The following is a 56,479-nucleotide window of genomic DNA, read 5'->3' as shown; positions in this document are numbered from 1 at the left end:
CCTTGCGGTTGACCAGGAACTGGGCGCTCTGCTGGGCGGTGCCGTAGACACCGGCGCGCTGCTTGTCGGGTGCGTTGATGACGCCGGACAGTGCGTCCGCGGAGAGCTGCAGACCTGGGGTGGAGCGCAGGATGCGCTCGGGCTCGTCGTTGCGCTGGTCGGCCAGCCAGCTGTAGACCTGCGTGATCGGGCGCTTGGCGACGGCCGCCGCGAGCAGCAGACCGGCCAGCAGGTCCGTACCGGCGGAGTCGAAGAAGGCGTCCGTCTGGGCGCCTTCCTTGCGCTGCGAGGCGACGAAGTGCTCCGCCAGCTCCCGCGCCTTCGTCTCGTCGGTGATGTAGCTGAGCGGGTTCCACCACCAGCTGTTCGGCTCGCTGCAGACCTCCTGCGGGTCGAACACCCAGACCGGGCCCTTCTTCGACCGGGGGTCACGGGTGGCGTCGACGATGTCGCGCTTGTTCGAGGTGGCCACCACTGCGCCCGGAGCGTCCAGGATCGCCGGTACGGCGCGAGACGTCGTCTTACCGGTACGGGGACCCCAGATGTCGACGTGCATGTCCTCCCAGGACCCGAAGACCTCCAGGTTGTCCCGGACGGTACGGCCGATCATCACGCCCGGCCCCGCGTGCCCGGCGCCCAGCCGGTTGGCGATCTCCTGCGCGCCCTGGCGGGTGAGCTTGTAGATCTCCTTGCGCTTCGACATCAGCTGCGCGGACTTGTCCACCCGGGAGCCGGAGTCGCGCCTCCTGGTGACCAGGTACCAGGCGCCGACGGTCAGCAGGCCGAGCACGACGATCTCGATGATCAGTACGCCGGTGGCCGCGCCGGACCAGCGGACCCGGCCGTTGAGCAGGTCGGAGATGTTGCTCATCGGGTCGCTGACCGGCCGGGTGTGGTTGATCGCGGCGGCGATCTTGGTCGCCACCCAGGTCCCACCGACGACGAGCGCGAACAACCCGATCCCGATGAAGACCAGGACCGACTCCGCGGACAGCCCACCGGGGCCGGTACTCCTCTTGCCTTCAGCCATTACTCATCAACTCCCGTGCGCGCGACTACGCGGGTGGTCGGGTCCGGGGGCGGCAGTGCCGTCATCGCCGGGTCGTCGAAGGTGTACTCCTCGACGACCTCTTCGGTGCCGTCGTCGAGGAGCTCGACCTTCAGTGGCCGGCCGTCGGCGCCGGTCTTCCACAGCTTGTTCGTGTCGTTGATCTCGCGCTCGACCGAGGTCAGCCCGACGTGCACCGGGATGCCCGGACGCCCACCGACCTTGACCAGGAAGTTGCCTCGCCCGGGTGGTGCCGCTTCCTCGCCGGTCGCCGGGTCCCACGCGGGCGGGTCCTGCCAGCCGATGAGCATGTTCTGCTCCTCGCCGGACAGCGGTACGACGGCGGTCAGGTTCTCCATCTCGGCGCGCGGCAGGCCACCGCAGATCACCATTCCGGAGCGCTCGACGAAACCCTTCGCCTTCATCCGGTCCTCGGAGTGCTCCAGCGCGAGCAGGTCGGACATCGTGTGCGAGATCATCGCCATCCCGACACCACGCTGCCGGTTCAGCCGGGTCAGCGCGTCGACCCGGTCGACCAGGCCGCGGCCGGCCCGGAGTACTCGCCAGAGCTCGTCGAGGATGACGAAATAGTGCCGCCGGGGCTCGAGACCGGCGTCCGCGAGGGCCTGCGAGACCGCGACCGCGCCGAACCCGTACGACCAGCAGGCCAGCAGTACGGCGGCCTGCAGGCTGGTCTCGGAGTCGTCGATGTTCGAGACGTCGAAGACCACCGGGCGGTCCATCTTCATCGGCTGGTCGGTCTGCTCGGAGAAGATCTCACCGAGCCGGCCGCCGCCGACCAGACCGATCAGCGACGCCTCGAGGCCTTCGGTGATCTGCCGGTAGCGGTCCATGCTGCCGCGGTCGAGCGCGACGTCGCGGACCCGGTCGGGGGCCTCCTGGACGACCTGCAGCAGGTCACGGAGTACGGGGGTGCCCTCGTGGCGCTCGTCGAGCACCTTGAGCGCCTCGTCGAGGATGGTCTCCTCGCGGTCGGTCGGCGGCGCGGACCGCATGATCGAGATCAGCGCCGAGACCATCGTCGACCGCCGGCCGTGCGCGTCGGCCTGGATCGCCTGCCGCGCGCTGCCGGTGAGTCGCAGCGCGGCCTGCCGGGACTCGCCCGGGTCGAGCACGTTCAGGTGCCCACGGCCACGACCGAGCTCGATCACCTGGCCGCCGAGGGCCACGACGAGGTCCTTGTAGTCGGGCTTCAGGTCACCCAGTACCAACGGCATGACCCCGTATCCGGCCAGGCCGAGCGCCATCCGCCGGGTGATCGTCGACTTCCCCAGACCGGGCTTGCCGAGCACGAACATCGACGGGTTGGAGATCAGCTTGGCGCGCATGAACCAGCTGATCGGGTCGCAGCACATGGTCGCGCCGGACAGGATGTTGCGGCCGATCGGCACGCCGACCATCGGGCTGCCGGTCCCGGCCGAGAACGGCCACATGCCACAGACCTGAACCGTCGTACCGCGCCACTCCTGCGGGGCTTGCAGGTACGTCGAATAGCCGCGCGCCGGCCCGGGCCAGCCGCGAGGCATCGGCCGGCGGCCTCCCCGGCTCGGGTCGACCGGCTTCTTCTCCTTCTTGCTCACACTGACTCCCGCTGGGTCATAGCGATTCCCGGAGGCCGGCCGGAACCGACAGGTGGCTCTGCAGCACGACGCCGAGCGGCAGCGCCGCCACGAAGGCGGAGTCCTGCGACCCGTACGCCGGGCGCAGCAGTACGCGGGCGGTCGCGCCGAGGTTGTCGATCGCGGCGACCATGTCGGGGATCTGCTCAGCCGTCATCACCGTGCCGGTGACGACCAGGCCGAAGTTGACCAGGCCGGCGCCACGGGCCTCTTCCATCGCGGTCCGGTCGGCCGCCCTGGCCTCGGTCATCGAACGGGCCGACGGGCGGGACGACGTGGTCGCCCGGAAGGACGCGTTGCGCTTGTCAGCCTCGACCATCCGGGCCGCGGTGGCTGCGTCGAGCGGACGGTAGAGCAGCGTGACGCGCTTGCGGTCGATGTCCGGGTGCGGGCCGACCAGCTGGGACAGTACGGACGAGAAGACCTCACCGCGCGGCGCCTGGGTCATCTGCCAGGTCACCGACCAAGCGCTGTCGTGCCGGTACTTGTCCCAGAACGACTGGGCGCCGGCCGGGCCGACATCCGTCCACTGCAGCTCGGGCGACATGCCCTGGCTGCGAGCCTCGTCGATCAGTCCGGCGGCAGCAGGGTCGTACGCGATCCGGATCGTCTCGCAGAGCTCCTGCGCGTTGACCGGCCGGGCGGCGCCCGCGCCGGTGGAGTTGAGGCTCTGGGTCAGCGCGGGGAGCCGGGACGCGAGCTCGCGGCCCATGTCCTCTTCCTTGCGCCGCTTGCCGCTGCGGTCAGTGCCCTTGAAGGTCAGCGCGACCCGGGCCGAGACCAGCGCGGAGCCCTCGGGGTAGGTCTGGACGACCTCGGTCAGCATCGCCCGGGCGATCGCCGGGGTGCCTTCCTGCATGTTGTTCATCACCTCGCGGCGCAGCCGGATCCCGGTGTCCGGGGCGCTCTCGACCGTCACCGAGGCGGCGATGATGCCCGGCTCGTGCCCCAGCGACGCGAGCCACTGGCCCCAGTGTGCGACCCAGACGTCGATCTGGTCCTCGTCGACCAGTGACGCGCCGTCGGGCTCGGCGTTGATGATCACCGTGAAGTGCCGCGTACTCGGGTAGAACAGCAGCGCGAACGGCCGGCCGTAGGAGTCCTTGTACTCGCTCAGCTGGGAGGCAGCCGCCAGACCGGGCAGCTGGAACTTGCCCCACGGCGTCCGCCCGAGCGGACCGGAACGGTAGATGTTGTGCTTGGCCATCTTTGCTCGCTGCCATCCAATACGGGTCGAGAGCCGTTGCAGGGCGGACTGGTTGTGTTTGTCCTTCAGCATCAGCAGCAACAGGGAGCTGCCGACGATCAGCATGACGATCAGCGCGGCGCCGAGCCCGCCGGCGGTCAGGGCGATGATGGTCATCACCATGCCGCCCATCATGATTCCGGTGCCTAGCGTCCCCAGACCGCCGATACCGGCCGAGGCCGGCTGGCGCCAGTTGCCGTAGGTCCGCGGGGCGGTCCGGACGTTGTCAGCCGCTGCCACTTGGTCCCTCATCCATCGCGTCGTTGTTGATCGTCTCGTTCGCGCCCGCCTGGGCTGCATCCTTGGTCACGTCGATGCCCTTCTTGACGGCAGCAGCGGTGGCGACCACCGCGATGCCGACCGGGCCTGCCGCGGCACCGGCACCTGCGGCCGCACCACCGGCAGCAGCTCCACCGCCTGCGGCAGCACCACCCGCAGCGGCACCGCCACCACCAGCGGCCGCGCCGCCCGCAGCACCACCGCTCGCGCCACCGGCAGCACCGCCACCTGCACCGCCGCCCGCGCCACCACCTGCACCGCCACCGCCACCGCCACCGCCCCCGCCGCCGGCGGGCGAGGCACCCCCGCCGGAACCACCGGTACCGCTGGGCTGGGGTGAGCCGCTCGGACCTGACGGAGCCTGCTGACTCGGCCTGCCGACGTTACGGGCACCGCTCGGCCCGTCGCCCTGGCTCTGGGCCGACTCGTTCACCTTGTCGCCGATCTTGTCGGCGCCGATCAGCTTGGCCGCGATCATCCCGGCACCGGCCGAACCCGCCGTCGCGGCGACCATCGGCGCGATGAAGCGCATCAGGGCCGGCAGCGCGAACAGGGCCAGCACCAGCATCGTGATGCCGACGATCATGTTCATGATCTGCAGGCCGACGGGGTCCTTCACCTCGCTGAAGTTGAAGCCGTGGCCGTTGTTGGACGCCAGCATGATGGCGGTCGCGTAGACCAGGGCGGCCACCGGTTTGTACAGGACGAAGGCGAGCAGCCAGGACACGATCCGCTTGAACCACGCCTTGCCCATCTCGGTGTTGGTCGCCGCCGCGGCGATCGGCAGCACGCCGAGCAGCAGGATCAGCATCCCGCTGCGAACCACCATCAAGACGACCTGGATCACCGAGGCGAGCAGGGTCAGGATGCCGATCGTGATCAGCAGGCCGATACCGAGCCCGCCGGTCGCCGCCGCCGAGAAGCCCATGATGCCCTTCATGGCGTCGCGGAAACCGTCGCTGGCGTGGAGCACCTGGTCGGGCTTGTCCAGCTCGATGCAGGTCCAGCCCGATGCGTCCTTGGCAGCGTCGCCGGTGGCCGTCACCGAGGTGGTCACGATGCAGTTCGCGAACTGGTCGCCGAACGAGATCAGCGCCTGGACCACCGCGATGCTGAACACCGAGGCGGCACCGAAGGTGACCAGTGAGCGGATCAGGTCGCGGGCCGTCTCGCCGCGCTGGGTGTACGCCATCTGGATGGCCGCCACGAACACCCCGAGGGTGGCGACGGCGATACCGATGTACTGCGTGTGGGTCCAGATCCAGCCGACCGTGCCGCTGGCCGGCTGGCCGGTCGCCTCACTGCCCACCGGCGGGGTGGGGATGTAGACCCAGAAGGTGGCGATGGTGGCGAACATGCTGGCCACCGCCTCGGCCAGTGCGTCGAGAATTGGCTGGAACACGAGTTCGATCAACTTTCCGACGGCAGTTCCGAGTGCGTCCATGACCCAACCCAGCAGGCAGTTGTACCAACTGCCGGCGCAGAGCGCGATCCTGATCATCTCAAGCCGCCTTCGGGGAGACGAAGCGCAACAGAGCGGGGAGCGCGACGATGCCCATCACCATCATCGTCACGCCCGTGATGACCTTGAGTGAGTCGTCGGCCGGTGCGGACATCAGCTTGATCGCGGTGGCATAGATCAGCGCCGCCACCGGTTTGTAGATCACGAACGCGACCAGCCAGGAGATCGACCGCTTGAACCACATCATGCCCATCTCGGTGTTGGTGGCCGAGGCGGTCAGCGGCACCACGCCGACCAGCAGGATCAGCATCCCGTAGCGGATGATCATCAAGACCAGTTGGATCAGTCCGCTGATCACCATCAAGATCCCGACCAGGACCACCAGCGCCAGCCCGATCCGGCCCTTGAGCGGATCGGTGAGCTTGGCGGTCAGGCTGTCCTCGAAGGTCTTGCCCTTGCCCAGTGCCTCCTTGATGATCCAGCCCGAGAAGCTGTCCGACGCCTCGATCAGCAACGCGGCGAAGCCGGTGATCCCGGCCGACACCATCGCCATCGTGATCAGGCTCTTCAGGATGTCGCGGAGCGGCTCACCGCGCTGCGAGATGGCCATCTTGATCGCCCCGGAGATCACCGCGATCGACGCGGCGAAGATCAGGATGTACTTGGTGTGGCCGGAGACGAAGCCGATCGTCTCGTTGCCCTGCAGATTCGGTGACTGGATGTCGACCCAGAGGAAGCCGACCGCCTTGACCACCGCGACGACGGCCTCGATCACCATCGCCTTGATCGCGTCGAAGATCAGCCCGAAGAAGCCGCCGAGGGCGACGTTGATGGCCTTGCCCAGGAACTCGGTGATGCAGTCGTCCCAGTTCGGCGGCCACCAGCAGTTCATCAGCGGGATCATCACGCGCCCCCGAACCGGACGTACCCGGTCATCGACTGCAGCAGGTCGGGCTCGGTCGAGCCGTTGAAGCTGCCGTCGGTCTGCAGCACGCCCTTCCAGTCACCCTTCGACCAGGCCATCGTCACCGGGATCGAGGCGACGTTCTTGTCGTCGATCCGGACCGCGATCGCGATGATCGCCCGGGTCGGCAGGTAGTCGAGCACCTTGAAGGCGGTGAACTGGGCCACCGACTTGGTCTGCCCCGGCGTCGGCGGCGTCGCCCTGCCCTCGGCCAGCGCCAGCTGCAGTCCCTGGTTGGGGACGAACCGCTCGCGCAGTACCGGGATGGTCAGATCCGGGTTGCGGATCTGGCCGAGCGTCACCAGGGCGGCGAGCACCGCGCCGGTGGGCGAGTGGGCGAAGCAGGAGCGGACTCCAGCGCTGTTCGTCAAGGCCGGCCCACCCTCCTGCTGCGTCGGGATCAACATGTCCGCCTCGAACTCCCAGGTCACCGCCGTCGGTGTCGTCCTGGGGATCCGCTGGTCGGGGTTCAGGGTCTTGCAGCCGCCGCGGCCCGGCTTCGGGCGAGACGGCGGCGGAGTCGTCGTACCGGTCGGCTCCGCCGGCGGGGTCGCCGCCTCGGTCGGTTCCTCGGTGGGCTGCTCGGTCGGAGCGGTACGGGTGGTCGGCGCCGACGGCTGGCTCGCCGGGGTGTTGTTGCCCCGGGCCACGAACCAGACCAGGAGGCAGACGAGCACCGCACCGACGACGATCACCGAGGCGACGAACCCGCGCCCCTGCCAAATGGCCTCGTCGCCGGTGCCGCCACCTCCGGCCCCGGAGTCGTCGTCCCTGCTGAACAGTCCCACTCCCGGATCAGCCTCCGGCGGTCGGGCGCGGGCAGTGGGTCAACGTCACGTCAGCTGTCCGACGAGGACCGTCGCGGACGCGATCACGATGCAGGCGGCCAGCACCCAGCCGAGCCGGGCGGCGTGCTCGCCACCCTCACCGCGACGCTGTCCGACGGCCATCATCGCGCCGGCGATCAGGATGCCGAGGATGCAGACGGTGAAGGCGATCCAGCGCACCCAGTCGACGACCTTGAGCAGCTTGTCCGAACCGGGCGGCGGAGTCCCGCCGTTGCCCATGATCAGGTCGGGAATCATGTGTGCCAACATCATCATTGCGGTGTTGCCTTTCAGTAAGGGGCGGGGTATCCCGCTGGATTCGACGCGCGAAGAGCGTAGATGGATTCAAGGACTTCGAAAACCTCGTCCGGGGTGTTGTCAGGGGTGGGATCCTCCCCCCTTCGCCACTCCTCGATCCACGGAATGTCCCAGACCCTCGGAACCCCGCCGCCGACGATGTCGGCGAAATCGTCCAGCACTCTGGGCAACCGGCCGGGTGCGTCGGCGATCAGCACCAGGCCGAGCACAGCCACTCCCTGGACCACTCCGGATGCCCACTCGATCGCAGCGCGCTGGGCCGCTCGCAGACCCGATCCATGGGTCCGGGCGACCAGTACCACCGGAGTCGGCACCGGTGGGGGCGGGATCGGCCAACGGTGGCCGGCCGCCCTGGTGCCGGGCAGCAGTTGCGACATCGTCGTCTCGCCCGCTCCCCCGTGCACACCGACCCACCACAGGGTGTCGGCGGCCGGGATCGCGAACTTGGGCAGCCGCTGGTCCTCCGCCGGCGCCGGTACGCCGTGCTGCGGCGTCGCCGGGCCTCGCGGAGTCAGGTCTGACTGCTGAGGCGGGCCCTGCTGCAGCTGCTGCGGACCAGGATCCGGCTGTTGTTGCCGGGTCCACGGATTCTGCGACGGTTGCGTCATCGGCCCTCCTCTCGCGGTGTGTCACAGGCTGTCGCCCACAGTATTCTCTCGCTATCCGGGTGTGCTGGCGTGACCCATCCACAGGCGAGGATGTTTCTACCCCCTTGTCGGGGTCAGACGAGCCGGGTCCGGCTCGCGTTCTGGCATGCCATCGGGCCGAAGCATGAGTTACGGGCGGACGACATGCTAGAACGGCATCGGCAGAGACGGTTCAACGAGGGAGTTTTGTGGCTGGAATGAGAGGTCACCGTGGCTGAGAAGGGCATTCCGTCCTGGCCGAAGGTGACGATCCGGCTGTACGACGACCACAACGCCGAGGTGAAGATCGCCGGCCGCAGTCACCCGGTCAACCACCACGACCCGCGGCAGGCAGCGATCCAGCTCGTCAGTGAGCGCGCAGCACAACTCGGCCGCCCGGTGAAGGCGACCGCGATCGAGTCGGACGGCGCGTCCTGGCCACTGATCATCCACCCCGACGGCCAGGTCGAGTCGGTCGACGTCGATGTCAAAAGCAGCAAACCGATCTGGCCGATCATCGTCGCGACGGTCGTGGCCGGCTTGCTGATCGCCGGGACGGCCCTGTATCTGGTCGTCCTCCGGCCGCCCGGCGACGACGTGACCAAGCCGACTGTCTCGCCGAAGCTGCCGGAGCTGCCCGCGCCGAGCGTCGGCCCGGACCAGTTCGCCGCCCGGCCGGTGCCGATGGGCTGGACGCCTAACGCCAGCTGGACCGTGGACCTCGATCCCGACACCGCGCCTGCCGTCTCCCCCGACGGCAAGGAGGTCGCGATCATCACGCCGGACGAGAAGATCGCGGTCTTCGACAGCAACGGCAAGGTGCTCTGGCAGGACAAGGTGCCGCGTGGCTCCGAGACCCCGGTCTACACCACCGTCGACGGCAAGCCCGTCGTGGCCGTGGTCGCGCCGGAGTCCCTGTACTACTGGGCCGGCGACGGTGCCGAGGCAGTCGAACTCGAGCTGCCGAACTCGGCGACCGTCCAGTTCTTCGGTACGTCGCCGCTCGTCGTGCTCAGCAGCGATGCCGGCGCGAGCGTGGTCTCCGGCGGCGCGCTGAAGGCGCTGCCGACCGCTCAGCGGCTGACCACGTTGCTGCTGGCCGAGGGCGACAAGGCGCTCTCCGCGCGGTACGCGGGTCCGTTGTACTGGGACCAGCCGGACAAGCAGGTCGTCGCGGTGATGCCCAAGACGCCGAAGGGTGCGACGGTCATCGACCACATCGTTGCCGCCAGCCCCGGTCGCGCGCTGGTGGTCTGGAAGACCCCGGTCGTCGACCGGGTGATCCCGACGGTGAACGACAGCACCACCGGGGCCACGCTGGCGATCTGCCCGACTGTCGCCGCCAACGAGGCGGCCGGCTGGCAGTGGGTGCCCGACGAGGCGCACAAGGTGGCGGCGTGGGGTGAGTGCCTGATCAACTTCAGCAGCAAGAAGACCGTGTTCACGAAGGACTTCGAGCCGCTGTCGATCACGGGGATGACCGTCTACGGCCAGTCCGGCAGCAACCTGCTCGCCGGTACGCCGGGAAGCAAGTTCCGTACTCTGCCCGCCGACACCGCCCGTCCGTGGGGCGTAGCAGGCACCCACGCGATCGTCGTCCACGACGGCACCCTCTATGCCCTGGACAAGGCAAAGTGAACCGCCGCCCCCTGGCCGCTCTCTGCGCCGCCCTGCTCCTCCTGCTACCGGCCCTCCCGGCCACAGCCGCCGGCGACGACCCCAGTCCCCAGTCCTGGCCCACCATCGAAAACCCAGGAACCAGCGGCGGCTCGGCCAACGACCCCAAAACAGTCGACTGGCCAGAAATCGCCAAGCCGGACAACAGCTCGTCCAACGACCCCAAACCAACAGAATGGCCGGCCCCCGAACCCGGCTGACCTAAGCCTGTGGACAAAGGCGAAGGCCCGCTCTCCGATGGAGAGCGGGCCTTCGTTTGGTGCTGGGACCTCAGACCGCCTGGACCTCTAGGCGGACGGTGGCGGCCACGTCGGAGTGCAGCTGCACTGAGACCTGGTGCTTGCCGGTGGTCTTGATCGGCGAGCCGATGGTGATGGCGCGCTTCTCGACCAGCGGGCCACCCGCGGCCTTGATCGCCGCGGCGATGTCCGCCGGGGTGACCGAGCCGAACAGACGACCGGTCTCGCCGGCCTTCACGTTCAGCGTGACGCCGAGCTGCTCGAGCTGGTTCTTGACCTCGCTCGCGTGCTCCTTGCCCTGGATCGCCCGGGCGTCACGCGCCCGCTTGATCGACTGGATCTGCTTCTCCGCACCACGGGTCCAGCCGATGGCCAGACCACGCGGGACGAGGTAGTTGCGGCCGTAGCCGTCCTTGACCTCGACAATTTCGCCGGGGGCTCCGAGGCCCTCGACTTCCTGCGCCAGGATGAGCTTCATGTCTCAGACCTCCCTCAGCGAGCGGTGCTCGTGTAAGGCAGCAGAGCCACCTCGCGAGCGTTCTTGATAGCGGTTGCGACATCGCGCTGGTGCTGGACGCAGTTGCCCGTCACCCGGCGCGCGCGGATCTTGCCGCGGTCGGAGATGAACTTGCGCAGCAAGCCCGTGTCCTTGTAATCGACGTACGTTGCCTTGTCCTTGCAGAAGCCACAAACCTTCTTCTTGGGCTTCCGAATGATCTTGGCCATTGTGGTGCTCTCTTCCTACTAGCTAGAGCCCGGCTGCTGCCGGAATGGTCATTCGGTCAAACAAAGTCCTGCAGCGGATCAGAACGGAGGCTCTTCCATCGAGCCGCCGCCACCCTGACCTGCCCAGGGGTCGTTCTGCGGGGCCGCGGACTGACCGCCGCCACCGCCACCACCGGCCGGAGTGGCCCACGGGTCGTTCGCCGGGGCACTGCCGCCACCCTGGTTGCCGCCGAAGCCGCCACCGGAGTTGCCGCCGCCACCGCCGCCGAAACCGCCGCCACCGGAGTTACCGCCACCACCGAAGCCACCGCCGCCGTCGGTGCGCGACGTCTTGGAGATCTTCAGCGTCGCATACCGCATGCTGGCGCCGATCTCCTCGACATCGCACTCGAAGACGGTCCGCTTGTTCCCGTCGCGGTCGTCGTAGCTACGGGCCTTCAGGCGACCGTGCACGACGACCCGGGAACCGCGGGTCAGAGATTCGGCGACGTTCTCGGCAACCTGGCGCCACACCGAGCACGAGATGAAGAGGGTCTCCCCGTCCTTCCACTCGTTGGATTGCCGGTCCAGCGTCCGCGGGGTGCTCGCGATGGTGAAATTCGCCACCGCGGCGCCCGAGGGCGTGAACCGCAGTTCCGGATCACCCGTCAGATTGCCGATCAGGGTGATAGGTGGTTCGCCTGCCATTGCCGTTCCTCCTGCATTCGGGTGTGGCTGTGTCTACAGCTATCAGTAGCGGATGGCACCGACACCGGAGCTGTTGACGACCCCAGGGATCAGTGCTGGTCCGGACGGATGACCTTGGTGCGCAGGATCGACTCGTTCAGCGTGAGCTGACGGTCGAGCTCCTTCACGACCGCCGGCGTGGCGGTCAGGTCGATGATGGCGTAAATGCCCTCGGACTTCTTCTTGACGTCGTAGGCCAGCTTGCGACGGCCCCAGATGTCGAGCTTCTCGACCGTGCCACCTTCCTTGCGGACGATGTTCAGGTACGTGTCGAGGGACGGTTCGACGGTGCGCTCTTCGAGCTCAGGGTCGAGAATCACCATGACTTCATAACGACGCATGCGCGAACTCCACCTCCTTCGGACTTTGGCGGCCACGGTCTTTCCGTGGCAGGAGGGCGATGCGTGCCCGCCGCCGACAATCGCCGTCGGCGCCGAGCTGGGTCAAGCAGTAAGCCCGGTCGAAGGACCGGGCCCACACCAACAGAATACCAGCGCCTGGACGCCCCCTTGACCACTATCCACAGGCCTGCTTCTCGCGAGTTGTCGGTGGCCGGTCATAGGGTGACCGGCATGAGCTTGAAACTTGGGGCGCACGTCGAGCAGAACGACCCACTGGCCGAGGCTGCCGACCGGGGCGCCGAGGTGGTGCAGTTCTTCCTGGGCGACCCGCAGGACTACAAGGCCCCGAAGGTGGCGTACGCCGACGGCGCGGAGGCGCTGAAGGTGCGGGCCGAGGCCGAGGGGATCGACCTGTTCGTGCACGCGCCGTACCGGCTGAACGTGGCGACGCTGAACAACCGGATCCGGATCCCCAGCCGCAAGCTGCTGCAGCAGACCCTGGACAAGGCGGCCGAGATCGGCGCCAAGGGCGTCATCGTGCACGGCGGGCACGTCGGCGAGGACGACGACCCCGAGGCGGGTTTCGACAACTGGCGCAAGTGCATCGAGCGCGCGGACCTGCCGGTGCCGCTGCTGATCGAGAACACCGCCGGCGGCGAGAACGCGATGGCCCGCAAGCTGGAGCGGATGGCCCGGCTGTGGGACGCGGTGCAGAGCTCGGGCAACGAGCACGTCGACCGGGTCGGCTTCTGCCTGGACACCTGCCACTTCCACGCCGCCGGTGAGGACCTGCCGACCGTGGTCGAGCGGGTCGTCGCGATCACCGGCCGGATCGACCTGGTGCACGCGAACGGGTCGCGGGACGCGTTCGGCTCAGGCGCGGACCGGCACAGCAACTTCGAGGAGGGCGAGATCGACCCGGCCGAGATCGTCGCGGTGGTGAAGGCCGCCGACGCTCCCGTCGTGGTCGAGACCCCGAACGGCGACCACGGCCAGAAGGCCGACATCGACTACCTCCGCGCCCACCTGAAGTAGAGCGCCGGGGACCTGCAGGCCGGCCAGCAGTCAGCTGGCCGGCTCGTCGTCGGCCGGTGGGCGGTTCAGGTTGTGGATCCAGTAGGTGATGCCCCACGGCAGGAGCAGAGCCAGGCTGCCGGTGTCGCGGCCGGGGATGAGGATGTCGGCGCCGACGGCGATGACCAGGCAGATGGCCGAGAGCTGGAACAGGTTCGTCGGGCCGACCTTGGTGCCCAGAGTGACCCGCCCCAGCCCGCAGGCCACGTACAGGGCAGCCAGGGCGAGGATGGCGAGCCCGGCGAGGGCGATGCCCACCCAGGCGGCCGAGCCGTACCTGTCCGAGGACTTGACGATGTCGGCGACCAGAAAGACGCCGATGAACGCGGTGAGCACGGCGCAGCCCCAGAGCACGCGGATCGTGGTGCGCTGGGCGCGCTCGGGATTCGGTTCGGCAGCAGCCATGCGCGGGACGGTACCGCAGACCCGAAGACCCTCGGTGCACCAGCCGCAGACGAGAATGGCCCGATGCAGACCTGGGCCGACCGACTTCCCGACCTGTACGCCCCCGGCCACTGGCCATGGGGTGAGCTCGACGTCCAGTTCACCACCGAGCAGCCGGCCGACGAGCTGATCAGCAACGCGCACGTCGTCGGGCGGACCGAGGGCGGCATCGTGGTGTGCGCCAACGACCTCGGCTGGCGGTTCCTGCCCGGCGGCACGCGCGAGCCGGACGAGACGATCGAGAGCCTGGTCGAGCGTGAGCTCCTCGAAGAGGCCGGCGCCCGCCCCACCGGCCCACTCATCTGGCTCGGCGGCCATCGAGCCGACCACCGGCGACCCGAGCCGTACCGGCCGCATCTGCCACACCCGGTCTCGTACTGGACGAACTACGTGGTCGACGTCGTGGTCGACAGCCAGCCGACCAATCCCGACGATGGCGAGCAGGTCACCGAGGTACTCGTGCTGCCTCCGGACGAGGCGATCGCCTACCTCGACGCGATGGACGACAACCACGGCGTGATGGGCAACCTGGTCAGGCTGGCTCAGGCAATGGGTCTGGTCTGACCGACCACGGCAGTACGAACGCACTGACCAGACACAATCCGCCGGCGACGAACATCGCCGTACGCAGGCTGGTCAGCCCCGCCAGTACGCCGCCCGCAGCCATGAACGCGGGCTGGACCGACCGCGACGTGATCGACCACGAGGTGAGCACCCGAGCCATGAACCCGTCCTGCGTGACCTCCATCCGGTAGGTCGCGAACGACGGGTTGAAGGCACCAGCCGCAATCAGCAGGCCCGTCTCGGCCGCGATCAGCAGCACGAATCCGCCCAGACCGGGCGTCGCCAAGGGCAGCAACAGCAGCCACGGCGTGCGCAGTACGCCGAAGACCAACAGCATCCGGTGCAGCCCGAGCCAACGAGTCAGCCGAGGCGCAAGCCAGGCGCCGACCACTCCGCCAAGGCACGGCACCCCAGCGACCAGCCCGTACTGCCACGGCTGCATGTGCAGGTCACGCAGCATCAGCACGGGCAGCAGCGGCGACACCATCATCACGGGACCGCCGAACAGCTGCGAGTTCCAGAACAGCGACCGGAGCCCCCGATCGCGCCAGATATAGCGCCAACCGGCAACGACGTCGCGCTTGCCCTGCCGGGCGACCGGCGCCGGCTCAGGCTTGCGAATACGCCGGACCCCAACTGCCGAGAGCAAGTACGACACCGCATCGATCACCAGCGTCAGCGGAGCACCGACCAGGCTGACCAGCGCGCCACCGATCGGCGGCCCGACACTCAGAGTCGTCCAGGTGGTCGACTCGAACCGGCTGTTCGCCTCGGCCCGCCCCTCGACTGGCACCAGCGCTTTCAGATGCGCACCACTCGCCGCCGTGAAAGCGATCAACGCCGCCGACTGAACCACCCCGACCATGCACAGCTGTGGATAAGTCAGCGCATCGAAGGCCACCGCGACCGGCACGCTCAGCAGCGCGACGAACCGCACGACATCTGCAGCGATCATCACCGGCCGTTTGCGGCGCTCCTCGATGAAGTCCCCCATCGGCAACGCCAGCGCGGCACCAGCCAGCGCCGACAACGCGGCCAGCAGCGCCACCTGGAAGGTGCTCACGTCGAGCACGAGGACGGCGACCAGCGGCAGCGCGCCGTACCCGATCCCGCTTCCGATCGCGCTGATCGCATAAGCGGTCCACAACCGCCGGAAGTCCTGATTCAGTGACGGCACGCGCCCGAGCGTAGAAGCCGCCACCGACAAGACAAGTCAGCGCAGGTTCAGCCCGCCGTCGAGCATGATCACTTCGCCGGTCAGGTAGCCGTGCCCGGCGATCGTCGCGATCAGGTCCGCGACATCCGCCGGCTGCGCCGCACGACCCATCGGTGCGGTTTTCCACAGGGTCTGGGCTTCGGTCCAGTCGGCTGTCATGGGGGTGTCGACCAGGCCGGGGGCCACTGCGTTGACGCGGACCTCGGGGCCGAGGGCGGCAGCCAGAAGCTTGGTGACGTGGTTGAGGGCGGCTTTGGTCGCCGCGTAGGCGATCGAGCTGCCTTTGGGGCGGACGCCGGCGTGGCTGGTGACGTTGACTATCGCGCCGCGCGATTCGCGGAGGGCGGGCAGAGCCGCGGTGCACAGGAGCCACGGCGCGATGAGGTTCACCTCCAGGAGGCGGCGCCAGTCGGCGGCAGACAACCCATCAAGCTCCGCATGCGGCACCGGCCAGCTGATGCCGGCGTTGTTCACCAGTACGTCGAGCCGCCCGAACTCAGCCAGAACGGCAGGAACCAACGCCGCCGCCTCCTCGTCCCGCGACAAATCAGCCTGCAAGTAGGTCCCACCCAACTCAGAAGCCAGCGCTACCCCCGCATCCCGGCTACTACGCGAGTGGACCACCACTGTCATCCCGTCGGCAGCGAACCGCCGTGCCGTCGCCTCCCCGATCCCAGAGGTCGACCCGGTCACCAGCGCCACTCTCTGCATGGGCACACCCTAGGAGGCGCGGTAGCGCAGGCCATCCATCAGCAAGTCGAGCAAGCGACCGGCCTGCTCCCGGTTGGAGCTTGCGGCGAGCGCCACGCCGCTCAGGCTCATCAGCACGTCCTCGGAGGAGAAGTCCGGCCGGATCTCTCCAGCGGCGGCAGCAGCCTCCAGCAACGGCTGGATCGCGCCGGTCAGCAGCTCGAAGCTGTGCGCGTACGGATCCGCCCCGGAGGCGATCAGCGCCCGCAGCGCATCGGCCATCCCGATCTTGCGAGTCATGAAGTCGACGAAGCGATCCATCCACGCCCGCGTCGCCTCGACCGGCGGCATCGCGGCGAGCAGCTCGGGCGCGGCCGCGCAGACAGCGGCGAGCTCGCTGCGATAGACCGCCTCGACCAGCGCCTCCCGGGTCGGGAAGTGCCGGTACAGCGTGCCGATCCCGACCCCGGCGTTCTTCGCGATGCCCTCGAGCGTCGCGTCCGGGCCGCACTCCGTGAAGGCCTTGCCGGCGGCGTCGAGCAGTAGATCGCGGTTGCGCTGGGCGTCTGCCCGCAACGGCCGCTCACTCATCCGCTCCCCCTCTCGACGCCGGTCAGCACCTGCCTGACCCCCAGAACCTAGCGGACCCAGGCGTGCGCTTGTGAAACGGAGGTTCCTCCGGTTAACTGAAGATCTACCGGAGGCTCCTCCGGTTAAATCATAGCTCAGGACAGGAAGAGTCGGATGAGCAGAATCACCACCCCCTTCACTCGCGAGTCGACCGCCGCGGAGGTTCTCGCCGGCGTCGACCTGACCAGCCGCCGGGCCGTCGTCACCGGTGGCGCGTCGGGCATCGGCGTCGAGACCGCCCGGGCCCTCGCAGCCGCCGGGGCCGAGGTCACCCTGGCCGTCCGCAACCTCGAGGCCGGCGAGAAGGTCGCCGCCGACATCATCGCAACGACCGGCAACAAGGGCCTGTACGTCGCTCCGCTGGAGCTGGCCGATCGCGCCTCGGTGCGAGCCTTCGCCACCAACTGGCAAGGCCCGCTGCACATCCTCGTCAACAACGCCGGCGTGATGGCCGAGCCGCTGAACCGTACGCCGGAAGGCTGGGAGCACCAGTTCGCAACCAACCACCTCGGCCATTTCGGACTGGCCCTCGGACTGCACCCGGCACTGGCGGCCGCCGGGGACGCCCGGATCGTCTCGGTCAGCTCCTCGGCCCACCAGCGGGCCGGCGTCGACTTCGACGACATCCACTTCGACCGCCGTCCGTACGACCCCTGGCTCGCCTACGGCCAGTCCAAGTCGGCGAACGTTCTCTTCGCGGTCGAGGCAGCCAAGCGCTGGGCCCCTGACGGCATCATCACCAACGCGCTGATGCCGGGCGGAATCCGGTCCGCCCTGCAGCGTCACATCGACGAGGAGGACCCGGCCCTCAAGGCGACCTTCGCGAGCTACCCCTGGAAGTCGACCGAGCAGGGCGCCGCCACCTCGGCACTGCTGGCCGGGTCGCCGCTGATCGACGGAGTCACCGGCCGGTACTTCGAGGACGTCAACGAGGCCGAGCGGACCGTAGTACCGGGCCTGTCCGGAGTAGCTGAGCACGCGCTCGACCCGGAGGCGGCGTACCGGCTGTGGGAGCTCTCGCTCGACTTGATCGCGGAGTAGACGTGTTTCTTGCCAGAGTTAAGTAACGGTCGTACGGTCCCTCCTATCTGCTCTCGATGGAGGGACCGCCCCGATGATCTCCACTCGTGTACTGCGAATCGCCCTGGTGCTGCCGCTGCTCGCAGCGGTCGCGCCGGGCTCGACCGCCGAAGCCAGAACCACCACCGAAGCCAAGACCAGCTTCGCCAAGCCCTTCATGGGCTGGAGCAGCTGGAGCAACGAGTCGTCCACCCGGGCGACGTACGGAACAGCCTGGCTGACCGAGGCGCACATCAAGGATGCCGCCGACGCGGTGGCGACCAAGCTCAAGTCGGCCGGCTACAGCTACATCAACATCGACGCGGGCTGGAACGCGACGATGGCGTGGAGTTTCCACAGCGATGCCAACGGGATCCCCGATCCCGATCCGGCCCGGTTTCCGAGCGGGATCAGCGGGATCGCGAGCTACATCCACGGCAAGGGCCTGAAGACCGGCATCTACATGGCGGCCGGGCTCGAGCAGGAGGCCTACAACAAGAGCGCGCCGATCGCCGGCACGAGTTGCACCGTCCGCGACATCGTCGTCCTGCCGCTGACCCCCACCAACAAGTGGGGCGGCAACTGGAAGGTCGACTACAGCAAGCCCTGCGCGCAGCCGTACTTCAACTCGATCATCGACAAGTACGCCTCCTGGGGCGTCGACTTCCTGAAGGTCGACGGGGTGACGGCCGACAACGTGCCCGACATCCAGGCGATCTCGCAAGCGATCGACCAGTCCGGGCGCTCGATCTGGCTGACCGCCAGCGCCTGGCCGGTGGACCTTGCGGCCGGCGACGGACTGCGGCCGTGGGCGAACGGCGTACGGATCGACACCGATGTCGAGTGCTACTGCGGTACGACGTCGACGTGGACCAGCTCGATCGACGATCGCTGGGCGGACCTGCCCAACTGGCTGAGCAAGCTCACCTCGAGCTACCTGCCCGATCTGGACTCGATGCCGATCAACAACAACACCGGCAGCGCACTCCAGGACGGGCTCAACGACGCCGAGCGGCAGTCGGTGATGACGTTCTGGTCGATGGCGTCGGCTCCCCTGTACGTCGGTGGCGACGTCTACTGGATGGACAACTCGGCCATCGCGATCCTGACCAACCCCGAGGTGGTCGCTGTCGACCAGGCGGCGGTGCTGCCGACTCGCATCACGGCGGGCAATTCACAGGTCTGGAAGAAGGTCATCAACGGCGTCACGTACGCGGCCGTCTACAACCTCGGATCGTCGTCGGCGAACATCACCGTGAACTGGAGTTCTCTCGGCCTGAGTGGCAGCAAGACCGTCCGCGACCTGGTGGCGCGGACGGATCTCGGCAGCTTCACCAACAGCTGGACTGCCTCGAACGTGCCCGCCCATGGGTCCCGTTTGATCAAATTCGGCTGAGCGGTAAGCAGTCAGGTTCCCGGCTCGGCTACGGTCTTGCGCCTCGGGCCGGTAACCTGACCGACCGTGAGTGACTTGAGCATCCGGACCATCTCCGCCGAGCAGCACGCCGCCTACCTCGCGGCGCAGCCCTCGGCCAGCTTCCTGCAGACCCCTGGCTGGGCGGCGGTGAAGAGCGAGTGGAAGGCCGAGTCACTGGGCTGGTTCGATCCGGCTGCTCCCAACGATCTGCTGGGCGTCACGCTGGTGCTCTACCGGCAGATGCCGAAGGTCAAGCGCTACCTCGCCTACCTGCCCGAGGGCCCGGTGATCGACTGGGACGCGATCGACCTCGGCCGGTACCTGCGCCCGCTGGCCGAACACTGCCTGGCGCAAGGCGCCTTCGGCCTGCGGATGGGTCCGCCGGTGCCGATGCGGCGCTGGCGCGCTCAGACGATCAAGGACGCCATCGCCGGCGGGCAGCAGCCCAAGCTCGGCGACGTCCGCCCGGATGTGATCGAACCGTCCGGCGCGACCGTGGCGGCACAGTTGCGCGCGCTGGGCTGGAAGGCGCCGCGAGCGGTCGAGGGATTCGCGGCCGGTCAACCGCAGTACGTCTTCCAGGTGCCGCTGGCCGGCAAGACCGAGGACGACCTGCTGACCGGGATGAACCAGCAGTGGCGGCGCAACATCAAGAAGTCGGCCAAGCTGGGCGTCGAGGTCACCCTCGGCACGGCCGAGGACCTGAAGGCCTTCCACGCGCTGTACGTCCTGACGGCCGAGCGGGACCACTTCACCCCGCGGCCGCTGCCGTACTTCCAGAAGATGTACGAGGCGATGTCGACCCAGCCGGCCGACTGCTGCGACTTCCGGCTCTACATGGCCTACCACGAGGGCGATCTGGTCGCTTCGACGATCTGGGTCCGGGTGGGCGGTCATTCCTGGTACTCCTACGGTGCCAGCTCGACCGCGAAGCGAGACGTCCGTGGATCGAACGCGATCCAGTGGCGAATGATGAGGGACGCGCTGAGCTCTGGCGCGTTCGTGTACGACCTACGGGGCATCACCGACACCTTGGACCCGAACGACTCGCATGTCGGGTTGATCCAGTTCAAGACCGGCACCGGCGGCGAAGCCGTCGAGTACGTCGGTGAGTGGGATCTGCCGTTGAACAAGGCGCTCTACACCGCATTCGACCTCTACATGAGACGGCGATGACAACATGCCCCTGATCCTGCACATCGATTCCGATCGATGGCGCGACCACCTTCGTTCCACGTGGAACCCCGACATCGTCCCGGTCGCCAAGGGCAACGGGTACGGCGTCGGCAACACCCGGCTGCTGGCCGAGTCCCGCGCGCTCGGCGCCCGGACCGTCGCGGTCGGGACGTACACCGAGGTCCCGCCGGACTTCAAGGACGACGTCGTGGTGCTCACGCCGTGGCGGCCGTTCCTGGAGATCCCGCAGGGCAAGAACGTCATCCACACGGTCAGCCGGCTGGCCGACCTGGTCTCGATCCCGGCCGGCAGCCGGGTGCTGATCGAGGTCCAGACCTCGATGCGCCGGCACGGCATCGGCGCCCGCGAGCTGCGCCACACGATGCTGCTGAACGCGCTGGACCGGATCAAGTTCGAGGGCTGGTCGCTGCACTTCCCGATGGGCGCGGGCGGTACGTCCGCGAACATCAGGGAGGCTCAGGAGCTCAGTCGCGCCGCCCGCGCGGTCCGCAACGGTCCGGTCTGGGTGTCGCACGTCCCGGCGCAGAAGCTGGCCGACATCGGCGAGAACGTGAAGCTTCGGATGGGCACCGGCCTCTGGCTGGGTGACCGCGGCGCGCTCACCGTGCGGGCGACCGTGCTCGACGTCCATTCGGTACGCCGCGGCGAACGCGTCGGCTACCGGCAGCGCCGGGTGGCCGGCGACGGGCACATCCTGGTCGTCTCCGGCGGTACCGCGCACGGCGTCGGCCTGGAGGCCCCGACCGCGGCGGCCACCGTCCGGCAGCGCGCGATCGCGATGGCCAAGGGCAGCCTGGACGCCGCCGGGATGGCGTTGTCGCCGTTCACGATAGAGGGCAAGCAACGCTGGTTCGCCGAGCCGCCGCACATGCAGGCCAGCATGCTGTTCCTGCCGTCCTCGGTCGCCCCACCGGCCGTCGGCGACGAGGTCGGCGTGGACGTCCGCTTCACCACCACCGTCTTCGACAAGATCTCGATGGACTGAGCCGGGGCTTGACTTCAGGTGCACCTGAAGTTCGAGCCTTGGCGGCATGGGTGACTACGACTTCTTGGAAGGCCTCCGGCTCGGCGCCGGTGACACCTGTGTGGATGTCGGTTGTGGCGACGGGACCGCCGTCGCCGCGCTGACGCACGCGCACGTCAAGGCGATCGGGATCGATCCGGATCCCGAGGTGATCGCCGTCGCGGGCAGGCGGACACCTGGCGCGGTGTTTCACGTGGCACATTCCGGCGATCTGCCGCTCGAGGACGAGTCGGTCGACGGCTACCGCGCCGCGAACGTCTTCCACTTGCTGCCGGACCCGCTGCCGACGTTGGCAGAGGCAAGGCGGGTACTACGCCCTGGCGGGCGGATCGCCCTGATCGGTCAGGACTACGGCTTCCTGCTGCTCGACAGCGACGACCAGGACCTGACCGACGTAATCGGTCTCGGACTGGAGTCCCGGTCGGTGGCGCCGCGGGCAGCCCGGAGCTATCGCGATCTGCTCCTCGACTCCGGGTTCCGCGACGTGGAGGTCGCCGTCCATGCCCGGATCACCACCGACTACCGGCAACTGGCCGACGACCTGGCGGATGCCGCAGCGGCTTCGATCAAGAAGGCGCTGATCACCCGCGAGGACGCCGACGGCTGGCTGGCCGAACAGGCCGACCGAGGCCGGCGCGACCGCTTCCTGGGCATCGCACCGATCCTCGTCGTCACCGGCACCCGCTGATCCGCGTACTAGCCGGTCTTCAGTCCCCCACGCCACGTGACGGTGGGCAGCAAAGCGCCGAGGTTCACCCGGTCCTTGTGCTCGGCAACGATCGGGAACATCGACTCGATCAGTGTGTCCGACAGCAAGTGTGGCTGTAGGCCGAGGCCGACCAGGCCGGTGTGCTTGACGTTGTAGTAGTGCTCGGGCTGCTCGACCCGCGGGTTCTCCAGGTGGTCGACCTGGACCGGACCGGGGAAGGTATCGGCGACCAGCTCGGCGATCTCCGCCACCGAGAAGCTCTCCGTCATCTGGTTGAAGACGCGGAACTCACCGACCTCCGCCGGATTCTCGACCGCGAGCCGGATGCACTCGATGGTGTCCCGGATGTCCAGCAGGCCACGCGTCTGGCCGCCGGTGCCGTAGACGGTCAGCGGCTCGCCGAGCACCGCCTGGATGACGAAGCGGTTAAGCACCGTGCCGAACACGGCGTCGTAGTCGAACCGCGTGGCCAGCCGCGGATCGCGGATCGTCTGCGGTGTCTGCTGGCCGTAGACCACGCCCTGGTTGAGATCGGTCACGCGCAGTCCCCACACCCGGCAGCCGAACTCCAGGTTGTGCGAGTCGTGCACCTTGCTCAGGTGGTAGAACGAGCCCGGCTTCTTCGGGTAGAGCATCCGGTCCTTGCGGCCGTTGTGCTCGACCTCGAGCCAGCCCTCCTCGATGTCGATGTTGGGCGTGCCGTACTCGCCCATCGTGCCCAGCTTGACCAGATGGATGTCCGGGTCGATCTCGGCCACGGCGTACATCAGGTTGAGGGTGCCGATCACGTTGTTCTGCTGCGTGTACACGGCGTGCTGCCGGTCGATCATCGAGTACGGCGCCGCCCGCTGCTCGGCGAAGTGCACGATCGCCTCGGGGCGGAACTCCCGCACCACCCGATAGACGAAGTCGGCGTCGCACAGATCGCCGGAGTACGCCGTGATCTGCTGCCCCGACACCTCGTGCCAGGCTGCCACCCGGGTGTCGAGATCCTCGATCGGGACCAGGCTGTCGACACCGAGTTCGCGGTCGTACCCTCGCCGCGCGAAGTTGTCGAGCACCGCTGTCTGATGTCCGCTGTCGGACAGATGCAGTGCTGTCGGCCACCCCAGGTAACCGTCACCACCCAGGACGAGAACGCGCACGGACCAACCACCTTCCGGACGGAAATGTTGCCTTTGTCCTGTCATGTGTACCCAGCCAGTGGAGGATTCACCTGCGTGGAAGCTGGCAATCTCCTGTGAATCCGGTCGCAGGTGCAACGGCTGGGACGGACGATGCAGAATGGGCGACGTGAAGAGGCCGGCCAACTTGCTGACATGGGCCAAGTACTCAGCGTCATCACTGGTGGCCACCGCAACCAGCGAGGTCTTCTTCCTGCTCTGCTACTGGATCGGTACGACGTCCGCCGTGGCCAGCGTGATCGCCTTCGCGGCCGGTGCCGTGCCCAACTACTTCCTGAACCGCCGCTGGGCATGGAACCAGCAGGGCCGGGTCTCGGCCCGGCGCGAATTATTGCCCTACGCAATCATCGTGCTGGGCAGTGCGGCCGTTGTGATCGCCTGCACCACCGCCGGCGACCATGTCGTCCGCGGCTGGATCGATTCGCACACCTGGCGGACGATCCTGGCCGGTGCGGTCTTCCTGGCCGCGAACGCTTTCACGTTCATCCTGAAGTTCGTACTGTTCGACCGCTACGTCTTCTCGGGACGCGAACGTACTCCCGCCACCAGGTAGTGGTCATCACGCGCGCGTAGTGGGCGCCGTAGACGAGCCCCGGTCCCTTCTTGCTCGTCCCGTCTCCTCTGCGCCGCATGGTCATCGGCAACTCGACCACCCGGGCACCGCTGGCCAGTACGCCGAGCAACAACTCCGACGACTGGTACTGCGGTTCGCGCAACGTCACCTTGCAGGCAAGGGCTGTCCGCATCGCGCGGAATCCGAACGACGTGTCGGTCAACCGCCGCCTGGTCAGAATCGACGCCAGGGCAGCAAAAACGCGAACCCCGAGCCAGCGCAACCTGCTGTCCGCGTCCTCCTCGCCCAGGCGTCGTGAGCCGGTGACGAAGTCGGCCTTGCCGTCGAGGATCGGCTGCAGCAACACGTCGAGCTCATCGTTGTCGTACTGTCCGTCGGCATCCGTAGTGGCGACGTACTCCGCTCCGCCCTGCCCTGCCAGCTGGTAGCCGAGCCTCAACGCGGCACCTTGCCCGCGGTTGCGCGGAGCAACGCAGACGTATGCAGCTTGCGCTACAGCGATCTCGGCCGTGTTGTCCTCGGCTCCGTCGACGACCACCAACACGTCGACCGGCAGCCCGGCGCAGGTCTTCGGCATGTTCGCCAGCACCGGGCCGATGCCGCCCGCTTCGTTGTACGCCGCAATCACCACGACGACCGGCGCGAAAGCCACGACGCCATGTCTGGCCCGAAAGTCGTCCAGCGCTTCGGAATCGGTCTGGTCCGGATAGTTGTCCAGCGGCGGCCGCGCCTGATCCTTGCCGAGGATCGCCCGCAGACCCAGGGCTCCGGCAAGCGGGAAGAACACGAGGCCTGGCAACTGATAGCGCCAGGAGAACTCAAAAGCCGCTGACCCCAGTAAGAGGATCACCCCCGCCGCTGCAGGCAGGAGAGCAGCAGCGCGCAACCCTGACTGCCTAGCCCGACCAACCCCAGCCACTGCGGCCAGTGCGATCAGTACTGCGATCCCTAGCGCCAGACCTGACGTGTAGCCCCCATTGAGTTGGTAGGCGCGCAGTACGGCGGCTGGGCCGTGGTTGACGTGGGGAGCTTGGCCACCCCACTCCTGCGATGCCTCAGCCGTGTGCGGGTCCTCGAGGTTCGGGTAGGTCAGCTGGAACTGCCAGCGCTCCAGCGGTACGTCATCCGGCGAGGTGGTCCTGGTCGGCGCGAATCCCTTGAGGAAGTCCTTGGTCGCGGCCCACGCGACATCGAACGGCTGATGCTTGATCACCAGCGAGCTGAACTCCTGGGCCAGCTCTTGCTTGGTGGTGCCGGGTGGCAGCGGTCCAGGCCAGTTCGGGTCGCCGTAACGGTTGTGCGCGTACTTATCCACACCCAGTCGCTGACCGAGTGGCTCCTCCGGGCAGAACAGCTTGGTGCCCGCATTGAGTGGCAGCTTGGCGCAATTGGCGACCTGAGCGGTCCGGCCGTACAGGACGGTGACGTCCGCGCCGGAGATGGCCCACTTGCCTGTCTCGCTGTGGATGTAGCCGACGTAGGCGCCGAAGACGAGGGTGAAGCCAGCCAGGGCGGCAGCGGTTCGCAGTACGAGCCGGCCGCGGTGGTGACGCCAGTCGGAGCCGACTACGACGAGGTACAGGACCGCGGCGACGATCAGGGTCAGCCCGATCGTGCGTACTGCGAAGGTGGCACCCAGGAGGAGGCCTGCGAGCAGTGCCCGCTTCCAGCCCGGCTTGCCCCAGCCGAGCAGGGTCCAGAGGATCGCTACGAGCAGTACGTCGAAGGTGGTCTCGGCCATGATGTTCTGCTCGATCTGCACCTGGTAGGCGTCGAGCAGGATCGGTGCGGCGGCCACCGCGGCCAGCCAGCGGTAGACGGTGAGCCGCCGGGCCAGCGCATAGATGGCGACGCCTATGGCCAGTCCGGCGAGGTGCTGCACGATCACGACGCCGGTGAGGCCGCCGAGGTCGACCAGCGGCTTCAGGACGAAGTCGTAGCCGATCGGGTTGAGCTGATCGGGCTTCAGGTCCTTCATGTTGGTCAGGTACTGGACCGAGTCGACGTAGATGATCGCCGGTCGATAGGCGACGGTTGCCAGCACCCGCAGTACCAGGCCCGCCACCAGGAAGATGGCGAGCAACCAGTGCGTCCGGAGCGCCCTTCTCACTGGGCTTGGAAGTACTGCCAAGTCCGTGCCAGGCCGTCCTCCAGCGAAACCGTGGGCTGGTAACCGAGCGTCTCCGCGCTGGCGGACACGTCGACGACCACGGCCGGCATCTCGCCGGCCGGTGCCTCCACATGCTCGGCCGGTACTCCGGCACCCGTCACTGCGCGCACCGTGTCGACCAGGTCGAGCACCGAGACCGAGTTGCCCGAGCCGATGATGGCGCGGCCGTCGAACCGGGTGTCGAGCGCCAGGAGCACGGCAGCGACCACGTCATCGACGTACACGAGGTCCCTGCGCTGTTTACCGTCGCCGTAGACCTTCACGCCGGTACCGGCGAGGGCTGCTCGCATCATGCGCGGCACGAAGCTGTCCTTGTGCGACATGCCCGGGCCGTAGACGTTGGTGAAACGCAGAGCGGCCGTCGCCAGCCCGTAGCTTCCGGAGTACGCCGAGAGCAGCATCTCGGCCGCTGCCTTCGTGGCGCCGTACGGCGTGAGCGGGCGCAGCGGCTGCTCGGCAGTGATCGTCTCGGTGCCGACATTGCCGACTACCGCGTTGGTGGAGGCCATCACGAAGCTGTCGACGCCGCTACCGCGGGACAACTCGAGCAGCACCTGGGTGATGGTGACGTTCTCGGCGAAGGTACGCATGGGGGCGTCGACGGAGCGCAGTACCGAGGTCAGGGCCGCCAGGTGGACCACCGCCCGCGGCCGCGTCTCGAAGCCCGCGATGCAGACCTCCTGCTCGGCCAGGTCACCGGTGATCACCGTGATGCCCGCGTCGTCGGCCCACGCCGCATCCGCCGGCTCCCGGTCGACCGCCGTCACCGGCAGGTCCCGCTCGCGCAGTGCAGCCACCACGGCCCGCCCGATGAAGCCCGCGGCACCCGTCACGAGCACCCTGTCGTCGAATCCGTCCATACCAGCAACCTACCGGTGAGGGTCCAACTCGCCGACGGCCGGAAGCGGTCCGCCACGAACCCTTGACCAGGGGTGACGATGATGGGGAAGATCACCCCGGACGCGGGCTGACAACCTTGTCATCGGGGCCGCGTAAACCTCCGGTACGCGGCGACCGCCGTACGCCGGTCTTGTCGTGCAAGGAGCGTTGATGGATCTCCGCCGCCCCCTGGGGCTCGTCACGGCCGTCGGGCTTGTTGTGACAATGTCTGCCATGTCCTCCACGTCAGCGAGCGCCGGTTCCTCCGCGAGCCCGGCCGCCGAAGCACAGCCGGCCGTGTCCGGTTCCAGCTTCTTCACCTCTTTCGAGCCGGGCCAGCCACAGCCCGGGTACACCGACGCGGTCGAGACCGGCCCCGACGGTCAGCCGCGGGCAGGCGGTGTCGAAGGCCCGACGCCGACCGGGATCGGCGGCAGCGAGATGGACAAGGTCGTCAAGGTGACCGCGAACGGCGAGAACACCGGCTCCGGTGAGATCGCGACCAACGCGGCCGACGGTGACAAGTTCACCAAGTGGCTGGTCTTCGAGCCGACCGGCTGGCTCACCTACGAGACGTCGGCCCCGGTGGTGATCCGCAAGTACGCGCTCACCTCGGCCAACGACGCCGACGGCCGCGACCCGCAGAACTGGACCGTCTCCGGCTCGAACGACGGGACGACCTGGACCACCTTGGACACCCGGACCGGCGAGAGCTTCGCCAACCGGTTCCAGACCAAGGAGTACAGCTTCTCCAACGAGACGGCGTACAAGTTCTTCAAGTTCGACGTCACGCTGAACCACGGCGAGGACATCGTCCAGCTCGCCGACTGGTACCTGTCCAACGGCGCCCCGCTGCCGCCTCCTGGTAAGACGGCAGAGTCTCGTCTGGACTCCGGCCCGACGAGCGCGTACAACGCCCGCGCCCGGACCGGCTTCACCGGCGTCAAGTCCTTCCGGTACGCCGGTCACCAGACCGCCGAGGGCCGGGGCTACACCTGGAACAAGATCGCCGACGTCGACCTGACCATCGGCCCGGACACCCAGCTTGGGTACAAGATCTTCCCCGAGCACGTCGAGGGCGACCTGAGCTACCCGAGCACCTTCGCCGCCGTGGATCTGGCGTTCTCCGACGGCACCTACCTGAGCGACCTGAAGGCCAAGGACCACCACGGCTTCGAGCTCAGCCCGCGCGGCCAGGGCGATGCCAAGGGCCTGTCGACGAACCAGTGGAACAACGTCGAGGCCGACCTGGGCAAGGTCGCCGCCGGCAAGACGGTGACCCGGATCCTGGTCGGCTACGACAAGCCTTCCGGCCCGGCGGACTTCCGCGGCTGGATCGACGACGTCCGGATCAGCAAGGCGACCACCTCGGACGCCGCCTCCCAGCTGACCGCCCGGCATCACCCGTCGGACCTGGCGATCACCACCCGCGGCACCAACTCCACCGGCGGCTTCTCCCGGGGCAACAACTTCCCCGCGACCGCCGTCCCGCACGGCTTCAACTTCTGGACGCCGGTCACGAACGCCGGCTCGATCTCCTGGCTGTACGACTACGCCAAGGGCAACAACGACCAGAACAAGCCGGAGATCCAGGCGTTCTCGATCAGCCACGAGCCGAGCCCGTGGATGGGTGACCGGCAGACCTTCCAGGTGATGCCGTCCACCGCCGACACGCCGACGGCGAACCGTGACGCGCGGGCCTGGTCGTTCAGTCATGACAACGAGATCGCCCGGCCGTACTACTACGGCGTCACGTTCGACAACGGCAACGCGGCCGAGCTGACCCCGACCGACCACGCCGCGATGATGCGGTTCTCGTTCCCGGCCGGCAAGGCGTCGCTGATCTTCGACAACACCAGCAACCTCGGCGGCCTGACGCTCGACGCGGCGACCGGCGTGGTCACCGGCTACAGCGACGTGAAGAGCGGGCTGTCGACCGGCGCCGGCCGGTTGTTCGTGTACGGCGTCGTCGACCAGAAGGTCGTTGCCAGCGGCAAACTCGCCAACGGCGGCGGCGCGAACGTGGGCGGCTACTTCACCTTCGGCCCGTCGGTGAAGCAGGTCCAGCTGCGGATCGCCACCTCGCTGATCGGCACCGCGCAGGCGAAGAAGAACCTCGAGCTGGAGCTGGCCGAGGGCAGCCGGTTCGAGAAGGTCCGCAACGCGGCCCAGAACGCCTGGGACGCCAAACTGTCGACGATCGAGGTCGACGGTGCGACCACCGACCAGCTGCACACGATGTACTCCAACCTGTACCGGCTGTTCCTCTACCCGAACAACGGCTCGGAGAACACCGGTACCGCCTCGAACCCGGTGATCAGCTACGCGTCGCCGACCTCGCCGAAGGTCGGGGCGGACACGCCGACCACGACCGGCTCGAAGATCGTCACCGGCCAGACCTACGTCAACAACGGGTTCTGGGACACGTACCGGACGGTCTGGCCGGCGTACAGCCTGTTCTCGCAGGACGACGCGGCCGATCTGGTCAACGGGTTCGTCCAGCAGTACAAGGACGGCGGCTGGATCTCACGCTGGTCCTCGCCGGGGTACGCCAACCTGATGGTCGGCACCAGCTCGGACGTCGCCTTCGCCGACGCCTACCTCAAGGGGATCAAGGGCATCGACGTACAGGCTGCCTACGACGCGGCGCTGAAGAACGCCGCGGCTCGGCCGCCGACAGACAACGTCGGCCGCAAGGGGCTCGACCACTCGGTGTTCAACGGCTACACGGCCAACACCACCGGTGAGGGCTTCAGCTGGTCGATGGACGGCTACATCAACGACTTCGGCATCGCGAACATGTCGAAGGCGCTGTACGACGCGGCCAAGAGCAGCGACCCGCGCAAGCAGGAGTACAAGGACAACTACGACTACTACCTGAACCGCGCGCGCAACTACGTCACGCTGTTCGACCCGGCGCTGAACTTCTTCCAGGGCCGCAACGGCGACGGGACGTGGGGCAACTCGCCGACCACCTTCGACCCGATGGACTGGGGTCACGACTACACCGAGACGAACGCCTGGAACATGGCCTTCTCGACCCCGCAGGACGGCGCCGGCCTGGCTGCCGTGTACGGCGGTCGCGACGGGCTGGCGAAGAAGCTCGACGAGTTCTGGAGCACGCCGGAGGACGCGCTGCACACCGGCGGCTACGGCGGCACGATCCACGAGATGCTCGAGGCGCGGGACGTCCGGATGGGCCAGTACGGTCACTCGAACCAGCCGTCGCACCACATCGCCTACATGTACGACTTCGTCGGGCAGCCGTCGAAGACGCAGGAGAAGGTGCGCGAGGTCCTCGACCGGCTCTACCTCGGGTCCGAGATCGGCCAGGGCTACCCGGGCGACGAGGACAACGGCGAGATGTCGTCCTGGTACCTGTTCAGCATGCTCGGCTTCTACCCGCTGCAGGTCGGCTCGCCGAACTACGCGATCGGAGCGCCGCTGTTCACCAAGGCGACGGTCCGGCTGTCCGGCGGCAAGAAGCTGACCATCAGCGCGCCGAACAACAGCGCGACGAACAAGTACGTGAAGGGCGTCAAGGTCAACGGCAAGGCGTGGACCTCGACCAACCTGCCGCACGACCTGATCGCGTCCGGCGGCAAGATCGAGTTCGACATGACCGACCAGCCGTCGACCTGGGGCTCCGGCCGCAACGACGCTCCGCCGTCGATCACGACTCCGGGCGAGGACCCGAAGACGTGGCGCGACTCGACCGAGGACGCCGGTGCGGTGGTCTCGGCCGGTGGAGTCGACGTGTCGGCACTGACCGACAACGACTCGAAGAAGCAGGTCACGCTGACCGGCGCGACGCCGACCGTCTCGGTCCAGCTGGAGCAGGGCCGGCCGGTCACGATGTACACGCTGACCAGTGGCAACACCGGGGTCGCGCCGTCGGCCTGGACGCTGGAGGGTTCGAACGACGGGACCACGTGGGCCGAGGTGGACAAGCGGGCTGGTGAGTCGTGGGCCTTCCCGGCGTACACGCGGTCGTTCAGCGTGGCCGCGCCGAAGAGTTACACGCAGTACCGGCTGGTGATGACTCCGGCGGCCGGCGCTTCCGGCGTCACGCTGTCCGAGCTGGAGCTGCTCGGCACGCTGAAGGGTGTCGAGGCGGGCGTCCACCCGAGCGACAAGCGGGTCGCCCAGGCCAAGCCGAGCGTCACCCCGTCCCAGCCGATCGACCGCAACTTCGGCTGACACGACAAAGCGCGGCGACCGCCACCGCGGTCGCCGCGCTTCTCGATATCTTCCGGCGGAACCTGCCCCTGAGAGGTTCCGCCGAAGAACTTATGGAGGGGTGGCGACCCCGCCCGGCCTGCCACCCCAACACCAGTACTGACGAGCAAGACTCCGGTTCGGTTGCCTCGACCCCAATCTGTCCACATCCTGGACAGATCAGCTGTCAGCCGGTCCAGCGGCCGGTGAAGAAGGCTGCGGCCCAGATGGCCGCCAGAGGGACTGCCACCGCCAGGTAGAGGCGGCCTAGCCAGGGTTTTCGCTCGGCCAGGACCGCTAGGCCGATCCAGAGCGGCCACCAGAGCAGGGTGGCGCGGGTGAGTGAGTAGATCCAGAAGGACGTCACGAAGGCAGCGATGGTGCTGGCGACCCAGGCGGCCTCGCCCCAGGAGTGGCGCCAGAGGAGCCACGCGAGCAGGATCAGGCCGACGGCCAGCGCGACCAGCTCGGCCCGGAACATCCAGGTCCAGTCGCTGTGGTCGGCCGCGAAGTGGCCCTTGGTCGCGGCTTCGACGGTGTGCTTCAGCGAGATCCACGGCTTGGTGAACTCGCGCGCCCAGCCCTTCTCCTGCGCCTCCTGCCAGGCGAACCAGGAGCCGTGGATCTGCTTCAGGTAGGCCATGAAGCCGAGCACCGGTACCGCCGGCAAGAACAGCCAGGGCAGCGAGTACCAGTCGCGCTTCTTCGAGGTGAGGAACTCGACGCCGAGCGCGAAGATCAAGAAGATGCCCGACACCCGGACCGTCGACGCGAGCGCGACGAACAGTGCCGCCCGCGCCCATCTCCCCTGCCGGGCCGCGAGCCAGGCCGGAAAGGCGAAGGCACAGAACAACGCCTCCGTGTACGGCGCCGCGAGAAAGACCCCGACCGGCGCCGCGAACCAGATCAGCGCCGCCTTCGGCCCGAAGTTCGTCAGCTGAGGGAACTCGTACTGCGCCAGCCTGGCCAGGTAAACCCCCGCCACCGCGCTGGCCACGAGCGAGACAACCACCCCGCCGGCAACCGGACCGATCCCGATCCAGCCGACCACCCGCATCAGGTACGGCAACCCCGGAAAGAACGCCGCCAACGGAGCTCCGGACGGCTCGCCATGGTTGTACCCGTAGTCGGCGATCGCCTTGAAATGCCACACATCCCACTGCAGCCAGGCGTGCCACACATTCGGATAGTCGGTCCCCCGGTTGAACAGCAACGGCGCCGACACCGAGATCACGAAGATCCCGATCCGGCTGACCAGCCACCACCCGAGCGTCTCCCGGAACGTCAGATCAGGCCGCCACCGGATCCCCAGCACCGCCCCATCCTTGGCCCGCCGAGCCCGCCGCGGCTGCTCCTCGGAAGCGGCCCGCTCAACAACCACCAGACGCCCATTTCTGCGCACAGCAACCCTGCTGCGCAACCTTCCGCCTAGGCGCCTTCACACCCCCATCGTGCCCCATCCCCCATTTCCCAGTCGAACAAGCCGCCCTCAGCCCGCTCGGCCTACCGGCCGCCACTCCGTCCCCAGAACACCACCCCACCAGCGGCCACCGTGACCACCCCGATCCCCATCACCACCAACGGCAGAACGGTCACGTCGCGAGACACCAACTCCAGCTCTTCCCCGGTCTCCGGCCACAGGCAGACCGAGCTGATCGGAAACACCCCCGGCGTCGTCGTCGGCTCCCCGCCGTAGTCCCGGCCGACGCCGCCCCGAGCGTTCGCGCAGGCCTCACTCGCAGGCAGGATCGGCTCGTAGACCGAGAGCAGGAAGAACCCGTAGATCAACGCGCCGACCACCACGACCCCACACCCGGCCAACCCAACCGCCAACCCACCCAACCGCCGCACCAGCCCCGGCCCTTTCGCCACCCTTATTCAGCTCCTCACTCCGGACAAGAAAGAACGGCACCTCGGTTCGAGATGCCGTTCTTGGGGCTTACTGACCGCCGCCGCCGGGTGTCTCCGGAGTGTTCGTCGGCTTGGTCGGTTTGGTCGGGATCGACGGCCAGCCAGGCGGTTTCGTGGTCTTGGTCTTGGTCGGGGTCGGCGGCGTCGGCGAGCTCGGCGGAGGAGTGCTCGGCGGCGGGGTACTCGGCGGGGGGGTGCTCGGCGGGGGCGTGCTCGGCGGCGGGGTCGACGACGGCGGCGTGCTCGGCGGCGGCGCGGGGCTGTCCTCGAGCGCGTCCTGGTCCGGCTCGGGGAAGGGCTCGTCCGGCAGGCCCTTGAGGGCCGGCTCCATGTACGCCAGCCACGTCCTCACCGGCCAGTTGCCGCCGAAGAACGCCTCGTCGTCGCTGTACGGGTCGAGGTCGCCCTCACCGCTGGCGCCGGCCCGGTAGAGCACTGCGGTGGAGAGTTGCGGCGTGTAGCCCACCCACCAGGAGGTCAAGGTGTCCTTGCCCTCCAGGCAGTTGTCGCAAGCTGCGTTCTTCTTCCGGTGCTCGAGGGCGACACCACCGGCGGTGCCGGTCTTGCCCGCGACCGGCCGGTCGAGCTCCTGGGCCCGGTCGCCGGTGCCCTTCTTGCCCTCGACCACGTTCTGCAGAACGTAGTTGACCATGTTGGCGACCTCGGGCGGGAACGCCTGCTTGCCCTGCTTCTCGATGATGGCCTTCTGATCGGACCAGGGCTTGATGTTCGGACCGGTGACGGATTTCAGCGTGTGCAGCGGGACGTACCTCCCGCCGGCCGCGAAGGTCGCGTAGGCGTTGGCCATGTCGACGGGCGCCGCGTACGGGTCCGGACCGAGCACCGTCGACGGGTTGTTCCGCCCACGCTCGAGCGCCGAGGTCTTCGGGATTCCGGCGGCCTCGGCGGCGTTGACCAGCTTCGCCGGGCCGTCCTCCATCTGCTTGTCGATCAGGTCGTAGAACGCGGTGTTGATGGACTGCTCGGTGGCCTGGTACAGGTTGACGTCGCCGTAGTCGTCGTCGAACTCGTTGTTCAGTTCCTGACCGTTGACCTCGATCGGGCTGTCGCCCTGGAACGTGTCCCAGATGCTGCGCTGGTCCAGCAGCGCGGCCGCGACGGCGAACGGCTTGAAGGACGAGCCGGGCCGGCCCTTCGCAGTCGCCCAGTTCAGCTGGCTCTTCAGATAGTCGGGGCCGCCGTACATCGCGACCAGCCGGCCGGTCCCCGGCGTGACCGAGGCGAGGCCGACGTGCAGGTTGTTCCGCTTCTCGGGCAGTTCGGTCTGGGCGGCCCGGGTCATCTCACCCTGCCTGGCCCGATCGAAAGTGGTGATGACCTTCAGACCGCCACCGCTGATCTGGTCCTGCGGGACCAGCTTCGCGAGCTCCTTCTTCGCCATGTCGAGCAGGTAGCCGTTCGGGCCCTTGTACTTGCCGCCCGACTTCTTCGGCTTCTTGATCACCGGAAGCTTCGCGCCGTACTGCGCCGCCTGCGCGTCCGTGATCGTGCCGCTCTGCCGCATCCCGTCGAGGACGTACTGGTAGCGCTCGAGGATCCGCTTGTGCGCCGCCGGGTTGTCCGGGTCGAAGCGGGTCGGGTTGTTCAGTACGGTCGCGAGGAAGGCGGCCTGCGGAACGTTCAGCTTGTTCGGGTCGGGAACGCTGAAGTACGCCTCGCCGGCCGCGGCTACGCCGTACGCGCCCTCACCGAAGTAAATGGTGTTCAGGTAGCCCTCGAGGATCTGCTTCTTGTCCTGCGACCGGCTCAGCTTCGTGGCGATGAACAGCTCGGAGAACTTCCGCGAGAAGGTCCGCTCCTGCGTCAGGTACATGATCTTCACGTACTGCTGGGTGATCGTCGAGCCACCCTGCAACTGCTGGCCCCTGGCGATGTTGAACGCGGCCCGCGCCATGCCGGACGGCGAGACGCCTGGGTTGGTCCAGAAGGTCCGGTCCTCGGCGGCGATCATCGCGTCCTGGACGTACTTGGGGATCTGCTCCAGCGGCACCGAGCGCCGGTTCTGGTCGTAGAAGGTGCCCAGCACCGTCTTTCCGTCGGACCAGTAGACCGTGGTCGTGTTCGCCGCGAACTCCTTGTTGGGGTCCGGGATGTCGGTCGTCTGGTAGCCGATGAAGAAGGCCGCGACGACGCCGATCACACCGAGGAAGAACAGTCCGAGCAACCAGCCCGCTACTCTCAGTGCCCAGTGTTTCTTGCGGCGTGCGCGGGTAGGAGCCTTCCTACGACCTTCACTCACAGTGCAATCCTCGACGATCTCGCTGAAGTCATTGCGTCACAGAGTACGGCGGATGTGGTAACGGTCCCTATTCCGCCTTGGATCGTAGCCGCCTGACCCGGTCAGCACCGACTCAGCCGGTCACGTGCGGTGCGAGCAGCGTCACAGCGATCAGCGCGGCCGGGAAGCAGGCGAGGAACATGGTGAACGTGTAGCCCATGATGTCGCGCGCCTTGAGCCCGAGGATGGCCAGCGTCGGCAGCATCCAGAACGGTTGCAGCAGGTTGGCACTGGCCTCTCCGAGGTCGTACACGACCACCATCCAGCCCGCGTCGACATGCAGCTGGTTGGCTGCGTCCAGCACATAGGGGGCCTCGATCACCCACTTGCTGCCACCACTGGGCACGAACACGCCCAGCACGCAGGAGTAGATGGCCACCAGCGGCGGGAAGAAGAACTGGTTGCTTGCCTGCACCAACCACCCGGCCAGCCTCGCCGAGATGCCGGTGTACGCGATCATGCCAAAGATGCCGCCGTACAACGGGAACTGCAGCAGTACTCCGGCCGCTGCCGGCGCACCGTCGCGCACGGCCCGCGCCATCCGCCACGGCCGCCAGTGCAGCAGCATGGCGAGCAGGAACAGGATCAGGTTGACGGTGTTCAGGTCGAGCGCGTTGAAGAAGCTCTTGCCGTCGAAGTACCGCACCAGGTAGATCGCACCGAGCAGCACGACCAGCAGGCTGAACAGCGGCGAGTGCTCCAGCCAGTCCCCCGGTCGGCGCTGCTCGTCGTCCTCACAGTCCACCCGCTTCCCGTTGTACGCCGAACCGCGCCCGATCAGCGGTCGCAGCTCGATGCCGATGTTCTCGGCCGTCTTGGCGTTGCCCTCCCCGGGTGCGACGAACCACGCCATCGTCACGCCCACGGCGTACACGATCAGCGTCGCCACGATCGCTTGCCAGGTGAAGATCGTGTCGCTGAGCGGGATCAGCCCACTGGCGTGCCCGCCGGCCCGGATCACCTCCTGCACCGGCGCGGGGCTACTACTCGCGCTGGCGACCTGCAGCGCGGCCGAGCCGGATAGCCCCTGCGCCCAGACCGTGCCGAGCCCCAGGAACGCCATCGCACCCAGTGCCCGGTAGTCGGCCTTCGGCACGTTGCGGGCGACCTCACGGGCCAGGATGGCGGCGAAGATCAGGCTGAAGGCCCAGTTGAGGTACGACGCCAGCATCGCGACCGCGGCGACGAAGGCCACCGCCGTACGGGGTGACTTGGGGATCCGGGCCAGCCTGGTGATCAACCGGGCGACCGGGCCGCTGGTGGCCACGGCGTACCCGCCGATGATGATCATCGCCATCTGCAGCGTGAAGGTGATCAGGCTCCAGAACCCGAGCCCCCAGGCGTCGACCAGACCGTAGCCCTTGGTCGCGGCCGGGTCGTCCGGGCGCTTCAGCAGCGGCTCGCCGGTGATCAGCCCGAAGACGAGCACCACGAAGGTGCCGACCAGCACGAATCCGAACGCGTCCGGCAACCACTTCTCGGTGAAGGCGGTGAAGCGCAGCGCGGTCCGGGCCAACGGGCCCTCGCCCTCGGTGCCGTGCTTCGCGTGCTTCCCATGGCTGTCCGCCATGACCCTCCGCTCCTGACCCACGACGCTGTGTCAGCTGATTAACGCAGATCAGCGCCTGACGTAACAGGTTTTTCCGCAGTGGGTCGTGGGATAGCTAACAAAGTCCGTCTTTGTCAGGAGTTGTCCACAGCTGACCGCCGTGCTTACAGTGGCGGAGCGATGTATCAACTCGATACATCAGGTCATGACAAACCATGACAAAATGGTCGAGGGAGGTGGGTCATGGGAAACCGCAGCGGGGTCCTGGAACTCGCCGTACTCGGCCTGTTGCACGAAGCGCCGATGCACGGATACGAGCTCCGCAAGCGCGTCAACGCCCAGTTCGGCTGGGGACGCGTGCTGTCGTTCGGATCGCTCTACCCGTGTCTGAAGGCGATGCTCCGCAACGGACTGATCTCCGCCGACGCCGGTACGACCGACGCCGGGCGGAGGCAGAAGATCGTCTACACGATCACGGCCGACGGCAAGGACCACTTCGCGCAAGCGATGCACGACGCCGGACCGTCGGCGTGGGAGGACGACACGTTCGGCGTCCGGTTCTCGTTCTTCGGCCGGACCGATCCGGCCACCCGGTTGCGCATCCTCGAGGGCCGACGGGCCCGGATGGAGGAACGGCTGGCCAACTTCCGGGCCGCGATGAGCCGGACCGCGGAGCGGGTCGACGCGTACACCCTCGAGCTGCAACGGCACGGCCTGGAGTCGGCCGAGCGCGAGGTCCGCTGGCTGAACGAGCTGATCGACGGCGAACGCAGCCGGCAGCGGCCCCCTGAAGAGCACCAACCGCCTGTTCCACCCCCCAACTAAGGAGTTCCAGATGACTTCGATCCGCGTAGCGATCGTCGGTGTCGGCAACTGCGCCAGCTCGCTCGTCCAGGGCGTGCACTACTACCGCGACGCGAAGCCCGACGAGCGCGTCCCCGGTCTGATGCACGTCCAGTTCGGCGACTACCACGTCCGCGACGTCGAGTTCGTCGCCGCGTTCGACGTGGACGGCAAGAAGGTCGGACTCGACCTCGCCGACGCGATCGGCGCCAGCGAGAACAACACGATCAAGATCTGCGACGTGCCGCCGAGCGGTGTCACCGTGCAGCGCGGTCACACCCTGGACGGCCTCGGCAAGTACTACCGCGAGACCATCACCGAGTCCGACGCGGCGCCGGTCGACGTCGTCAAGGCGCTGAAGGACGCGCAGGTCGACGTCCTGGTCTGCTACCTGCCGGTCGGTTCCGAGCAGGCCGCGAAGTTCTACGCCCAGTGCGCGATCGACGCCAAGGTCGCGTTCGTCAACGCGCTGCCGGTGTTCATCGCCGGCACCAAGGAGTGGGCCGACAAGTTCACCGAGGCGGGCGTGCCGATCGTCGGCGACGACATCAAGTCGCAGATCGGCGCCACCATCACCCACCGGGTGCTGGCCAAGCTGTTCGAGGACCGCGGCGTCACGGTCGACCGGACGTACCAGCTGAACGTCGGCGGCAACATGGACTTCAAGAACATGCTGGAGCGCGACCGGCTGGAGTCCAAGAAGATCAGCAAGACCCAGTCCGTCACCTCGCAGCTGGTCGACAAGATCGACCCGCGCAACGTGCACATCGGCCCGTCCGACTACGTGGCCTGGCTGGACGACCGCAAGTGGGCCTTCATCCGGCTCGAGGGCCGCAACTTCGGCGACGTCCCGCTGTCGCTGGAGTACAAGCTCGAGGTCTGGGACTCGCCGAACTCGGCCGGCATCATCATCGACGCGATCCGCGCGGTGAAGATCGCCAAGGACCGCGGCATCGGCGGCCCGATCCTGTCCGCCTCGTCGTACTTCATGAAGTCGCCGCCGGAGCAGTACGCCGACGACGTCTGCCGCGACCTGGTGGAGAAGTTCATCAAGGGCGAGGTCGAGCGCTGAGCTAGTCCCCCTGTACTACGGAAGGCCTCCCTGCTCGTCCTGAGCAGGGAGGCCTTCAGCGCGCTTGGGCAGCGTCGATGTCGAGGAGTAGGTCGGCGCGGGAGGTACGGGAGTACAGGACTCGTTTGCCGTCTCGGCGTGAGGTGCAGAGGCCGGCTGAGACGAGTACTGCGAGGTGCTGGCTGACAGTGCCGGGACTGAGGAGGAGGGACTCGGCCAGGGCCGTCGTTGAGAGTGGGACGCTCAGGTGCGCCAGGATGGCGGCTCTGGAGCGGCCGATGAGGGCGTCGAGGCCGCCGACGATCGACTCGACCGGGCGTTCCCAGAGTTGGCCGGCGCCGCGTGCGGAGTACGCGATCACTGGCGGGGTTGAGTTGTCCGCGAGCATCACACCCGGCCCGCGGAAGACCAGTGGCAGCAGCCAGAGCCCCTGGCCAGTGGAGGGCAGCCGTACCTGTCCCTGGCCGAGCGCGAGGGTTAGGCCGTCTCCTGCCCAGGTGACTGCGTCGTGCAGCTCGTCGAGTGCTCGTTCGAGGCCGTCGGAGGCCAGGGCGACGGATCGGTGGGCGATGTCGGCGCCGGTGATCGCCTCGATGCGTCCCCAGAGGGGCTCGAGTACTGCCGTCCAGTACGCCGCCATGGCTTCGGCTGTGCGTTCGGCGTACTCGCGACTGGGCATCCGCCCGATCCGCGAGCCGAGCTCGCGTAGTACCCGGAGATCCGACTCGAGGACCTGCTCGTCCGTCGTGGCGAGCCGGGCGAACTGGTCGAGCGGGTGGGCCGGGCGGGCCGACGGCATCGGACCCAGGAGATCGGGGATGAAGTGATCGGCCTGCGTGAGCTCCAGCAGCAGCGCGAGGTCGAAGTCCGGGTCGCGCGGCACCCGGGGCTGCAGGTGCCGGTGCAGCTGGAAGTGCTGACGGTGGTTGATCAGGGTCAGGCTCGCCGTCGTCTCCCAGACCGCGTCGCTGGTGAACCGGACCTTGGTGAGGTCCGGCACCGTCAGCTCCAGCTCGATCATGGTGCTCTCCTCTTACCCGGCGGATCCGACGTGCTCTTCGAGCAGCGTGCCCTGGTCGAGAACCATCAGCCACCGGCCGTGCTTGTACGTGTACGTCACCGCCGTGACAGCAGTGAACCAGTAGTCGAGGCGCGGAATGGCGTACTTCGTGGTGTAGACGATGAAGCCGGTCTTGCAGCCGTCGACCTTGCGCGTCTGCTCGGTCCACGACCAGACCGAGTCCTTGCTGATGAAGCGTGGCTTGCTTGCCGCGGCGACCGCATCGAGGCCGACCCGGACACGACCGTCGGCGACGATGCTCACCACGCCTTTGTCGTGACCGGCGAGCCAGGTGTCCCGGTCGAAGTCGCGGAACGACTCCATGTCGGTCCGCTGCGCCTGGTCGAACTTCTGCGCGCAGGACTTGGCCTGTGTCGTCGCTGTCCTGCCGTGGACTGCCGCGTCGTCGTGGGTTGCCGTTTTGTCGTGGGTTGCCGTGCTGTCGTGTGCCGCTGTTGCGGCGTTGGCGGCGCCCGGCATGGCGATGACCGCGGTCGCGGCGGCCACCAGGCTTACTGCGCGGCGGGTGGCGGATCGGTTCATGACGACTCCTTGTTCCTAGGTCCTGTCCGGATGAGGGGCACGAGGGAAGGCTCAGGGTCCAGGCGCCGGCCTTGCCACGATTCGGCGGCAGCCGAAACGTCGGCGTTTGTTGTCGGTGCGGTTCGGTAGCGTCTTGCCTCATGCAGCTGCATGTGGGGTGCGCGATGTGGACGCACACGCCGTGGAACGGGCGGTTCCTGCCGCATCCGCTGCCTGCCTCGGAGCGGCTGGAGGCGTGTGCGACCTGGTGCAACGCGGTCGAGGGCAACACGACCTTCTATGCGACGCCGGCACGGGCGACGGCGGAGATGTGGGCCGCGCAGGTCGCGCCGGACTTCCGCTTCGTGCTCAAGCTGCCGAAGGTGATCACGCACGATCTGCGGCTGCACGATCAGGCCGACGTGGAGTTGCGTGCGTTCCTGGAGGCGATGCGGCCGCTCGGGTCGCGCGCGCATGCGTTGTGGATTCAGTTGCCGGCGTCCTTCGGTCCGTCCGAGGTGGGGGCGTTGGCGGCGTTTCTCCGGCGGGCGCCCTCGAGCTTCCGGTACGCGGTCGAAGTACGGCATCCGGCGTTCTTCGCCGACGATCGGGCGACGCAGCAGTTGGAGCAGGTGCTCGGGCGGGTGGGGGCCGAGTGGGTGCCCTTCGACACGGTGACGCTGTTCGAGACGGCTGCTTCGAGTTATGGCGAGCGGGAGGCCTGGCTGAACAAGCCACGGTTGCCGCGCCGGACGCGGGCGCTCACGCAGTACCCGATCGTGCGGTACATCGGGCGGGACGACGTCGAGGTGACGGCCGCAGGCTGGCAGTACCTCGCGGATCAGACCGCTGTGTGGTTGCAGGAGGGGCGGTCGCCGACTGTCTTCCTGCACACTCCGGACAACGTCGAGGCACTTGCATTGGCTCGGCGGTTCTACGACGACGTCCGCTTGCGGGTGCCTGAGCTGGTACCTGTCCTGCCGCCGCCCGTAGCGGTTCCAGCGGAGCCGCCGACCCTGTTCTGAGGGTTGTCCACAGCTGAGAAATCCGCGGCTGAACGCGGGATGAAAATCCATATGTTCCCCGGTGAGACCAATCTCCCGGGAGGACAGCCATGGAATCCACTGAAGACCGCTACATCCGCACCCAGCTGCTGATCGCCGACCTGCGCCGGCGCGCGGAGACCTGTGAGAACCCACAGGAGCAGGTCAACCTGCGACGATCCGTGGACTCCCTGATCCGCATGGCCCTGGCGCTCGCACCGTGATCGCCTCGCTCGAGGAGCTGCTGGAGCAGCATGCGTGGGCGGCGCTGCGCATCAGCGGCGCCGACCAGACCGCCTGGAACGGTGAGATCGTCGAAGCCGGCGAAGGAATCCTCGGCCTCGCGCACTGGGACGGCACGCTGCATCTCGACCGCGAGTACATCCTCGACCCCTTGCGAGATCTCTACGACCGAGCGGATGAGCCGCGGACCGAGGCCGAGCTGCTCCGCTGTCGCGAGGCGCTGGTGACGCTGCTGCACGAGCAGTCGCATTTCCTCGGTCCTGCGGGTGCCACGCAGGAGGCGGCGCGTGCGGCCTTCAAGCTCCCCGGCGGCCGTGCCTTGGAGGAAGGCGTCGCCGAGGCCTGGGCGCACCACCATCTGAACGACTACATCCGCGAGCTCGGCATCGACAAAGTTGCCCCCGGCATCCTTCACGTCCGCGGCGAACCGTCGTACGCCGCGTTCGTCCCGGCCGTCCGCCTCTTCGCCGCCGACCTCGACCGCCTCTCCGGCGCCCCCGCCGGCGAAACCCTCGACCTGCTCAACCGCCAGACCGCCGAGGGCCAATGGCACCAGGCAGTCACCCGCATCTACCACTCCACCCAGCTGCCCCACCTGGTCCCACCCGACCAGGCCCCAGCCGTCCGCCTCCATCTGGAGCAGGCCTTGCGATCATCCTTCAAAGCCCTGGAACTCTACGAACCCCTCCCTCGAGGCTTCGCCGCCTCCCGCTCCCAGGCCGCCACCACCAGAACCCTCACCCTCCTCCACCAAGAACTAGCCACCGCCGAACGCCACTACACCCCCGCCCCACGCCTTTCCCGAATCCACCTGTCCCCACCGCCCATGCCCACCACCCCACTCCGCCCCATCCCACCGACCGCTCCACAGAGCCGCCCCACCCCGCCGCCGATCTCCATCGCATCGAGCCAGGCCGTGCCGTCGCCTCTGTCTGCCTCGCCCAACCTGACGGCGCCAGCCGCCCCCATGGGCGATCCAGCCACACCTGCCGGGACGTCCGCGTCAACCCACCGGCTCAGCCCGGCCGATTCCTACCAAGCCGCGGCACACGCCTTCGACGGAATCAGCCCGCCAACCGCTTCCACGCCCGCCCCTCCACCCGCCGCGATCAGGGCCACCGCCTCGGCCGGCACAGCTACGAGCGTGAGAGACCTGGAACGCTGACCGTGCCCTGATCCCCCACGACCGTGATCACCTGTCCGTCCTCGACCACGCTCATCACGCCCGAAACCCCAAGCACAGCAGGAATCCGATGCTCCCGCGCAACGATCGCCGCATGCGACAGCCGCCCACCGACCTCGGTCACCACTCCGGCGACCACTCCGAACAGGGGCGTCCACGCAGGATCGGTGAACCGGCACACCAAGATGTCCCCCGCCTCGACCCGCCCGAAATCCTCGACCCCATGGATCAACCGCGCTGGCCCGGACGCCGTTCCCGGGCTGCCGGCGACTCCGCGGAGTACAGGCTCATCGTCCGTCTGCCGCGGCTGATGTCTCGCTTCGCGTCGCGGCTGATCCGTGGCATCGAGAGGAGCTGTGATCGGCCGAGCCTGCAGGAGCCAAACCTGATCGTTCTCCATCGCGAACTCAATGTCCTGCGGCCCACCCATCAGCTCGGCAACCTGCTGTCCCAGCTGCACGATCCGCCTGACCTGCTCGTCTCCTAAACACAACTCCTCCCGCTGCTCGACCGGCACTTCACTGGAGACAACGCCGTGACCATCACCACCAGCCCCCCGATCCCGCCTGACGCCCTTGCTGCCACACCGCCGATCAATCTCCCCATCGGCCTGCACCACAAAGCTGTCGGGCGTTACCAATCCCTGCACCACGCTCTCCCCCAACCCCCACGACGCCTCGACCACAGCCGCGCCACCTGGCGTCCGAGGATCAGCAGTGAACAGAACCCCGGCCACCTCCGCATCGATATGCCGCTGCACGATCACCGCGATCTCTGGTGCTTGTCCGGGGTGACGCAGCCGATAGGCGACCGCACGCCGACTCCACAACGAGCCCCACACCAACTGAACCTTCGCGACGACCGCAGCCAAACCCTCGACCGCCAGATAGCTGTCGTACTGCCCCGCAGCCGAGCCCTCCTCACCGTCCTCACCACCACCCGACGACCGCACCGCAACCGGCGCTTCCCCCAGCACCTCCAACACCCCACCCAACTCCTCCACCAACCACCCCCGCACAACCGCATCCCGACACCCATGGCCGACACCAGCGCCGTGTGCCGTGCCGGAGCCGGAGCCAGTGCCGGAGCCAGTGCCAGTGCCGGAGCCAGTGCCAGTGCCGGAGCCAGTGCCAGTGCCGGAGCCAGTGCCAGTGCCGGAGCCAGTGCCAGTGCCGGAGCCAGTGCCAGTGCCGGTGCCGGAGCCGGTGCCAGTGCCGGTGCCAGTGCCGGAGCCGGTGCCGGAGCCGGTGCCAGTGCCGGTGTCGTGGCCGGTGCCGGTGCCGGTGTCGTGGCCGGTGTCGGTGTCGTGGCCGGTGCCGGTGTCGTGGGCGGTGCCGGTGTCGTGGGCGGTGCCGGAGACGGACTGGTTGGGATGAGTGGTGGCGGAGCGGTGGGCGGCGTTGGGGATTACGAAGCCTGGGGGGACTGGGAAGCCCGCGCGGATCAGGCGGCCCAGCGCAGCTGCTTTGGCGCCGGCGTTCTCCGGCGTGGCTTCGGTGAGCGGGATGATCAACGCGTGCTTCCCTCCGGGACAGTCGGCCAGCGATCGGATCTCGGTGCTCCCTCGCGATGACCCGTCCTCACGAGCGGAGCTTCTGCGGCTTAACTTCAACAGAATGTTGACAACCTTTTGTTGATGATGGACCGTTTCGGGGTGCAGCGCAATGAGGGTGTGGACGAGTCGGCGAGTGATCAGCGGCAGGCCGCGCGGGAGCGGGATGCCCGGGAGCAGTTGTTGGCGGTCGGGGCTGATCAGCTGGGGCGGCGGCCGTGGCAGGTTGGGGCGATGCCGCCATCTGCGGTCGATCTGATCCAGTTCTTCCTGTGGCGGTCGAGTTCCGCGCCATGGGGCGAGCCAGCCGGTGCTGCTCAGATCGGTGCTGGTCAGGCCGGTGCTGATCAGGTCGGTGCTGATCAGGCGGGTGCTGATCAGGGCAGTTCTGGTCAGAGCAGTGCTGGTCACGAGATGACGCGGGCGGTGGTGGCTGCGCTGCAGTTGTTGCCGGCGGCTCGGGCGGAGATCGATCAGCTTGAGACCGGGTTGTTGTTCGCGGCGCGGGGGCTCGGGCTGACCTGGGCTCAGATGGCCCAGGCACTCGGACTGAATTCACCGCAGGCCTGCCAGCAACGCCTAGACCGCCTCACCTCCCGGAGCGGCCGATCGACCGAGGGACTCGCACCATGACCACCCCGGGGCCCCCGCCAGCCGGCGCCAGCGGCGCATCGGCCGGAGCTGGTGGTACTTCGGCCGGAGCCAGTGGTACTTCGGCCGGAGCTGGCGGCACTTCGGGCGGAGCCAGTGGTACTTCAGCCGGAGCTGGCGGCACTTCGACCGGGGCCAGTGCTACTTCGGGCGGAGTTGGCGGCACCTCGGGCGGAGTTGGTGGTGCTTCGGGCGGAGTTGGTGGGCGTTCCTCGGCGGGGTTGTTGGTGTTGCATGCGGTTCGGTTGAAGGGGTTCGGGGACGAGGTTGCGGTTGCCGGGCGGTTCGGGCTCGAGGTGGATGTGGCGGCGGAGTTCTTGCTTGATTCGCAGGCGTTCGGGTGGGTTGCGTGGAGTGAGTTCGCCGGATCTCGTGGTTGGTCGCTGACGGAGGCTGGGCGGGCGGAGAATGCGCGACAGCTCGCCGCCGAACTCGACCAGGTGGGTGGGCGAGCCGCGATTCAGCAGGCGTACTCGGACTTTCTGCCGCTCAACGGGCGGCTACAACAGGCTTGTACCGATTGGCAGTTGCGGCCGACAGCGAGCGACGCGCTGGCGTTCAACGATCACACCGACCTGGACTGGGATCGGCGGGTCGTCGACGAGTTGGGCGCGCTGGGCGACTCACTGCGGAAGATCTCGGAGCAGATCGGTGCGGTCCTGGAGCGGCTCGACGGGTATGACGACAGATTCGCGGCAGCGCTGAGCCGGGTGCGCGCGGGGGACGGTAGCTGGGTCGATCGGACGGGGGCTGACTCCTGTCACACCGTGTGGTTCGAGTTGCACGAGGACCTGATCGCCACACTCGGTCTGACTCGGGGCACGCACTGATGGCACCGATCCGGCACGTGCTCTTCGATGCCGACGGGGTTCTGCAGGACATGCCCGGTGGCTGGTACGCCGCGATGGAGCCGTATCTCGGCGACAAGGCGCGCGAGTTCCTGCATCGAACCTGGAAGGAAGAGCTGCCGATGCTCGCCGGAGAGGGCGACTACCTGCCGTTGCTGGCGGCAACGCTCGCGGAGTACGGGGTGGAGACTCCGGTCGAGGTCGTCTACCGGGACGTGTGGCATCGGATCGTTCCGAGCGACGAGTCGTTCGCGATCGTGGAAGCCCTTCGGCAGGAGGGTTATGGCGTCCACCTGGGCACGAACCAGGAGAAGTACCGAGGTGGGCACATGCGCACGACTCTCGGCTACGACGAACTCTTCGACGTCAGTTGCTACTCCTATGACCTCGGTGTCGCCAAGCCCGACCCGGCCTTCTTCGTCGAGGCCGCCCGCCGGATCGCCGCCGACCCATCGACCATCCTGTTCATCGACGACACCGCCGCCAACGTCGAGGGCGCAAGCCGGGCCGGCCTCGCCGCCGGACGATGGGACCTGAGCCAAGGCCACGACCCACTTCTCGCGCTGCTCCGTGAACACGGCATCGAACTGCCCCCACCAGCCTGAGTAACCGGGCCGAGGAACTACGACGAGCCCTGGGTCAGGAGATACTCGAGGTCCCGGGACACGAATCGTAGGCGGAGGCTGGGATGGACGACGCTGCACTGATGAGCGAGCACGACACGCTCAGGCGCGAGTTCCTGGCTGGGTCGTTGGAGCCTGCCGAACTGGTTGCCATGAGCGTGTTGCTGCGGGCTCAGTCGAGCGATCTGCCCGAGGACGACCGACGCCGGTTCGAGGGAAAACTGGATGCGCTCGAGCGGCTGGCGGGGTACGGGAAGTCGCCGGCCGGTGTTGCCCCGGACCCCGACTCGGCGGTCAGCCGGGCTACGAAGGCCCTGCGGGAGGCGAGGCAGAGCGGCGGGACGCCCGAAGAGCGGATCGTGCGAGCTGAGCACGGGATCGCTCAGATCCGTGCGATCGCGGCGGACGCGACCAGTCCCAGTCAGCGGATGGCGATCCTGCGGACGACCGACCTGCTGGCCCGCCTCGCGTCGTCGCTGCGTCAGGACAGCTCAGCCGACGCGGGACCGAGCGACCGGGATGAACCGCCTCGATGAGCGAATCGGAGCCGGAGTACCCGAAGACCTTCGACGAGCTCACGGCGCGGCACGCCGAGATCGCGAAGGAGCTGAGTGGAGCCGGTCAGACCGCCTGGAACGGCACCCTGATCGAGACCGACAACGGTGACCTCGGGGTCGCCAACTGGGACGGCAGTCTCGAACTCGACCGTGAGGCCGTCACCCAGCCGCTGCGCGACATGTACTCGTCGCCTGGCGAGCAACGCGACGACGCGACCCTGACGGAGTACCGGGACGCGTTCGTGACCCTGCTGCACGAGCAGTCCCATTTCCTCGGGCCCGAGGGCGCCACGCAGGACGGGGCCAGGATCGCCTTCCAGGAGTTCGAAGCCCAGGCGCTCGAAGAGGGCGTCACCGAGGCATGGGCCCAGGACAACCTGGACGACTACCTGGAGCGGACCGGAGCGGACCAGATCGCGCCCGGGATCGAGACCGCCACCAGTGAGACCTCCTATCCCGAATTCGTTCCGGCCGCGCGGGAACTGGCGTCCGGGATCGGGGAGCAGGCGGGGATGACCCAGGGCGAGGTGCTGACCGAGCTGAACAATCAGACCGCCGAAGGGCAGTGGTCCAGGGCGACCGACCTGCTCTACGAGTCCAGCGACCTACCGCAGCTGGTGCCGCCCGATCAGGAGGAGAGCGTCAAGCAGGCGATCGAACAGAAGATGCGGGAGGAGTACGGCCGGCTGGACGGCCTCGACGAGGACAGCCCGACCCTCGAGGCGCAGTCGGCCGCGATCGGCCAGGATGCCGTCAGTGCCGGTCTGGCCGAGGCCGAACGCCAAGAGAAGGTCTTCGCTCCCCCCGCAGCCGAGACGCAAGTCGACCTGTCGGCCCAGGCCCAGGCCCCGGCCCCGGCCCCGGCCCAGGCTCAGACCCAGACTCAGACTCAGGCTCAGCCTGAACTGGCCGGCGCCGCCGAAGCCGCTGGACCCGCGGCCACCCAGCCCGCGATCGACTCCACTCCCGCGGTCGGTGAAGGATCCGGTACGCCGGAAGCGCCCGCGCGTACCGGGACAAGAACCCCCGGACGGGCTGCCGGCGAGCGCGACGCCGATCACGCACTCCGGCTGGCCACCGAGGGGCAGCGCCCGATGGGCAGCTCTGTTCGGCTCGACGAGAGCTCGTTCGGTAGTCGACGCGGCGGCGGTCACGGTGCCGAGCAGGCGCATGGTCAGTCCCAGCGACCCAGCGGACCGGGGGGTACTGGTCGTGGCGAGTAGGTCCGGCGTGGAGCAGAGCACGAGGCTGAGCGGACCGCAGGCTCGGGTGGCGGCGAGCGACATCCTCGCGGCCATCGACCTGAGTACCGGCTCCAGCGCTGAGCAGATCGCGAGACTGGAGCAGGCCATCTCGTCCATCGACCGGCTCGGCGGACGATGCGACGACGAGATCGACCGGCTGTCCGTGCTCCGGATGAAGGAGTCCTTGCGACTCCTGGCCGGACCGGACAGCACAGGTGGCGGCGGAGTGCTGCCTGGCCTCGCAACCTGGGACGGAACCTTGCTGCTCGACGAGGTGCACGTGACGGGACCGCTGAAGCAGATGTACGACCAGCCCGCGATGCCCAAGTCACCGGAGACCTTGCGGCGGTACCGATTCGCGCTCTCGGAGATGTTCCACCAGCAGTCGCATCTGCTGGCCGCCGCCGGTACGTCGTACCGGGCTTCCATGGCGGCATTCGCGGACCCGGCCGTGCGGCTGCTCGAACTCGGGGTCACAGCTGCTTGGACGGCTCGGCATCTGGACGACTACCTGCAAGCCCTCGGCATTCCGCAGCTAGCTCCCGGCATCGAGCAGGTCAGCCTTCCGGACGGTTATCCGTCGTACTTGCCGGCAGCCGAGGCGCTGAGCACAGCGATCGGCCGTCGGGTCGGTCTCGCTCCCGATGAGGTACTCCGACGGCTGAACGCCGTCACTCCCGCCGGGAAGTGGCCGGAGATGACGACCCTGCTGCTGAATGCGAGCGGCCTAGGACCAGTCGTACCACCAGACCATCGAGCGGCGGTGGCCGGACGAGTCGATCAGGCGATGCGGGCGCCGTTGCGGTCGATGGCGACTCTGCGAGTGACCGACGGCGATGAGCCCGGCGTGCAGGCGACCTCACGCGCCGCCGGGCTGGCCAGCGTGGATGCCGCGGTAGCGACGATCGAGGCCGTCCGCCGGGAGTACACCACCCACTGATCCCGGGCTCCCGCCTCACCAGAGAGCGGGAGCCCGGGATGAATCAGGAAGGGTTGATGGCCAGGCCGTAGGCGCCACGGCTGCCGTAGGTGGAGTAGCCGGTGTTGAGCGGGTCTCCGTAGCCGACGTTGTCGATGCGGAGGTAGTAGGTGCCGGGCTGGAGGTTGCTGGTGACGGTTGCGCTCAGGCCCGTCGGGGTGCCGGCGTTGGACTGGCCGGACGCCGGGTCGGCTGAGGTGACTACCGTGCCGGCAGAGTTGAGCAGGTCGAGCTTGATGTCCAGGTTGCCGCCGATGGCTGCGGCGCTGGCCGTTGCCGTGTAGTTGCCGGCCGTGGTGACGTCCACCCGGTAGACATCGGTGTCGGTCTCGGCCGCGATGAAGCCGTTGGCGGTGGCGCCGATGGCGAGAGCCGCGGCGGCACTCGTGGTGTCGCCTGCTTCGTCGGTACGCAGCGCGAGGCCGTGGGTGCCGATGACCGAGTAGTCGTCCTCGGTGTTGTTGGCGCCGGAGTACTCGCCCTTGCTCCACTGGCTGATGCCCCGGTAGTAGCCGACGCCCATGATCGGCGCCCAGGAGCCGTGGCCCTCGTAGTACCCGACGGATGCGGTGCCGTCGTGGCCGAGGCCGACGTTGTGGCCGGCTTCGTGGGAGGCGGCTTCGGCGAGGTTCTTCGCGCCGGTACCGACGCCCTTCGTGAACACCAGCGCGGGCTGGTAGTAGTCGTGCTGGCCTGCGTTGTCGTAGACACCGATGTAGGCGACGCCGCCGCAACCACAACCGGACTGGTACCAGGTGTCCGGATCGATCAGTACACGCGTGCCGTACTGGAGGTCGGAAGCGCTCGTCCGGTTGATCGCGTCCTGGGCCGGCTGCTGCGTCGTGACGTCGACATCGAAGGCGGCGTAGTCCTCCGCGACCCGCGCCCACACCTCGTGTACGACGTCCTGCTCGGCGGTGCCGAAGGTCGCCGGGTTCCCGTCGGTGTCGTAGGCCGACACGTTGACCGGGTCGATCCCCTTGTCCGCGTTCCACGCCGTACCGGTGATGCTGTGGCCGTCGAAGTCGAGGTAGATGACGCGGTTCGAGCCAGGCTTGCTGTGCAACTCGAAGGCCGGTCCCTCGGCGGCGGCGACGGCCTCGGTCGCCCAGCGCGGTGACGCCTCGGGAGCCTTCTGCGCTGGAGTCAGGACAGGTTCGCGGAAGAAGAGCCGACCGGCGGAGTCGAGCCAGGCGGTCTTGTCGGTGGCGAGCGTGTCCCGCAGCCGGGCCTCGGACAAACCGTTGCGCTGGGCAACTTCTGGCAGCCGCGACCGGAGATTGGTCAGCGCGGTCTTACCAGGTGTCGGTTGACCGAGCAGTTGGTCGAGCGGTTGTTGCTGTGCGTCGGCTTGGGTGCCGGCAGCAACTGCCAGCGCTCCGAAGACGACGGCACCGACGCCTACGAGCGCACCGGTACGACGGAATTTGCTGATCATTTGGAATCCTCCTCAAGGATTCCCCCCAGAAACAAACAGTTCCGCCCCCGCGGACGTAGCCCGAGGACATGTGGACGGGCCGAGCGCCCACATGTCCCGGGCCACAACTAGGTGGGTCAGCCGGCGGTGACCTTGACGGCGTACGCGCCGCGGCTGCCGTACGTCGAGTAGCCGGTGTTCAGCGGATTGCCGTACCCGGTGTTCTCGACCCGCAGGTAGTAACGCCCGGCGCTCACCTGCCGGTTGATGCTGGCGCTCAGCCCTGTCGGCGTGCCCGAGTTGGACTGCCCCGACGCCGGGTCGGCGGTCGCGACGACCGCGCCGGACGAGTTGAGCAACTGGAGCTTGATGTCCAGGTCGCCACCGACCGAGGCGGCGTTGGCCGCGAAGGTGAAGGTGCCGGCCGCCAGGTCGATCGAGAAGGTGTCGACGTCCGAGTCGTTGGCGTAGATGCCGTTGACGGCGGTGCCCAGCGTGAGCGGCGTCGCGTCACCGGTGGCGTTGCCGTGGTCGTCGGCGCGCAGGGCCAGGCCGTTCTGCCCGATCACCGCGAAGTCGTCTTCCTTGTTGTTCGCGCCGGAGTACTCGCCCTTGCTCCACTGGCTGATCGCCTTGGAGTAGCCGACACCCATGATCGGCGCCCACGAACCGTGACCGCTGTAGTAGCCGACCGACGCGGTGCCGTCGTGACTGAGCCCGACGTTGTGGCCGGCTTCGTGGGAGGCGGCTTCGGCGATGTTCTTCGCGCCGGTACCGACGCCCTTCGTGAACACCAGGGCGGGCTGGTAGTAGGAGTGCTGCGAGGTGTTGTCGTAGACGCCGACGTAGGCGACACCACCACAGCCGCAGCCGGACTGGTACCAGCTGGTTGGGTCGATCACGACGCGCGTTCCGTACTGCTGGTCGGACGAACCGGACCGGGTGATGGCCGACTCGGCCGGCGCCTGTGTCGTCACGTCGACGTCGAACGGCGCGTAGTCCTCGGCGACCCGGGCCCACACCTCGCGGACCACGTTCTGCTCGGCCGTGCTCCAGTTGCCGGTGTTGCCGTCGGTGTCGTACGCGGTGATGTTCACGGTGGCCGGCTTGCCGTTGGCGTTCCAGGCGGTGCCGGTGATCGTGTGCCCGTCGAAGTCCAGGTAGATGACCCTGTTCGAGCCGGGCTTGCTGTGCAGCTCGAAGGCGGGACCGGTCGCAGCGGCGACGGCCTTGGTCGCCCACTGCGGGGACTTGGTGGTGGCGGTGCGTGCTTTGGCGGAGGCGACCGGCTCGGAGTAGAAGAGCTTGCCGTCCTTGTCCAGCCAGCTGGTCTTGTCGGTCGCCAGGATCCGCTGCAGCTTCTGCTCGGCGATGCCGTTGCGCTCGGCCAGCTCGGCGAGTCGCGGCTGCAGCTTGCCGAGGGCGGCCTTACCTTGGAGCGGCCGGCCTCCGAGCAACGATGCCAACGGAGCTGGGGACGGAGTCTGGTCAGCGCCTGCCTGGTTCGCGGCGACTACTGCCAGCGATCCGAACAAGACGGCGCCGGTGCCGACCAGGGCACCGGTTCGGCGGAACCTGCTGTGCATTCTGGGGTCCTCCTCGGGGACTCCTGACGGCTGCTCGGCGAGTACGCCGGGGCGGCGGGGAGCAGCGTCATGCCTCACTTGTGGTGCACTCACGCGCACTCTGCGTAGAGTGCCCCATCGGTTGCCTCGGTGTATACATTTCCCCGAGGAATTTACATTTCCCCGCACTCTGTGACCTGGATCACATCGAAGCGGATGTCGATTCAGCCAGGCCTCACCCGACGCGTCGTCGACAGCAGGACACACCGCGACGAATCGGAGACGACCATGAAGCTCACACTGCACACCTTCCTCAGCATCGACGGCGTCATGCAGGGTCCGGGCGGCTTCGAGGAGGACCGCAGCGGCGGCTTCGACCGCGGCGGCTGGCTGATGCCGTACGGCGACGAGGTGATGGGCGAGATCGTGGAGGGCTGGTTCGCCGAGGCGGACGCCATCCTGCTCGGCCGGACGACGTACACGATGATGGAGGCGTACTGGTCACAGATCCACGACGGCAGCAACACCGCCACCGGACTGAACGACCTGCCGAAGTACATCGCCACCTCCACGCCGCTCGAGCCGGTCTGGAACGACAGCACCGCGATCGGCGGCGACATCGTCAAGCAGGTCGAGGAGCTCAAGGCGAAGCCCGGCCGCGAACTGCAGATCCACGGCTCGTGCGCACTGGCCCGCTCGCTGCACGCGGCCGGCCTGATCGACGAGTACCGGCTGATCACCTTCCCGGTCGCGGTCGGCACCGGCAAGCGGCTGTTCACCGAGGACGCCCCGGCGACCGGTTTCAAGCTGATCGAGAGCCGCGTCACCGGCACCGGCGCGGTGTACTCCGCGCTCACCCCGACCCCGTTCCGGACCGGCACCGCCGTGATCGAGGACGGCAGTTCCACTTTCAGCGTCGACAGCTGAAGTTCCGGAACCACAGGCTCTTGACGAGGCGAATCACCTCTCTGATAGTTAGGAAAGTTTACTAACTATCAGAGAGGTGAAAGATGCGTAAGTTCCGCCCCATCGCACTTGCCCTCGCCCTGTTCGGCGCCGCTTTGCTGGTGCCGGCCGTCGCGACCTCAGCGTCCGCAGCGACCACTACCTACCAGGCCGAGAACGCGGCCCGGACCCAGGGAGTGGTCGAGTCCAACCACGCCGGCTACACCGGCACCGGGTTCGTCAACTACGACAACGTGACCGGCTCGTCCGTCACGTTCACCGTGAACGTCGGCACGGCCGGCAGCGCGTCGCTCGCGTTCCGGTACGCCAACGGCACCACCGTCAACCGGCCGATGACGATCGCCGTCGACGGCACCACCGTCGCGACCCCGCAGTTCGCCAGTACAGGCGTCTGGACCACCTGGAACACCACCACGGTGAACGCCACGCTGTCGGCCGGCTCGCACACCATCAAGACCACCGCCACGACCGCCAACGGCGGCCCCAACCTCGACTCGCTCACCGTCACGGACGCCGGTGGCGGTGGCGGTGGCGCGCCGACCGCGGCCGAGCTGCTGGCCAAGGTGACCACCTGCAGCCAGATCTCCAACGGCACCTACAAGACCGACGAGGAGCTCGGCCGCACCATCCCGGTCTGCGGCAAGAACGGCGCCGTCTTCTGGAAGGCCGACATGGACATCGACTGCGACGGCATCCGCACCACCCAGTGCAACGAGAACACCGACTGCTGCTTCCAGCCCGACACCGCGTTCCACACGTCGGCCGACGCGCCGTTGAACGCGGCGCAGCTCCCGTATGTCGTGGTCCCGAGCCCGAGCAGCACCTGGAACTTCCAGAACTTCCAGATCGCCGGTGGCGGTGTGGTCGCGGTGATCTACAACAACCAGGTCACCTATGCCGTGGTCGGTGACACCGGCCCGACCGACATCATCGGCGAGGCCTCGTACGCCGCCGCGCAGCAGCTCGGCATCAACCCCGACCCGAGCAACGGCGGCACCGACTCCGGTGTCACGTACATCGTGTTCAAGAACTCGACCATCAACCCGATCGAGAACCACGACCTCGCCGTGTCGCGCGGTCAGGAGCTCGCCCGGACCTTCATCAACAACAACTAGAGCACCAGCACCTGGCGGATCGACGTACCGGCCGCCAAGGTGTCGAAGGCTTCGTTGAGGCTCTCCAGGCGGACCGTCGAGGTCAGCAAGCGGTCGACCGGCAGACGGCCCGCCTGGTAGAGCGCGATGTAGCGGGGGATGTCGCGGCTCGGGATCGCCGATCCCAGGTAGGAACCCTTGAGCGTGCGCTCCTCCGCGACCAGGCTGACGGCCGGAATGCTCAACAGCTGCGAGGGATGCGGGAGCCCGACGGTGACCGTGGTGCCGCCGCGGCGGGTCGCGGCATAGGCCTGTCCCAGTACTACGGAGCTGCCGACCGTCTCGAACGCATAATGCGCGCCCCCAGCCGTCGCCTCCCGCACCTGCTCGACCACATCGTTGCCCCGGGCATCGATCGCGTGGGTGGCGCCGAGCTCCAGCGCAAGGGAAAGCTTCTCCGGTACAACGTCCACTGCAACCAGCGGATGCGCTCCGACCAGAGCGGCGCCGAGCAGTGCGGACAACCCCACGCCCCCGAGCCCGAAGACCACCGCACTCTGCCCCGCCTGGACCCTCGCCGTGTTGACGACGGCGCCGACGCCCGTCATCACCGCACAGCCGAAGAGCGCGGCGATCTCAGGTGGCAGCGACGGATCGATCTTGACGGCCGAGCGGGCCGAGACCACTGCATGATCGGCGAATCCGGAGACGCCGAGGTGGTGGTGGACGTCCGAGCGACCCGGTTGTCCGGAGGACCCGTCGAGGCGGCCGGCCAAGCTGCTGGTGCCGATTGGCGGTGGTTCAGCTGCGGTGGTCAGGCGGCGCGTGCCGCCTAGGAGGGTGCCGGCCATGTTGGCGGCGGCTCCTGGTTCGCAGAGGGCGGCTCGGCCTTCTGCGCAAGGGGCGCAGGTGCCGCAGGCTGGTACGAAGGCGAAGCCGACCGTGTCGCCCGCCTTGAAATCGGGCGACTCCGACTGGATCACCTCGCCGGTCGCCTCGTGGCCGAGCAGCATCGGCATCACCCGCGGGCGGGAGCCGTCGATCACCGAGAGGTCGGAATGACAGAGCCCGGCCGCGCGGATGCGCACCAGCAGCTCACCCGGGCCCGGCGGCGCGAGCTCGACCTCCTCGATGCTGAGCGGGCGCGATTCGGCGTACGGGCTCGGCAGTCCCATCTCCCGCAGTACTGCGCCACGAACGATCATCCGCTGATCCCTTCGAGAGCGGTCCGGATCGGGGCCGGGATCGGGACAGGCCGACGCTCAGACCGATCCACGAAGACATGCACGAACCGTCCGGTCGCTGCAGGTTCGACGGAGCCGGCGCGGAACAGGCCGATTTCGTAGGTGACGCTCGAGTTACCGAGCTTCGCCACCCGCAACCCAGCATCCACAGTCTCCGGGAACGCCAGCGACTGCTTGAAGCTGCACTGCGACTCGACGCAGAGTCCGATCACCTCGCCGCGGTGGATGTCCAGCTCCCCGGCCCGGATCAGGAACTCGTTGATCACCGTGTCGAAGAAGCTGTAGTACTCGACGTTGTTCACGTGCCCGTAGACGTCGTTGTCCTTCCACCGCGTCCCGATCGCGAGGAAGTGCGGGTAGGCGCTCCGATCCATCCGTCCACCCTAAGGTGATGCGATGACCTACGTGCTGATTCCAGGCGCCGGTTGCACTCCATGGCACTGGCATCCGCTGACCGCCGAACTCCAGGCGCGCGGGCAGGACGTCGTCGCCGTCGACCTCCCCTGCGACGACGAGACCGCGGGGCTGCGCGAGTACCGCGACGCGGTGCTGAACGCGGTTGGTCAACGGACCGAGCTGGTGCTGGTCGCGCATTCGCTCGGCGGCTTCACCGCAGCGGCCGTCTGCGAACAGTTGCCGGTGGACCTGATCGTCTTCGTGGCGGGCATGATCCCGCGACCGCGGGAGGCGGTGAGCGAGTACTGGAGCAATACGGCGTACGACTGGAAGGGCGATCCGGACTCGGATTACTTCTTCCAGGACCTACCGGTGGAGCTCGCCGCCGAGGCGAGGCGCCGGCTGAGGTCGCAGGCCGGGCGGCCGATGGACGATCCAGCGTTGTTCGAG

55 protein-coding genes (2 of these 55 running past the window's edge) are annotated in these 56,479 nt (G+C 67.9%); 25 read left to right on the top strand and 30 right to left on the bottom strand.

The features are described 5' to 3' along the window. The 8 genes in view from ABD116_RS12250 to ABD116_RS12215 are tightly spaced (at most 45 nt apart) and all read right to left on the bottom strand, a layout consistent with a single transcriptional unit that may run on beyond the window. Positions 1–1,030, bottom strand: the 5' portion of a protein-coding gene (locus ABD116_RS12250; RefSeq protein WP_343968174.1) for a type IV secretory system conjugative DNA transfer family protein. It extends 824 nt beyond the left edge of the window; 1,030 of the gene's 1,854 nt are visible here — the first part of the coding sequence; the start codon lies at positions 1,028–1,030; its stop codon lies off the left edge, out of view. After that, positions 1,030–2,649: an ATP/GTP-binding protein gene (locus ABD116_RS12245; protein ID WP_343968172.1), complete on the bottom strand. Its 1,620-nt coding sequence runs from the start codon at positions 2,647–2,649 to the stop codon at positions 1,030–1,032. Before ABD116_RS12245 ends, ABD116_RS12250 begins: the two co-directional genes overlap by 1 nt. Before the next feature lie 16 nt (positions 2,650–2,665). Continuing rightward, positions 2,666–4,186: an SCO6880 family protein gene (locus ABD116_RS12240; protein ID WP_343968170.1), complete on the bottom strand. Its 1,521-nt coding sequence runs from the start codon at positions 4,184–4,186 to the stop codon at positions 2,666–2,668. Then, positions 4,161–5,714 carry a TrbL/VirB6 family protein gene (locus ABD116_RS12235; RefSeq protein WP_343968168.1) on the bottom strand — a complete coding sequence of 518 codons (1,554 nt, stop codon included), beginning with the start codon at positions 5,712–5,714 and terminating at the stop codon, positions 4,161–4,163. Before ABD116_RS12235 ends, ABD116_RS12240 begins: the two co-directional genes overlap by 26 nt. A 1-nt stretch (position 5,715) precedes the next feature. Continuing rightward, positions 5,716–6,579, bottom strand: coding sequence for a TrbL/VirB6 family protein (locus ABD116_RS12230; RefSeq protein WP_343968166.1), 864 nt, complete (start codon positions 6,577–6,579; stop codon positions 5,716–5,718). After that, complete coding sequence (locus ABD116_RS12225) at positions 6,579–7,427, bottom strand: DUF8175 domain-containg protein (RefSeq protein ID WP_343968163.1); 849 nt, start codon at positions 7,425–7,427, stop codon at positions 6,579–6,581. Before ABD116_RS12225 ends, ABD116_RS12230 begins: the two co-directional genes overlap by 1 nt. Positions 7,428–7,472: 45 nt before the next feature. Beyond that, entirely contained in the window at positions 7,473–7,724 is a 252-nt protein-coding gene (locus ABD116_RS12220; protein WP_343968160.1) for a conjugal transfer protein TrbC, read from the bottom strand. Between the two features lie 32 nt (positions 7,725–7,756). Then, positions 7,757–8,392: a DUF6668 family protein gene (locus ABD116_RS12215; protein WP_343968158.1), complete on the bottom strand. Its 636-nt coding sequence runs from the start codon at positions 8,390–8,392 to the stop codon at positions 7,757–7,759. Positions 8,393–8,641: 249 nt separating this feature from the next. Here ABD116_RS12215 and ABD116_RS12210 point away from each other — a divergent pair, with 249 nt between their 5' ends. Both ABD116_RS12210 and ABD116_RS12205 read left to right on the top strand, forming a co-directional pair. Beyond that, the gene (locus tag ABD116_RS12210; RefSeq protein WP_343968156.1) at positions 8,642–10,048 is read left to right on the top strand and encodes a PQQ-binding-like beta-propeller repeat protein; all 1,407 of its coding nucleotides are present in this window, start codon (positions 8,642–8,644) and stop codon (positions 10,046–10,048) included. Continuing rightward, the gene (locus ABD116_RS12205; RefSeq protein ID WP_343968154.1) at positions 10,045–10,287 is read left to right on the top strand and encodes a hypothetical protein; all 243 of its coding nucleotides are present in this window, start codon (positions 10,045–10,047) and stop codon (positions 10,285–10,287) included. The genes ABD116_RS12210 and ABD116_RS12205 overlap by 4 nt, the downstream gene beginning before the upstream one ends. Positions 10,288–10,357: 70 nt before the next feature. On the opposite strand, the gene rplI is transcribed toward ABD116_RS12205, so the two are convergent. From rplI to rpsF, 4 genes are all read right to left on the bottom strand, one after another. Next, positions 10,358–10,804 carry a 50S ribosomal protein L9 gene (gene rplI, locus ABD116_RS12200; RefSeq protein ID WP_343968152.1) on the bottom strand — a complete coding sequence of 149 codons (447 nt, stop codon included), beginning with the start codon at positions 10,802–10,804 and terminating at the stop codon, positions 10,358–10,360. A 14-nt stretch (positions 10,805–10,818) separates the two neighbouring features. Then, entirely contained in the window at positions 10,819–11,052 is a 234-nt protein-coding gene (gene rpsR / locus ABD116_RS12195; RefSeq protein ID WP_020390880.1) for a 30S ribosomal protein S18, read from the bottom strand. Between the two features lie 78 nt (positions 11,053–11,130). Next, positions 11,131–11,739, bottom strand: coding sequence for a single-stranded DNA-binding protein (locus tag ABD116_RS12190; protein ID WP_343968149.1), 609 nt, complete (start codon positions 11,737–11,739; stop codon positions 11,131–11,133). 89 nt (positions 11,740–11,828) lie between these two features. Beyond that, on the bottom strand, positions 11,829–12,119 hold the full coding sequence (rpsF, locus tag ABD116_RS12185; protein ID WP_164601910.1) for a 30S ribosomal protein S6: 291 nt from the start codon (positions 12,117–12,119) through the stop codon (positions 11,829–11,831). Between the two features lie 231 nt (positions 12,120–12,350). Here rpsF and ABD116_RS12180 point away from each other — a divergent pair, with 231 nt between their 5' ends. After that, entirely contained in the window at positions 12,351–13,154 is an 804-nt protein-coding gene (locus ABD116_RS12180; RefSeq protein WP_343968147.1) for a deoxyribonuclease IV, read from the top strand. 30 nt (positions 13,155–13,184) lie between these two features. On the opposite strand, the gene ABD116_RS12175 is transcribed toward ABD116_RS12180, so the two are convergent. Beyond that, a complete protein-coding gene (locus ABD116_RS12175; RefSeq protein ID WP_343968145.1) occupies positions 13,185–13,598 on the bottom strand; it encodes a hypothetical protein in 414 nt (137 codons plus the stop codon). A gap of 63 nt (positions 13,599–13,661) precedes the next feature. Between ABD116_RS12175 and ABD116_RS12170 the strand changes: the two genes are divergently transcribed. Further along, positions 13,662–14,201, top strand: a complete 540-nt coding sequence (locus ABD116_RS12170) for an NUDIX hydrolase (RefSeq protein WP_343968143.1) — start codon at positions 13,662–13,664, stop codon at positions 14,199–14,201. Here ABD116_RS12170 and ABD116_RS12165 read toward each other — a convergent pair. From ABD116_RS12165 to ABD116_RS12155, 3 genes are read right to left on the bottom strand one after another with little or no spacing between them, the layout of a single operon-like run. Then, positions 14,170–15,378, bottom strand: coding sequence for an MFS transporter (locus ABD116_RS12165; protein WP_343968141.1), 1,209 nt, complete (start codon positions 15,376–15,378; stop codon positions 14,170–14,172). The two genes, ABD116_RS12170 and ABD116_RS12165, sit on opposite strands and share 32 nt — an antisense overlap. Positions 15,379–15,414: 36 nt before the next feature. Then, the gene (locus tag ABD116_RS12160) at positions 15,415–16,128 is read right to left on the bottom strand and encodes an SDR family NAD(P)-dependent oxidoreductase (protein ID WP_343968139.1); all 714 of its coding nucleotides are present in this window, start codon (positions 16,126–16,128) and stop codon (positions 15,415–15,417) included. 9 nt (positions 16,129–16,137) lie between these two features. Then, positions 16,138–16,698 carry a TetR/AcrR family transcriptional regulator gene (locus ABD116_RS12155; RefSeq protein ID WP_343968137.1) on the bottom strand — a complete coding sequence of 187 codons (561 nt, stop codon included), beginning with the start codon at positions 16,696–16,698 and terminating at the stop codon, positions 16,138–16,140. A gap of 153 nt (positions 16,699–16,851) precedes the next feature. On the opposite strand from ABD116_RS12155, the gene ABD116_RS12150 reads away from it, so the two are divergent. The 5 genes from ABD116_RS12150 to ABD116_RS12130 all read left to right on the top strand — a co-directional run bounded on the left by ABD116_RS12150 (position 16,852) and on the right by ABD116_RS12130 (position 22,122). Next, complete coding sequence (locus tag ABD116_RS12150) at positions 16,852–17,778, top strand: SDR family NAD(P)-dependent oxidoreductase (protein ID WP_343968135.1); 927 nt, start codon at positions 16,852–16,854, stop codon at positions 17,776–17,778. 73 nt (positions 17,779–17,851) lie between these two features. Next, the gene (locus ABD116_RS12145) at positions 17,852–19,192 is read left to right on the top strand and encodes a glycoside hydrolase family 27 protein (RefSeq protein ID WP_343968133.1); all 1,341 of its coding nucleotides are present in this window, start codon (positions 17,852–17,854) and stop codon (positions 19,190–19,192) included. A gap of 66 nt (positions 19,193–19,258) precedes the next feature. Next, positions 19,259–20,389, top strand: coding sequence for a lipid II:glycine glycyltransferase FemX (locus ABD116_RS12140; protein WP_343968130.1), 1,131 nt, complete (start codon positions 19,259–19,261; stop codon positions 20,387–20,389). A 4-nt stretch (positions 20,390–20,393) separates the two neighbouring features. Beyond that, positions 20,394–21,395 carry an alanine racemase gene (locus ABD116_RS12135; RefSeq protein ID WP_343968128.1) on the top strand — a complete coding sequence of 334 codons (1,002 nt, stop codon included), beginning with the start codon at positions 20,394–20,396 and terminating at the stop codon, positions 21,393–21,395. Positions 21,396–21,441: 46 nt separating this feature from the next. After that, positions 21,442–22,122, top strand: a complete 681-nt coding sequence (locus ABD116_RS12130; RefSeq protein WP_343968125.1) for a class I SAM-dependent methyltransferase — start codon at positions 21,442–21,444, stop codon at positions 22,120–22,122. Positions 22,123–22,130: 8 nt separating this feature from the next. On the opposite strand, the gene ABD116_RS12125 is transcribed toward ABD116_RS12130, so the two are convergent. Continuing rightward, complete coding sequence (locus tag ABD116_RS12125) at positions 22,131–23,288, bottom strand: NAD-dependent epimerase/dehydratase family protein (protein ID WP_343968123.1); 1,158 nt, start codon at positions 23,286–23,288, stop codon at positions 22,131–22,133. Between the two features lie 148 nt (positions 23,289–23,436). Here ABD116_RS12125 and ABD116_RS12120 point away from each other — a divergent pair, with 148 nt between their 5' ends. Next, positions 23,437–23,880, top strand: a complete 444-nt coding sequence (locus tag ABD116_RS12120) for a GtrA family protein (RefSeq protein ID WP_343968121.1) — start codon at positions 23,437–23,439, stop codon at positions 23,878–23,880. On the opposite strand, the gene ABD116_RS12115 is transcribed toward ABD116_RS12120, so the two are convergent. Next, the gene (locus tag ABD116_RS12115; protein ID WP_343968119.1) at positions 23,810–26,011 is read right to left on the bottom strand and encodes a glycosyltransferase family 2 protein; all 2,202 of its coding nucleotides are present in this window, start codon (positions 26,009–26,011) and stop codon (positions 23,810–23,812) included. The genes ABD116_RS12120 and ABD116_RS12115 overlap by 71 nt on opposite strands. Then, positions 26,008–26,931: an NAD-dependent epimerase/dehydratase family protein gene (locus ABD116_RS12110; protein WP_343968117.1), complete on the bottom strand. Its 924-nt coding sequence runs from the start codon at positions 26,929–26,931 to the stop codon at positions 26,008–26,010. Before ABD116_RS12110 ends, ABD116_RS12115 begins: the two co-directional genes overlap by 4 nt. Before the next feature lie 253 nt (positions 26,932–27,184). On the opposite strand from ABD116_RS12110, the gene ABD116_RS12105 reads away from it, so the two are divergent. Next, complete coding sequence (locus ABD116_RS12105) at positions 27,185–31,150, top strand: GH92 family glycosyl hydrolase (RefSeq protein ID WP_343968115.1); 3,966 nt, start codon at positions 27,185–27,187, stop codon at positions 31,148–31,150. 205 nt (positions 31,151–31,355) lie between these two features. On the opposite strand, the gene ABD116_RS12100 is transcribed toward ABD116_RS12105, so the two are convergent. From ABD116_RS12100 to ABD116_RS12085, 4 genes are all read right to left on the bottom strand, one after another. Beyond that, positions 31,356–32,549, bottom strand: coding sequence for a mannosyltransferase family protein (locus ABD116_RS12100; protein WP_343968113.1), 1,194 nt, complete (start codon positions 32,547–32,549; stop codon positions 31,356–31,358). Between the two features lie 122 nt (positions 32,550–32,671). After that, positions 32,672–33,040 carry a hypothetical protein gene (locus ABD116_RS12095; RefSeq protein WP_343968111.1) on the bottom strand — a complete coding sequence of 123 codons (369 nt, stop codon included), beginning with the start codon at positions 33,038–33,040 and terminating at the stop codon, positions 32,672–32,674. A gap of 67 nt (positions 33,041–33,107) precedes the next feature. Beyond that, on the bottom strand, positions 33,108–35,339 hold the full coding sequence (locus ABD116_RS12090) for a transglycosylase domain-containing protein (RefSeq protein WP_343968109.1): 2,232 nt from the start codon (positions 35,337–35,339) through the stop codon (positions 33,108–33,110). 112 nt (positions 35,340–35,451) lie between these two features. Further along, on the bottom strand, positions 35,452–36,948 hold the full coding sequence (locus tag ABD116_RS12085) for a short-chain fatty acid transporter (protein WP_343968107.1): 1,497 nt from the start codon (positions 36,946–36,948) through the stop codon (positions 35,452–35,454). A 222-nt stretch (positions 36,949–37,170) separates the two neighbouring features. Between ABD116_RS12085 and ABD116_RS12080 the strand changes: the two genes are divergently transcribed. Both ABD116_RS12080 and ABD116_RS12075 read left to right on the top strand, forming a co-directional pair. Further along, positions 37,171–37,752, top strand: coding sequence for a PadR family transcriptional regulator (locus tag ABD116_RS12080; protein ID WP_343968105.1), 582 nt, complete (start codon positions 37,171–37,173; stop codon positions 37,750–37,752). Positions 37,753–37,762: 10 nt separating this feature from the next. Next, positions 37,763–38,842: an inositol-3-phosphate synthase gene (locus ABD116_RS12075; protein ID WP_343968103.1), complete on the top strand. Its 1,080-nt coding sequence runs from the start codon at positions 37,763–37,765 to the stop codon at positions 38,840–38,842. A gap of 55 nt (positions 38,843–38,897) precedes the next feature. Here the strand turns inward: ABD116_RS12075 and ABD116_RS12070 are convergent, their stop codons facing one another. Next, positions 38,898–39,863 (bottom strand): winged helix-turn-helix domain-containing protein, encoded by a 966-nt coding sequence (locus ABD116_RS12070; protein ID WP_343968101.1) that lies wholly within the window; start codon positions 39,861–39,863, stop codon positions 38,898–38,900. A 12-nt stretch (positions 39,864–39,875) separates the two neighbouring features. Then, positions 39,876–40,445 (bottom strand): hypothetical protein, encoded by a 570-nt coding sequence (locus ABD116_RS12065; RefSeq protein WP_343968099.1) that lies wholly within the window; start codon positions 40,443–40,445, stop codon positions 39,876–39,878. Between the two features lie 140 nt (positions 40,446–40,585). On the opposite strand from ABD116_RS12065, the gene ABD116_RS12060 reads away from it, so the two are divergent. From ABD116_RS12060 to ABD116_RS12050, 3 genes are all read left to right on the top strand, one after another. Next, on the top strand, positions 40,586–41,449 hold the full coding sequence (locus tag ABD116_RS12060; protein ID WP_343968097.1) for a DUF72 domain-containing protein: 864 nt from the start codon (positions 40,586–40,588) through the stop codon (positions 41,447–41,449). Between the two features lie 89 nt (positions 41,450–41,538). Beyond that, positions 41,539–41,691, top strand: a complete 153-nt coding sequence (locus ABD116_RS12055) for a hypothetical protein (RefSeq protein WP_343968095.1) — start codon at positions 41,539–41,541, stop codon at positions 41,689–41,691. Then, positions 41,688–42,875 (top strand): hypothetical protein, encoded by a 1,188-nt coding sequence (locus tag ABD116_RS12050; RefSeq protein WP_343968093.1) that lies wholly within the window; start codon positions 41,688–41,690, stop codon positions 42,873–42,875. Before ABD116_RS12055 ends, ABD116_RS12050 begins: the two co-directional genes overlap by 4 nt. Here the strand turns inward: ABD116_RS12050 and ABD116_RS12045 are convergent. Continuing rightward, positions 42,847–44,406: a PEP/pyruvate-binding domain-containing protein gene (locus ABD116_RS12045; RefSeq protein ID WP_343968092.1), complete on the bottom strand. Its 1,560-nt coding sequence runs from the start codon at positions 44,404–44,406 to the stop codon at positions 42,847–42,849. The two genes, ABD116_RS12050 and ABD116_RS12045, sit on opposite strands and share 29 nt — an antisense overlap. Positions 44,407–44,529: 123 nt before the next feature. Here ABD116_RS12045 and ABD116_RS12040 point away from each other — a divergent pair, with 123 nt between their 5' ends. From ABD116_RS12040 to ABD116_RS12015, 6 genes are all read left to right on the top strand, one after another. Then, positions 44,530–45,078, top strand: coding sequence for a hypothetical protein (locus ABD116_RS12040; protein ID WP_343968090.1), 549 nt, complete (start codon positions 44,530–44,532; stop codon positions 45,076–45,078). A 245-nt stretch (positions 45,079–45,323) separates the two neighbouring features. Further along, entirely contained in the window at positions 45,324–45,926 is a 603-nt protein-coding gene (locus ABD116_RS12035; RefSeq protein ID WP_343968088.1) for a transcriptional regulator, read from the top strand. After that, entirely contained in the window at positions 45,926–46,549 is a 624-nt protein-coding gene (locus tag ABD116_RS12030) for an HAD family hydrolase (protein ID WP_343968086.1), read from the top strand. The genes ABD116_RS12035 and ABD116_RS12030 overlap by 1 nt, the downstream gene beginning before the upstream one ends. A gap of 83 nt (positions 46,550–46,632) precedes the next feature. Beyond that, the gene (locus ABD116_RS12025) at positions 46,633–47,103 is read left to right on the top strand and encodes a hypothetical protein (protein ID WP_343968083.1); all 471 of its coding nucleotides are present in this window, start codon (positions 46,633–46,635) and stop codon (positions 47,101–47,103) included. After that, entirely contained in the window at positions 47,100–48,347 is a 1,248-nt protein-coding gene (locus ABD116_RS12020; protein ID WP_343968082.1) for a hypothetical protein, read from the top strand. Before ABD116_RS12025 ends, ABD116_RS12020 begins: the two co-directional genes overlap by 4 nt. Further along, positions 48,337–49,308, top strand: coding sequence for a hypothetical protein (locus tag ABD116_RS12015; protein WP_343968080.1), 972 nt, complete (start codon positions 48,337–48,339; stop codon positions 49,306–49,308). Before ABD116_RS12020 ends, ABD116_RS12015 begins: the two co-directional genes overlap by 11 nt. 43 nt (positions 49,309–49,351) lie before the next feature. Here the strand turns inward: ABD116_RS12015 and ABD116_RS12010 are convergent, their stop codons facing one another. Together ABD116_RS12010 and ABD116_RS12005 are read right to left on the bottom strand one after the other, a co-directional pair. Next, complete coding sequence (locus tag ABD116_RS12010) at positions 49,352–50,785, bottom strand: pre-peptidase C-terminal domain-containing protein (RefSeq protein ID WP_343968078.1); 1,434 nt, start codon at positions 50,783–50,785, stop codon at positions 49,352–49,354. A gap of 116 nt (positions 50,786–50,901) precedes the next feature. Continuing rightward, positions 50,902–52,443, bottom strand: a complete 1,542-nt coding sequence (locus tag ABD116_RS12005; RefSeq protein ID WP_343968076.1) for a pre-peptidase C-terminal domain-containing protein — start codon at positions 52,441–52,443, stop codon at positions 50,902–50,904. A 174-nt stretch (positions 52,444–52,617) separates the two neighbouring features. Between ABD116_RS12005 and ABD116_RS12000 the strand changes: the two genes are divergently transcribed. Next, complete coding sequence (locus tag ABD116_RS12000; RefSeq protein WP_343968074.1) at positions 52,618–53,256, top strand: dihydrofolate reductase family protein; 639 nt, start codon at positions 52,618–52,620, stop codon at positions 53,254–53,256. An 83-nt stretch (positions 53,257–53,339) separates the two neighbouring features. Next, positions 53,340–54,410: a glycoside hydrolase family 75 protein gene (locus ABD116_RS11995; protein ID WP_343968072.1), complete on the top strand. Its 1,071-nt coding sequence runs from the start codon at positions 53,340–53,342 to the stop codon at positions 54,408–54,410. On the opposite strand, the gene ABD116_RS11990 is transcribed toward ABD116_RS11995, so the two are convergent. Then, a complete protein-coding gene (locus ABD116_RS11990) occupies positions 54,407–55,594 on the bottom strand; it encodes a zinc-dependent alcohol dehydrogenase family protein (RefSeq protein WP_343968070.1) in 1,188 nt (395 codons plus the stop codon). The genes ABD116_RS11995 and ABD116_RS11990 overlap by 4 nt on opposite strands. Continuing rightward, positions 55,591–56,007 carry an acyl-CoA thioesterase gene (locus tag ABD116_RS11985; RefSeq protein WP_343968068.1) on the bottom strand — a complete coding sequence of 139 codons (417 nt, stop codon included), beginning with the start codon at positions 56,005–56,007 and terminating at the stop codon, positions 55,591–55,593. Before ABD116_RS11985 ends, ABD116_RS11990 begins: the two co-directional genes overlap by 4 nt. A gap of 22 nt (positions 56,008–56,029) precedes the next feature. On the opposite strand from ABD116_RS11985, the gene ABD116_RS11980 reads away from it, so the two are divergent. Then, positions 56,030–56,479, top strand: the 5' portion of a protein-coding gene (locus ABD116_RS11980) for an alpha/beta fold hydrolase (RefSeq protein ID WP_343968066.1). The gene runs 189 nt beyond the window's last position; the window shows 450 of its 639 coding nt (coding positions 1–450); its start codon is at positions 56,030–56,032; its stop codon lies beyond the right edge, outside the window.

Source organism: Kribbella koreensis (assembly GCF_039525325.1).
GTDB lineage: Bacteria > Actinomycetota > Actinomycetes > Propionibacteriales > Kribbellaceae > Kribbella > Kribbella koreensis.
Note: the sequence above shows the minus strand (reverse complement) of the source record. Positions and strands in the feature narration are given on the sequence as shown.

Excerpts from the sequence above, each read along its gene's own strand:
- ABD116_RS12070 (WP_343968101.1), bottom strand. The coding sequence starts at position 39,863 with ATGATCGAGCTGGAGCTGACGGTGCCGGACCTCACCAAGGTCCGGTTC.
- ABD116_RS12085 (WP_343968107.1), bottom strand. The coding sequence starts at position 36,948 with ATGGCGGACAGCCATGGGAAGCACGCGAAGCACGGCACCGAGGGCGAG.
- ABD116_RS12230 (WP_343968166.1), bottom strand. The coding sequence starts at position 6,579 with ATGATCCCGCTGATGAACTGCTGGTGGCCGCCGAACTGGGACGACTGC.
- ABD116_RS12040 (WP_343968090.1), top strand. The coding sequence starts at position 44,530 with ATGATGGACCGTTTCGGGGTGCAGCGCAATGAGGGTGTGGACGAGTCG.
- ABD116_RS12030 (WP_343968086.1), top strand. The coding sequence starts at position 45,926 with ATGGCACCGATCCGGCACGTGCTCTTCGATGCCGACGGGGTTCTGCAG.
- ABD116_RS12215 (WP_343968158.1), bottom strand. The coding sequence starts at position 8,392 with ATGACGCAACCGTCGCAGAATCCGTGGACCCGGCAACAACAGCCGGAT.
- ABD116_RS12105 (WP_343968115.1), top strand. The coding sequence starts at position 27,185 with ATGTCCTCCACGTCAGCGAGCGCCGGTTCCTCCGCGAGCCCGGCCGCC.
- rpsR (WP_020390880.1), bottom strand. The coding sequence starts at position 11,052 with ATGGCCAAGATCATTCGGAAGCCCAAGAAGAAGGTTTGTGGCTTCTGC.
- ABD116_RS12220 (WP_343968160.1), bottom strand. The coding sequence starts at position 7,724 with ATGATTCCCGACCTGATCATGGGCAACGGCGGGACTCCGCCGCCCGGT.
- ABD116_RS12145 (WP_343968133.1), top strand. The coding sequence starts at position 17,852 with ATGATCTCCACTCGTGTACTGCGAATCGCCCTGGTGCTGCCGCTGCTC.
- ABD116_RS12235 (WP_343968168.1), bottom strand. The coding sequence starts at position 5,714 with ATGATCAGGATCGCGCTCTGCGCCGGCAGTTGGTACAACTGCCTGCTG.
- ABD116_RS12135 (WP_343968128.1), top strand. The coding sequence starts at position 20,394 with ATGCCCCTGATCCTGCACATCGATTCCGATCGATGGCGCGACCACCTT.
- ABD116_RS11985 (WP_343968068.1), bottom strand. The coding sequence starts at position 56,007 with ATGGATCGGAGCGCCTACCCGCACTTCCTCGCGATCGGGACGCGGTGG.
- ABD116_RS11990 (WP_343968070.1), bottom strand. The coding sequence starts at position 55,594 with ATGATCGTTCGTGGCGCAGTACTGCGGGAGATGGGACTGCCGAGCCCG.
- ABD116_RS12160 (WP_343968139.1), bottom strand. The coding sequence starts at position 16,128 with ATGCAGAGAGTGGCGCTGGTGACCGGGTCGACCTCTGGGATCGGGGAG.
- ABD116_RS12075 (WP_343968103.1), top strand. The coding sequence starts at position 37,763 with ATGACTTCGATCCGCGTAGCGATCGTCGGTGTCGGCAACTGCGCCAGC.
- ABD116_RS12150 (WP_343968135.1), top strand. The coding sequence starts at position 16,852 with ATGAGCAGAATCACCACCCCCTTCACTCGCGAGTCGACCGCCGCGGAG.
- rpsF (WP_164601910.1), bottom strand. The coding sequence starts at position 12,119 with ATGCGTCGTTATGAAGTCATGGTGATTCTCGACCCTGAGCTCGAAGAG.
- ABD116_RS12000 (WP_343968074.1), top strand. The coding sequence starts at position 52,618 with ATGAAGCTCACACTGCACACCTTCCTCAGCATCGACGGCGTCATGCAG.
- ABD116_RS12130 (WP_343968125.1), top strand. The coding sequence starts at position 21,442 with ATGGGTGACTACGACTTCTTGGAAGGCCTCCGGCTCGGCGCCGGTGAC.
- ABD116_RS12170 (WP_343968143.1), top strand. The coding sequence starts at position 13,662 with ATGCAGACCTGGGCCGACCGACTTCCCGACCTGTACGCCCCCGGCCAC.
- ABD116_RS11995 (WP_343968072.1), top strand. The coding sequence starts at position 53,340 with ATGCGTAAGTTCCGCCCCATCGCACTTGCCCTCGCCCTGTTCGGCGCC.
- ABD116_RS12060 (WP_343968097.1), top strand. The coding sequence starts at position 40,586 with ATGCAGCTGCATGTGGGGTGCGCGATGTGGACGCACACGCCGTGGAAC.
- ABD116_RS12020 (WP_343968082.1), top strand. The coding sequence starts at position 47,100 with ATGAGCGAATCGGAGCCGGAGTACCCGAAGACCTTCGACGAGCTCACG.
- ABD116_RS12180 (WP_343968147.1), top strand. The coding sequence starts at position 12,351 with ATGAGCTTGAAACTTGGGGCGCACGTCGAGCAGAACGACCCACTGGCC.
- ABD116_RS12190 (WP_343968149.1), bottom strand. The coding sequence starts at position 11,739 with ATGGCAGGCGAACCACCTATCACCCTGATCGGCAATCTGACGGGTGAT.
- ABD116_RS12155 (WP_343968137.1), bottom strand. The coding sequence starts at position 16,698 with ATGAGTGAGCGGCCGTTGCGGGCAGACGCCCAGCGCAACCGCGATCTA.
- ABD116_RS12110 (WP_343968117.1), bottom strand. The coding sequence starts at position 26,931 with ATGGACGGATTCGACGACAGGGTGCTCGTGACGGGTGCCGCGGGCTTC.
- ABD116_RS12025 (WP_343968083.1), top strand. The coding sequence starts at position 46,633 with ATGGACGACGCTGCACTGATGAGCGAGCACGACACGCTCAGGCGCGAG.
- ABD116_RS12055 (WP_343968095.1), top strand. The coding sequence starts at position 41,539 with ATGGAATCCACTGAAGACCGCTACATCCGCACCCAGCTGCTGATCGCC.
- ABD116_RS12010 (WP_343968078.1), bottom strand. The coding sequence starts at position 50,785 with ATGATCAGCAAATTCCGTCGTACCGGTGCGCTCGTAGGCGTCGGTGCC.
- ABD116_RS12175 (WP_343968145.1), bottom strand. The coding sequence starts at position 13,598 with ATGGCTGCTGCCGAACCGAATCCCGAGCGCGCCCAGCGCACCACGATC.
- ABD116_RS12080 (WP_343968105.1), top strand. The coding sequence starts at position 37,171 with ATGGGAAACCGCAGCGGGGTCCTGGAACTCGCCGTACTCGGCCTGTTG.
- rplI (WP_343968152.1), bottom strand. The coding sequence starts at position 10,804 with ATGAAGCTCATCCTGGCGCAGGAAGTCGAGGGCCTCGGAGCCCCCGGC.
- ABD116_RS12065 (WP_343968099.1), bottom strand. The coding sequence starts at position 40,445 with ATGAACCGATCCGCCACCCGCCGCGCAGTAAGCCTGGTGGCCGCCGCG.
- ABD116_RS12240 (WP_343968170.1), bottom strand. The coding sequence starts at position 4,186 with ATGAGGGACCAAGTGGCAGCGGCTGACAACGTCCGGACCGCCCCGCGG.